At 66.3% G+C, this 50,231-nt stretch carries 45 protein-coding genes and 3 pseudogenes; 20 read left to right on the top strand and 28 right to left on the bottom strand.

Features of this window, described 5'->3' with window-relative positions:
* Nucleotides 1-65: 65 nt before the first annotated feature.
* The 3 genes from ACFVJ3_RS40410 to ACFVJ3_RS40400 all read right to left on the bottom strand — a co-directional run bounded on the left by ACFVJ3_RS40410 (nt 66) and on the right by ACFVJ3_RS40400 (nt 1,796).
* Nucleotides 66-575, bottom strand: coding sequence for a hypothetical protein (locus ACFVJ3_RS40410; RefSeq protein ID WP_378457406.1), 510 nt, complete (start codon nt 573-575; stop codon nt 66-68).
* Nucleotides 576-604: 29 nt separating this feature from the next.
* Nucleotides 605-1,018 (bottom strand): hypothetical protein, encoded by a 414-nt coding sequence (locus ACFVJ3_RS40405; RefSeq protein ID WP_378457405.1) that lies wholly within the window; start codon nt 1,016-1,018, stop codon nt 605-607.
* A gap of 223 nt (nt 1,019-1,241) precedes the next feature.
* Nucleotides 1,242-1,796 carry a hypothetical protein gene (locus ACFVJ3_RS40400; RefSeq protein WP_378457404.1) on the bottom strand — a complete coding sequence of 185 codons (555 nt, stop codon included), beginning with the start codon at nt 1,794-1,796 and terminating at the stop codon, nt 1,242-1,244.
* 404 nt (nt 1,797-2,200) lie between these two features.
* Here ACFVJ3_RS40400 and ACFVJ3_RS40395 point away from each other — a divergent pair, with 404 nt between their 5' ends.
* Both ACFVJ3_RS40395 and ACFVJ3_RS40390 read left to right on the top strand, forming a co-directional pair.
* Nucleotides 2,201-2,731 (top strand): hypothetical protein, encoded by a 531-nt coding sequence (locus ACFVJ3_RS40395; RefSeq protein ID WP_378457403.1) that lies wholly within the window; start codon nt 2,201-2,203, stop codon nt 2,729-2,731.
* A 545-nt stretch (nt 2,732-3,276) separates the two neighbouring features.
* The gene (locus ACFVJ3_RS40390; RefSeq protein ID WP_378457402.1) at nt 3,277-3,747 is read left to right on the top strand and encodes a hypothetical protein; all 471 of its coding nucleotides are present in this window, start codon (nt 3,277-3,279) and stop codon (nt 3,745-3,747) included.
* 147 nt (nt 3,748-3,894) lie between these two features.
* Here ACFVJ3_RS40390 and ACFVJ3_RS40385 read toward each other — a convergent pair whose 3' ends face one another.
* The gene (locus ACFVJ3_RS40385; protein WP_378457401.1) at nt 3,895-4,494 is read right to left on the bottom strand and encodes a hypothetical protein; all 600 of its coding nucleotides are present in this window, start codon (nt 4,492-4,494) and stop codon (nt 3,895-3,897) included.
* 574 nt (nt 4,495-5,068) lie between these two features.
* Between ACFVJ3_RS40385 and ACFVJ3_RS40380 the strand changes: the two genes are divergently transcribed.
* The 6 genes and pseudogenes from ACFVJ3_RS40380 to ACFVJ3_RS40355 all read left to right on the top strand — a co-directional run bounded on the left by ACFVJ3_RS40380 (nt 5,069) and on the right by ACFVJ3_RS40355 (nt 9,667).
* On the top strand, nt 5,069-5,290 hold the full coding sequence (locus ACFVJ3_RS40380) for a hypothetical protein (RefSeq protein WP_378457400.1): 222 nt from the start codon (nt 5,069-5,071) through the stop codon (nt 5,288-5,290).
* Between the two features lie 32 nt (nt 5,291-5,322).
* Nucleotides 5,323-5,760 (top strand): hypothetical protein, encoded by a 438-nt coding sequence (locus tag ACFVJ3_RS40375; RefSeq protein ID WP_378457399.1) that lies wholly within the window; start codon nt 5,323-5,325, stop codon nt 5,758-5,760.
* A pseudogene (locus ACFVJ3_RS40370) lies at nt 5,649-6,137 on the top strand (ParB/RepB/Spo0J family partition protein); the annotation flags it as partial. The gene ACFVJ3_RS40375 and the pseudogene ACFVJ3_RS40370, both read left to right, overlap by 112 nt.
* A gap of 328 nt (nt 6,138-6,465) precedes the next feature.
* Nucleotides 6,466-7,590, top strand: coding sequence for a tyrosine-type recombinase/integrase (locus ACFVJ3_RS40365; RefSeq protein WP_378457398.1), 1,125 nt, complete (start codon nt 6,466-6,468; stop codon nt 7,588-7,590).
* Nucleotides 7,587-8,030: a hypothetical protein gene (locus ACFVJ3_RS40360; RefSeq protein ID WP_378457397.1), complete on the top strand. Its 444-nt coding sequence runs from the start codon at nt 7,587-7,589 to the stop codon at nt 8,028-8,030. Before ACFVJ3_RS40365 ends, ACFVJ3_RS40360 begins: the two co-directional genes overlap by 4 nt.
* Nucleotides 7,976-9,667 (top strand): tyrosine-type recombinase/integrase, encoded by a 1,692-nt coding sequence (locus ACFVJ3_RS40355; RefSeq protein WP_378457396.1) that lies wholly within the window; start codon nt 7,976-7,978, stop codon nt 9,665-9,667. Before ACFVJ3_RS40360 ends, ACFVJ3_RS40355 begins: the two co-directional genes overlap by 55 nt.
* Nucleotides 9,668-9,670: 3 nt before the next feature.
* Here the strand turns inward: ACFVJ3_RS40355 and ACFVJ3_RS40350 are convergent.
* Nucleotides 9,671-10,635, bottom strand: a pseudogene (locus tag ACFVJ3_RS40350) (recombinase family protein).
* Nucleotides 10,636-10,844: 209 nt separating this feature from the next.
* Here ACFVJ3_RS40350 and ACFVJ3_RS40345 point away from each other — a divergent pair.
* Both ACFVJ3_RS40345 and ACFVJ3_RS40340 read left to right on the top strand, forming a co-directional pair.
* On the top strand, nt 10,845-11,105 hold the full coding sequence (locus ACFVJ3_RS40345) for a ribbon-helix-helix domain-containing protein (protein WP_378457395.1): 261 nt from the start codon (nt 10,845-10,847) through the stop codon (nt 11,103-11,105).
* Nucleotides 11,102-11,338 carry a toxin gene (locus ACFVJ3_RS40340; protein ID WP_378457394.1) on the top strand — a complete coding sequence of 79 codons (237 nt, stop codon included), beginning with the start codon at nt 11,102-11,104 and terminating at the stop codon, nt 11,336-11,338. Before ACFVJ3_RS40345 ends, ACFVJ3_RS40340 begins: the two co-directional genes overlap by 4 nt.
* Nucleotides 11,339-11,781: 443 nt before the next feature.
* On the opposite strand, the gene ACFVJ3_RS40335 is transcribed toward ACFVJ3_RS40340, so the two are convergent.
* From ACFVJ3_RS40335 to ACFVJ3_RS40285, 11 genes are all read right to left on the bottom strand, one after another.
* Complete coding sequence (locus ACFVJ3_RS40335) at nt 11,782-12,642, bottom strand: LLM class F420-dependent oxidoreductase (RefSeq protein WP_378457393.1); 861 nt, start codon at nt 12,640-12,642, stop codon at nt 11,782-11,784.
* A 42-nt stretch (nt 12,643-12,684) separates the two neighbouring features.
* Complete coding sequence (locus ACFVJ3_RS40330; RefSeq protein ID WP_378457392.1) at nt 12,685-13,188, bottom strand: flavin reductase family protein; 504 nt, start codon at nt 13,186-13,188, stop codon at nt 12,685-12,687.
* Between the two features lie 33 nt (nt 13,189-13,221).
* Nucleotides 13,222-14,472 (bottom strand): bifunctional 3,4-dihydroxy-2-butanone-4-phosphate synthase/GTP cyclohydrolase II, encoded by a 1,251-nt coding sequence (locus ACFVJ3_RS40325; RefSeq protein WP_378457391.1) that lies wholly within the window; start codon nt 14,470-14,472, stop codon nt 13,222-13,224.
* A 181-nt stretch (nt 14,473-14,653) separates the two neighbouring features.
* The gene (locus ACFVJ3_RS40320; protein ID WP_378457390.1) at nt 14,654-15,646 is read right to left on the bottom strand and encodes a pyruvate carboxyltransferase; all 993 of its coding nucleotides are present in this window, start codon (nt 15,644-15,646) and stop codon (nt 14,654-14,656) included.
* A complete protein-coding gene (locus ACFVJ3_RS40315; protein ID WP_378457389.1) occupies nt 15,643-16,581 on the bottom strand; it encodes a pyruvate carboxyltransferase in 939 nt (312 codons plus the stop codon). Before ACFVJ3_RS40315 ends, ACFVJ3_RS40320 begins: the two co-directional genes overlap by 4 nt.
* A 65-nt stretch (nt 16,582-16,646) precedes the next feature.
* Complete coding sequence (locus ACFVJ3_RS40310; protein ID WP_378457388.1) at nt 16,647-18,260, bottom strand: AMP-binding protein; 1,614 nt, start codon at nt 18,258-18,260, stop codon at nt 16,647-16,649.
* A gap of 123 nt (nt 18,261-18,383) precedes the next feature.
* Nucleotides 18,384-19,823, bottom strand: a complete 1,440-nt coding sequence (locus tag ACFVJ3_RS40305; RefSeq protein ID WP_378457387.1) for an MmgE/PrpD family protein — start codon at nt 19,821-19,823, stop codon at nt 18,384-18,386.
* A gap of 183 nt (nt 19,824-20,006) precedes the next feature.
* Entirely contained in the window at nt 20,007-21,032 is a 1,026-nt protein-coding gene (locus ACFVJ3_RS40300) for an LLM class flavin-dependent oxidoreductase (RefSeq protein ID WP_378457386.1), read from the bottom strand.
* 188 nt (nt 21,033-21,220) lie between these two features.
* Nucleotides 21,221-21,982: a crotonase/enoyl-CoA hydratase family protein gene (locus ACFVJ3_RS40295; RefSeq protein WP_378457408.1), complete on the bottom strand. Its 762-nt coding sequence runs from the start codon at nt 21,980-21,982 to the stop codon at nt 21,221-21,223.
* 36 nt (nt 21,983-22,018) lie between these two features.
* On the bottom strand, nt 22,019-23,383 hold the full coding sequence (locus ACFVJ3_RS40290; protein WP_378457385.1) for an MFS transporter: 1,365 nt from the start codon (nt 23,381-23,383) through the stop codon (nt 22,019-22,021).
* A gap of 182 nt (nt 23,384-23,565) precedes the next feature.
* Complete coding sequence (locus ACFVJ3_RS40285) at nt 23,566-24,072, bottom strand: MarR family winged helix-turn-helix transcriptional regulator (RefSeq protein WP_378457384.1); 507 nt, start codon at nt 24,070-24,072, stop codon at nt 23,566-23,568.
* Nucleotides 24,073-24,257: 185 nt separating this feature from the next.
* On the opposite strand from ACFVJ3_RS40285, the gene ACFVJ3_RS40280 reads away from it, so the two are divergent.
* The 3 genes from ACFVJ3_RS40280 to ACFVJ3_RS40270 are packed head-to-tail and all read left to right on the top strand — an operon-like array spanning nt 24,258 to nt 27,774.
* Nucleotides 24,258-25,256 carry an Ldh family oxidoreductase gene (locus ACFVJ3_RS40280; RefSeq protein ID WP_378457383.1) on the top strand — a complete coding sequence of 333 codons (999 nt, stop codon included), beginning with the start codon at nt 24,258-24,260 and terminating at the stop codon, nt 25,254-25,256.
* Nucleotides 25,257-25,315: 59 nt separating this feature from the next.
* Nucleotides 25,316-26,848, top strand: a complete 1,533-nt coding sequence (locus ACFVJ3_RS40275) for a 3-hydroxyacyl-CoA dehydrogenase (protein WP_378457382.1) — start codon at nt 25,316-25,318, stop codon at nt 26,846-26,848.
* Between the two features lie 17 nt (nt 26,849-26,865).
* Entirely contained in the window at nt 26,866-27,774 is a 909-nt protein-coding gene (locus ACFVJ3_RS40270; RefSeq protein WP_378457381.1) for a thioesterase family protein, read from the top strand.
* Here the strand turns inward: ACFVJ3_RS40270 and ACFVJ3_RS40265 are convergent.
* Entirely contained in the window at nt 27,763-28,185 is a 423-nt protein-coding gene (locus ACFVJ3_RS40265) for a hypothetical protein (RefSeq protein WP_378457380.1), read from the bottom strand. The genes ACFVJ3_RS40270 and ACFVJ3_RS40265 overlap by 12 nt on opposite strands.
* A gap of 308 nt (nt 28,186-28,493) precedes the next feature.
* On the opposite strand from ACFVJ3_RS40265, the gene ACFVJ3_RS40260 reads away from it, so the two are divergent.
* The 3 genes from ACFVJ3_RS40260 (at nt 28,494) to ACFVJ3_RS40250 (ending at nt 30,325) form a co-directional block, all read left to right on the top strand.
* The gene (locus tag ACFVJ3_RS40260; RefSeq protein WP_378457379.1) at nt 28,494-28,820 is read left to right on the top strand and encodes a hypothetical protein; all 327 of its coding nucleotides are present in this window, start codon (nt 28,494-28,496) and stop codon (nt 28,818-28,820) included.
* Nucleotides 28,821-29,442: 622 nt separating this feature from the next.
* Nucleotides 29,443-29,670 carry a glutaredoxin-like protein NrdH gene (gene nrdH / locus ACFVJ3_RS40255; RefSeq protein WP_378457378.1) on the top strand — a complete coding sequence of 76 codons (228 nt, stop codon included), beginning with the start codon at nt 29,443-29,445 and terminating at the stop codon, nt 29,668-29,670.
* Nucleotides 29,671-29,704: 34 nt separating this feature from the next.
* The gene (locus ACFVJ3_RS40250; protein WP_378457377.1) at nt 29,705-30,325 is read left to right on the top strand and encodes a DnaB-like helicase N-terminal domain-containing protein; all 621 of its coding nucleotides are present in this window, start codon (nt 29,705-29,707) and stop codon (nt 30,323-30,325) included.
* Nucleotides 30,326-30,877: 552 nt separating this feature from the next.
* Here the strand turns inward: ACFVJ3_RS40250 and ACFVJ3_RS40245 are convergent.
* The 5 genes from ACFVJ3_RS40245 to leuC all read right to left on the bottom strand — a co-directional run bounded on the left by ACFVJ3_RS40245 (nt 30,878) and on the right by leuC (nt 38,497).
* Entirely contained in the window at nt 30,878-32,023 is a 1,146-nt protein-coding gene (locus ACFVJ3_RS40245) for an acyl-CoA dehydrogenase family protein (protein WP_378457376.1), read from the bottom strand.
* Between the two features lie 101 nt (nt 32,024-32,124).
* On the bottom strand, nt 32,125-35,634 hold the full coding sequence (locus ACFVJ3_RS40240; RefSeq protein ID WP_378457375.1) for an indolepyruvate ferredoxin oxidoreductase family protein: 3,510 nt from the start codon (nt 35,632-35,634) through the stop codon (nt 32,125-32,127).
* A 36-nt stretch (nt 35,635-35,670) separates the two neighbouring features.
* A complete protein-coding gene (locus ACFVJ3_RS40235) occupies nt 35,671-36,447 on the bottom strand; it encodes an RraA family protein (RefSeq protein WP_378457374.1) in 777 nt (258 codons plus the stop codon).
* On the bottom strand, nt 36,440-37,057 hold the full coding sequence (gene leuD, locus ACFVJ3_RS40230) for a 3-isopropylmalate dehydratase small subunit (protein WP_378457373.1): 618 nt from the start codon (nt 37,055-37,057) through the stop codon (nt 36,440-36,442). Before leuD ends, ACFVJ3_RS40235 begins: the two co-directional genes overlap by 8 nt.
* Nucleotides 37,058-37,063: 6 nt before the next feature.
* Entirely contained in the window at nt 37,064-38,497 is a 1,434-nt protein-coding gene (gene leuC, locus ACFVJ3_RS40225) for a 3-isopropylmalate dehydratase large subunit (protein WP_378457372.1), read from the bottom strand.
* A 224-nt stretch (nt 38,498-38,721) separates the two neighbouring features.
* Here leuC and ACFVJ3_RS40220 point away from each other — a divergent pair, with 224 nt between their 5' ends.
* On the top strand, nt 38,722-39,195 hold the full coding sequence (locus ACFVJ3_RS40220) for an Lrp/AsnC family transcriptional regulator (protein WP_378457371.1): 474 nt from the start codon (nt 38,722-38,724) through the stop codon (nt 39,193-39,195).
* Between the two features lie 192 nt (nt 39,196-39,387).
* On the top strand, nt 39,388-40,926 hold the full coding sequence (locus ACFVJ3_RS40215; protein WP_378457370.1) for an SLC13 family permease: 1,539 nt from the start codon (nt 39,388-39,390) through the stop codon (nt 40,924-40,926).
* Between the two features lie 1,018 nt (nt 40,927-41,944).
* Here the strand turns inward: ACFVJ3_RS40215 and ACFVJ3_RS40210 are convergent.
* From ACFVJ3_RS40210 to ACFVJ3_RS40200, 3 genes are all read right to left on the bottom strand, one after another.
* Nucleotides 41,945-42,925, bottom strand: coding sequence for an aldo/keto reductase (locus ACFVJ3_RS40210; protein ID WP_378457369.1), 981 nt, complete (start codon nt 42,923-42,925; stop codon nt 41,945-41,947).
* A gap of 175 nt (nt 42,926-43,100) precedes the next feature.
* The gene (locus ACFVJ3_RS40205; protein WP_378457368.1) at nt 43,101-43,583 is read right to left on the bottom strand and encodes a nitroreductase family deazaflavin-dependent oxidoreductase; all 483 of its coding nucleotides are present in this window, start codon (nt 43,581-43,583) and stop codon (nt 43,101-43,103) included.
* A 76-nt stretch (nt 43,584-43,659) separates the two neighbouring features.
* Entirely contained in the window at nt 43,660-44,505 is an 846-nt protein-coding gene (locus ACFVJ3_RS40200) for an SDR family oxidoreductase (protein ID WP_378457367.1), read from the bottom strand.
* A gap of 243 nt (nt 44,506-44,748) precedes the next feature.
* Here ACFVJ3_RS40200 and ACFVJ3_RS40195 point away from each other — a divergent pair, with 243 nt between their 5' ends.
* A complete protein-coding gene (locus ACFVJ3_RS40195; protein ID WP_378457366.1) occupies nt 44,749-45,690 on the top strand; it encodes a helix-turn-helix domain-containing protein in 942 nt (313 codons plus the stop codon).
* Between the two features lie 472 nt (nt 45,691-46,162).
* Here ACFVJ3_RS40195 and ACFVJ3_RS40190 read toward each other — a convergent pair whose 3' ends face one another.
* Nucleotides 46,163-47,296, bottom strand: coding sequence for an aldo/keto reductase (locus ACFVJ3_RS40190; protein WP_378457365.1), 1,134 nt, complete (start codon nt 47,294-47,296; stop codon nt 46,163-46,165).
* Nucleotides 47,297-47,461: 165 nt separating this feature from the next.
* On the opposite strand from ACFVJ3_RS40190, the gene ACFVJ3_RS40185 reads away from it, so the two are divergent.
* Complete coding sequence (locus ACFVJ3_RS40185) at nt 47,462-48,358, top strand: helix-turn-helix transcriptional regulator (protein WP_378457364.1); 897 nt, start codon at nt 47,462-47,464, stop codon at nt 48,356-48,358.
* Between the two features lie 61 nt (nt 48,359-48,419).
* On the opposite strand, the pseudogene ACFVJ3_RS40180 reads toward ACFVJ3_RS40185, so the two are convergent.
* Nucleotides 48,420-48,878 (bottom strand): annotated as a pseudogene (locus tag ACFVJ3_RS40180) (IS6 family transposase); the annotation flags it as partial.
* Nucleotides 48,879-49,059: 181 nt separating this feature from the next.
* Nucleotides 49,060-49,911: a LuxR C-terminal-related transcriptional regulator gene (locus ACFVJ3_RS40175; protein WP_378457407.1), complete on the bottom strand. Its 852-nt coding sequence runs from the start codon at nt 49,909-49,911 to the stop codon at nt 49,060-49,062.
* Nucleotides 49,912-50,231 lie beyond the last annotated feature (320 nt).

The raw sequence follows: 50,231 nt of genomic DNA, 5'->3' as shown, positions 1-50,231 counted from the left end.
ACTCCTCGGGATATGGCTTCGGCATGTCGATCATCCTTTCACCGTGAGGGCAGATCCCTCACGGGTCAGGTGTCAACCAGAGCCGGGGCAGTCCCTTGTGGGCAGAGTTCACCTATCGAAGCGACTATGTCCCCGGTGTGGGGATCTACCCACACCGGCCGCTGTTCAAGTAGCCGAGGGAGCAAAGGGTGCTTGCCCTCAGAAGGCCACTGCACGAACTCATACCCGGCCAATTCGTTCTGCACTATGTCCGCGACCCACACCGTTGCCTCATTCACCGGCGCGTCCATCACCAGCCCGTGGCCGATACCGAACCCTCCAACATCACCTACATATTCGTCTGGACCGTGCCAACCAGCAATGACGTAGTACTCGTCGTTGACGACCAACTCCCAGAGCAGCCCGTCCAACGTCACTTCACGGCCGTAACGCAGGCACTGCACGTCACGGGCGACAGCCACGAATGCGGCTACCCAGGCCTCAGGCGCGTCAGTCTCGGGAGCCTGCTCAAACAACGGGAATCGCCATACCAACGAATCTTCGTTCAACCAATCCCGCAGAGGCACGGAGTCCATCCTTACTCCTATTGTCAGTGACTGATCGGCTACCGGTCGGAGGCGTCGTTTAGCTCGGTGTACTTCGCGAGGACTTGTGCCCGCTCGATACCGAAGGGGTAGCCGGCAACGAAAATGGGCCCTATCCGAAGACCAGCTTCGCGTAAAGCACGGTAGAGAGTGTCTTCGATGGTTCCTGCGTCGCCTTCGCCTCGGACTCCGATAGATATCACTACGTCGGGACGCTGACGGTCTGTTTCCGTCCCTCCCGCAGTGGCGTCGTCCAGGTCGAGCGGCCTGGGGCCAATAATCTGCCATTTGGCTCGGCCGGCGAGAAGTTCGGAAAGAGTGGCTCTGAGGACGCCGATGAATGCGGTGGCCTCTGTCGCGTTGGTCTCCAGCTGGAATTCGATGATCTCGGAATCTTGGATCGGCCAACGATCGAATGCTGGTTCGCGAGGCATGCCATGAAGCGTAGGTAGGCAGGGGCTTCTCAGGCGTGGGAATTCCGGAGTAGCTAGCGCAGCATCCGATTTTGGACAGTTGCTGGTCGACCGGAAGCGGAACCTGCACCGGGACAACATCGGCGCCCAGCGCATGCCCCGCAGCGGTCGGCGCTTGCCCCCTCAATGAGGATCGTCATCCACGATAGATGGCAAACGGTTGTGGCCGTAGAAGGGAGGCTGTTTACTTTGTGTTGGTGACCTCGCGCCCGACGGCTTCGCCCATCGGTCCCCCTAGTGCGTGAGTACGCATATGTTGCTTTTGGATGTGGAAGGTCGGGTGCTCGAGAAGTTCCTGTACGAGGGATTGACGGTCGTCGAAGCGGACGGTTTGCGTCGGTGTGCGCCAGTGCACCGTGACGTCTTCGATGATTTTCTGTACCTCGCGACCACACCCGCTGTCGGCGAGGGGTCTTGGGCCAGGTTTCCGACCGCCTGCACGATGTACTTGTCGGCAGTCGGTGGCGACCTGCAGCGCCCACCGCCGCTTATTCCACCCAAGGTAGCCGCCACCGTTGCAGAGGTTCTCTCTCAGTTCCGGCGGGCGCAGCCTGGAGACACGTTCGTTGAAGGACTCGGCCGTATCACCGAACACCAGTACCAGCTCGCAGAGCAGCTCTTCTACGGCCTCGGTGTCGATCTCGGAGACGGCCTCTCGGCAGCCGGATTGCGCGTCTACAGCAAACTGATGTCGGCACGCATCAGCGACGGCTTCGTCCACCCCGCCATCGGCGGACACCTTTGGCGCGATGTTCCCGCCGGTCCGCCCCACCTACCCGACAGCGGCCGCGACGTCACGATCCTGGACACCATCGAAGCGCTCAGCAGGACATGGAGAACGTCGCGAACCGAACGTCCGCACATTGAGCGCACAATTCTCGATCACGCGCACGCCCTTGGTTGGACCGAAGATCCGGGAAGGCCGCAGGCGAGGCCTGGCACGGCGCATGCGGAGAGCCACCAAACAGGCGACGGCCCAACCACGCCCTCCGACACCTAGATAGATATCAGACGCTACGTGCACGCCTGCCGATGACCGGTCATCGATCGATGACCGGCACCCGATCGCTGATGAAGATGCTTCGAGGGAGCTCGTGCGGCACGGGTTGTCACGCTGCGTGGACTCGGGGCGATACCTAGATCATGAGGGTGAGGAAAGCTGCGATAGGTGCCAGCGCTCTTGTCGCGATCGCAACCGCGGCCTGCGCGTCCTCGCCCGCCGATGACACCGAATCGCGCGATCCGACCGTCTTCGTCCAATCCACACAGTTCGCACCTCCGCCGGCGCCGATCACCGATCTCGTGCCCACCGCCGAGCAACTGACCGCCCTGTACAACGCCACAACCAACTACTCCGTACGCGAGGAGGACCGCGCGCGACTCCTAGAGGGCCCCAGCGACCAGACCCTGCCGATCGCGCGGGCCTGGGGTGCGCAACCCTCACCCCAATACATCCAGTTCACCACCGTAGAACCCGTCGGCCCAGACATGATCAACGCGACTGGGCAGGGCCGCCTTGATCGCGTGGCCCCTTACCCGGTGGGACCAATCCCCTTCGTGCGCTCCAACAACGAATGGAAGCTGTCCCGCGCCTATGTCTGCGGCATACTGACCGTTTTCGCCAACCTCCCAGATCCAAGTCCAAGTACTCAGACCGCATATCAGTGCGAGTGAGAGTCCGGAAACAGCGATAGCGCTCCCTCACCGGGACGAGATCGGCACCCAGCACGTGCCTGCAGCGGTTGGCGCTCGTCCCGGCTGGGGATCGACTACCGGTCACCGACCCTTCCCTGCTGGCGGATCATCAGGCCAGCATTCATGCGGACGGTGCCTTCAGGGGTACGAGTACTCGCGTACGAGTTCGGGGTGTTTGGCGCGCAGATAGAGGCTGGCGAACTCGTTCCGGTCCTCGGCAATCCACGCCCACCCCCGTCTGTCCCACTTGGCGAGGTCGGCAATGGCGTCCGCGACGGTGATCGTGCCGTTCTCACTGTTGTGCAGTACGGCTGTGGGATCGTCCCAGTCGATAGCCGCGCTTCGGTGTCGAGTGTCCCGTGGGCGGCGATGACGGCGAGGTCCGCATCCTCCGAGAAGGTCCCGAATTGGACCCGGCGTTGAAAATCGTTGTCCACGACCATGTCGAAGTCGAGGGCAGCGACCAACCAGCGGAGGGGATGAGCAGGTGCTGCCACCAAGACCGCGGTCACGGGGACTCTCGGATGATGGTCGGATTCCGTCGGTACGGATCCGACGACCATGGCGATCCGGTTGTCGGCAACTGCGATCGGTGCACCGTCGAGACCGCGGTGGTAGGGCCGATCAACGGTGACGAATTTGTGGTCGTAGCGGCCGGCGAGCAGTTCTTCGAGCAGAGGGCCCGTCGTGTTGCGGGCAATCTGCCACCGATCGCGTCGAGCGACGGCCTCCATCACACCGCCGACGCATGCAATCAGGCGTCCGAGCCCGCTGTTTTGAAAGCGGTTCTCCATCACAATGCCGCGGTCGACGACCCCGTAAGGCCGACGCTCGGCGTCGATCGGTTGGTCCCGTGCTGGGTGGAGATCGAGCGGAACGGTGTGCGCATTTCATGCCCCGGGTTCTCGGTGAACCGCGACACGAAGGTCGCGGACTCGGGGTCACCTATGGACCACGGTACCGCAGCGTGCTTGGTCTCGGTGGTGCTGTCGTGAGGGCTACGTGCTTGGGCAGCCGACGCGGCGTTCCGACAAGGGATCCCTTACGGAACGATGGCCGACTGCCGCCGGCATGCGCTGGGCCACCACTTCGTCCCTGTGCAGGTTCGTGGCCGACCAGGCGCGGCAGGGGAACTGCCTGTCTCATGACTGGGGGTTATCAGCCCGCGTGCTGCTCCGCCTGGTCAGCCAGGCACCCCGGACGAGCATCAGCAGGCCCAAACCGACGCCCCATCCGACTTCCGCGAGCACCACGCCCACGCCTGCCTGGCCGGTGACGTCGGTGCTGGCGTTCACACTGAACGCGGTCGTGAACCCTGCCGCCGTGCCCGCGGCGGCAGCCAAACCACCCGCTGCCGCCCAGCGGGACAGATGCGCCGCGGCGAGACACGCCAAGACCACTGTCACTCCACAGGCGATCACTTGCCAGGTGGGGAACTGTGTGGGTGCGGGCAGCCCAGGGCCGCGGAATTCTCCTTGGTAATCGGCGGACCAGCTCAGCCAGCCCGCACAAGACAGGAATCCCAAGGGAAACGCGACTAGTCCAGTGGCCCACAGCCCCAGTCGGCCAACTCCCGTCTGCGTTCTACCCACACCTGCTCTGTCCGGGGAGCGCTGCAGCCCGGCCCGCTCGGACCGCGCGACAGACCAGATGATTCCCGCACCGATCATGGTGGGCACACCAACGAAAATGAACACCATCCAGAGGAACTGTGACCACGAGAAGTCGAAATCGACTGTCATGGCTGGAGTATGCACCCACGCGCCGCCGCTGATGATCAGGTCGGTGGCCCAGCGACGTAATCCGGCACCGTAAGTGGATCGGCTTACGGCTACCGCCGGATCAGTGCACGCGTACTGACTGCTGGGATGCTGCGGTCCGCGTCGCTTTCGTAGAAGGAGCGGCCTGCGGCCGCACTATTGATCGACGACTTCACACCATGCGGCAACGCCGCGACAATCTCAACCAATCGGCCACTGGCCACCGAGTGGCCAACTTGCGTGAGATCTGGCCACAGTTCTTGAGACCCTACAGCTCCGCTGCGCTCCGCTCTGTTGAAGAGCAATCGTTCTTTTGACCTGCTGGCCTTGGCGATTCTGATCGACGGCGGCCGGGGAACAACCCCTGGCGGCGCGAGCGACGGCACAAGGCTCCGAGAAACTTTCCCACCCGCACTCGCTTCGCTCGCAGGAAACTTTCTCGGCCCAGGGGTTGCACCCCGTCCTGATACCGCCGATCCGAACCTCCCTTGCCAGCAGGGCAAAAAGAACGATCAGGGCGCCGCAGGTGGCCTGGTCCGAACACGGGAGGCTTTCGTTGAGCAACACCATCATTCTTGATTCCGTCTTCGACCCGTTCGACGTCGCGCGCGTGATCTTCGCCGAACTCGCCATCCCCGGCGATCCGGGGTTCGACGACCTCGACACCGACACCCGCACCGTCCTTCTCGGCATGGTCTTCGACCTCGAACCGGACGACCCGCGCATCCTCGCCGCGCACCGGCCGGTGAACCCGGCCGATTTCGGCCTCACCGCCTGACCCCCACCCCCCATCACCGAAGGAGAAATCCCATGACCCGCAGCACCGACACCATCACCGGCATCACCGTCGACACCGACGGAACTTTGCAGGTCACCGACATGCGCGTGGACGACTTCTGGACCAGCCGCCGGATCACCGATGGGCGCGGCGCGGTCCTGGACGCCGTTCGTGACTACCGCCTCGCCGCCTACCCGATCGGCGGCAACGGCCGACCCGGTGTGGCCTGCCTGCTCGCCGGAGCCAACCACCGCTTCGATCCCCGCCAGCCCGAGAACGACGCGGCCCGCGCGATCGTCACCCGCTACGGGGCTGGCACCGACATCCCGATCCGGGGTCGGGCCGTCATCCTCGCCGGATGGGAGACCGACCCGCGACCGATCCTCGAGCTGGTCGCCCGCGAGCTGGTCGCGCAGATCAACAACGACCTGTTCGCAGCCTCGCCGACGCGGATGCTCAGGACCGCCTGACACCGCCAAAGTCCCACGGAGAAAAAGGGAAACACCGGACAGCTGTTACCTGCCCGGTGTTCTCCTCTCACCCTAGGAGAGAGAACACCATGACCGCAAACACCACCGAAATCGCTACCGCCGCACACGCGGAACTGGTTTACCTGAACCCGGCCGAGGCCGAGATCGAACCCAACACCCGCGACACCGTCGACCCGGCCAAGCTCGCCGAGCTCACCGAATCGATCCGCGAACACGGTGTACTCCAAGCGATCAAGGCCGTCCGCTACGCAGACGGCACCATCCGGGTGCGAGATGGCCAATGCCGCACCCTCGCCTCCCGCGATGCCGGGCTGACCAGCCTCCCCGCCCTGGTCACACAGGACACCGCGACCAGTGACGCCGAACGCGGTATCCAGCGGATCACCCAGCAGATCGTCGCGAACGATCACCGCAACGACCTGACCGACGGGCAGCGCGCCGCCGGTATCGCTCAGATGCTCGATCTCGGCGCGTCGGTGACCAAGATTTCCAAAGCGGTGCACCTGCCTCGTACCCAGGTCAAGGCCGCCGCCGCCGTCGGCACGTCGGCCACCGCGCGCACCGCCCTCGACTCGGGTCAACTCGATCTCGAGCAAGCCGAAATCGTGGCCCGGTTCTTTCTTATGTGGACATCTCACGGCGAGTCGGCACGCGGATCGGATCACCCGGTGGTGGGCTGGGGTCATGCACGTGCAGGCCGTGAAGACGGGCGGGATCGTGTCCTCGGTGGTCCTGGTGGGACCCGATGGCGAGTCGGTGCCGCCGGTGACCCGGTTCCTGCGGTACGTGCTGGATTCCGGCCGGAGCCCGAACACGGCGCTGGCGTACGGCTACGATCTGCGCTTGGTGTTCGAGTTCTTCGCCGAACGCGGAATCGATTGGCGCGAGTTCCGGCCGTCACTGGCCCTGGAGCTGCTCGGATGGCTGCGGCGACGCCCGGTGCGTGGGCCGGCGCAGCGGCTGGGCCTGTCGTCCGTCGGGTCCGGCGGGCGGCTGTTGGCGCCGGCGAGTGTGGCGCGGGTGCTGGCGGCAGTATCGAGTTTCTACGACTGGGCGATCGTCGCCGAACTCGTCACCGGCGAGAATCCGATGCGGCGCCGTCGTGATGTCGCGCTGGCGATGGTCGCCGAACGGCACCGCCCCTTCATGGGGAATGCGAGTAGGCAGCAGCCGGTCAGCCGGGAGGTGCGGGTCCGGTTGCCGCACCGGTTGCCACGTCCGATGAGCGAGTCTGAGGTGACTGCGCTGCTGGAGAGCATGACCTGTTTGCGGGATCTGACGATGGTGCTGTTGATGCTCGACGGTGCCCTGCGACCGGGAGAGGTGCTCGGGCTCCAGCTCGGCGATATCGCCTACGGCCGACGGCGGGTCACGATTCGTAAACGAGACGACCATCCGCGGGGCGTGCGGGCGAAGTCCCGGCACGAACGGGTCGTCGACCTGCTCGAGCCTCGCACGTTGGATGCGGTCAATCGGTATGTGCTCCATGAACGTCCGGTCGACGCACCGAGTCCGTTCGTGTTTCTGGTCGGGGGCAGGGGCGCTCGCCGCTGCGAGCCGTTCTCGTACGCCGCGCTGGTGCGGATGTTCGCCCGGCGGCTGGACACGCTCGGGATACGCACGGTGGACAAAACCCCACACGCCCTGCGGCATACCCACGCGACAGCGATGTGGGAGGCGGGGATGCGGGAGTTGGCGTTGCAACGACGCCTCGGACACGCCTCACCGGAGTCGACCCGGATCTACACCCGGGTCTCCGACCACCAGGTTCGTGACGAGTACGCGGCCGCGCTGCGGGATCGCCGATGACCGGGCCGGCAGCCGCTGGGCCCGTACCTCTCCCGCGCCGGCACGTCGATGAAAGCGAATACCGGGTGTGGGTGGACGCGCACGTTCCCCACCTGCCGGCCCGGTGGGAGCGGATGGGTGCCTATCGGCGGTTCGTCGAGCGATGGCCGAACCTCGAGGCGTGGTTCGAGCAGCCACTGCCGGTGCGCTTGGGATTTGTCGGCGAGGGCATGCGATCGAACGGGCGCACCGACTCGCATCGCGCCAGCGGATATCTGGTGTATCTGTCCATGGTGCAAGGGGTTGGCCTGGACTTCGACTTCCTTCTCGGCAGAAAGTACGCACGTCTGCTGGACCGGCGCAGTGGCAGCACCGGCCTCGGCGTCGATCTCGCGCTGCTCGAGCAGTGGGTCGCGCGACCGAACTGGGCCACTCCCCGGCCAAGGCCCGGAACAGTCTGACGTGGTGCCTGGGCCGGCTCATGCTCCACCGCGGCGACCCCGACCTGACCGCGATCACCGCCGCAGATCTGTTCGCATTCGGGTCAGCCATCCGCGCCTTCGCCGCACGCGACGATTTCAATGCTCTGCGCCGGATACTGTTCGCGAACGGTCAGTTCCACGACGACCCCGACGCCAACCGCGGGTTCCTCCGCAACCACCTCGCGAACCTGCACGCCACCCACGTGCTGCTGTACAACGTCGGCCAGGTCACCACCGCGCCGCGCATCGGCACACGAACCATCGCAAACTGGACCGACCGGCTGCTCCCCGAGCCGTGCCCGCCCAAGATCCGGACGGTCATCGAGCGATACCTGCAACTGCGGCTCGACGCCAAACTGGATCGCCCGCAGACGGTGCACAACGCCCGGCAGGCTCTGCGCCGGTTCGTCAACTGGCTCGGCGTCCATCACACCGAGATCACCAGCCTCGCACAGATCGATCGCGCCACCATCGAGGAATACATGCGGTGGCTGCCGACCTGTCCGAGTCAGCACACCGGCCAGCCGCTGGCGACGACCACGGTCAAACACGAACTCAACTCGATCGCCGGGTTCTGCCGTGACACCGCGGTCTGGGAGTGGGCCGACGTTCCCGGCCGACCACTGCTGACCTCCCGGGACACACCCCGGCGCCCGGAGTCGATCCCCCGCTACCTTCCGCAACACGAACTCGACGCGATCATGACCGCGATCGACGACCTGGCCGACCCGCTACAACGGGCCGCGCTGTTGTTGCTGCGCTGGTCCGGGGCCCGCCGCGACGAGATCCGCCGACTGACCTGGGATTGCCTCGACACCTATCCGGGCGGGCATCCACGGCTGCGGATCCCGGTCGGCAAAGGCCGCACCGAACGGATCGTCCCGCTGCACCCGGACGCAGCCGCCGCCCTCGAACACGCCATCGGCCTGGCCCAGGCGCAGCGCTCGATCGCGCGAATCGACGAGGTCACCGGCCGCCGCGTCGACTACGTCTTCGTCCGCCGCGGCAAGCTGCTCTCGGTCACCACCCTCTTCGACGAGGCGTTCCGCACCGTCTGCGCGGCAACGGGACTGGTCGACGATCGAGGATCCCCGACCGTCAGCGCGCACCGGTTGCGGCACACCCTCGGCACCCAGCTCGCCGAGGGCGGCGCCCGCATTCAGACGATCATGGCAATACTCGGACACCGCAGCGCCACGATGTCGATGATTTACAGCCGCATCTCCGATCCCGAGATCCGGCGCCAATACGAGACGGCGCTCGCCGACGGACACCGGATCGCCGGCCCGGCCGCCGACGCCCTCCTGCACGACGCCCTCGACGACAAGACCGTGGACTGGCTGAAGACGAACTTCCTCAAGACCGAACTCGAACTGGGACACTGCCTGCGGCTGCCCGCCGAGGGGCCGTGCGAATGCGACCTGGTCCTGACCTGCCCGAAGTTCCTCACCACCAGCGAGTACGCGCCGCGGATCAGGGCGCGCCTGGCGACCGAGCAGGTCCTGATCGATGACGCCCGCGCCCGCGGCTGGGACCGGGAAGTCGAACGGCACGAAGCGACCTGCCGGCGGCTGCAGCACCTGCTCGACGACCTCGACGACGGCGAAACCCGCTGAGGTTCAGGAATGGTTGGGGCACAACAGGTCCGACTCCACTACCCAGTCCCTGTTGCGCGAGCCAGTCCCGCACCGCCGCCGGGACGTCGTCGCTGCCGGAATCGGTGCCGGTGACCAGCGGACCGTCCCCAACACCGGGAGCAGCTGACCACCAGGACGTGGCCGTGGGGCTGACAGTGGGCGCAGTGCCGGGCCTCGCGCAGCTCGCCGCGATCGCCGAGGTGCAACCAGACGGTCGCGAGATCCGCGCGGTGCGGAATGAGGTCCCGGCGGGTGGCGGGCTCGTATCCGCAGGTCGGACAGGACGACGATCCGGCCGCCGAGGACGAAGGCGCAGCAACGGGTGTCGGGGTCTTCCTGGCCTCGGGTTGCGGGATGTCCGCGGTGAGCGTCTCCGGCGGACGAGACGGGAGATGGCGGTAGAGGGTCGAGCGGGTCAGCCCGGTCTTGTCGGTGATCTCGGCGATGGTGGCGCCGCCCTCCCGGAGTTGAGTGGCGTAGGCGAGTTGGGCGTCGGTGACCACGCTGGGTCGACCGGTGCGTCGTCCCTTCTCGGTGGCCACGGTGCGGGCGTGGGCGGCCCGCTCGACCGCGTAGGTGCGTTCCATCTGCCCGAACAGCGCCAGCAGCACCACCGCCAACTGGCCCATCGGGTCCTCCGGGTTCGTCGAGTCGATTTTGATCGGATCGGCCAGGTTCCGGAATCCGATGCCGCGCTGGTGCAAGTCGTGGATCAGGTTGAGGGTGTCGCGGACGGTGCGGCCGAGCCGGTCGAGGGTGTGCACCACGATCACATCGCCCTCGCGTGCATAACCCAGCAGCGCCTGCAATCCGGGACGTTCGGTGGTGGCCCCGGACTTCTTGTCCACGTAGATGTTCGCCTGGTCGACCCCGGCCTTGCGGAGCGCGTCGATCTGCCGCGTCAGGTCCTGCTTGCTCGTCGACACCCGGGCGTACCCCAACTCCATGTCACGAGAGTACCGAAAGTTAGGTCTGTACGATGTTGTGACACGAATGTAGAACCAATTTCGAGCTGCGTGCTGGGCTTTTGTTTGTATTCGGACGGGCCCGATGGACCGCAAGAACGGGAGCGGCCAGGTATCACTTGGATCGACCGCCCGTGGGGCCTGGTTGGCGATCGTGGCCTAGAATCTATTTTCGTATTACGATAATGGTTATGGCTGAGGAGACGATCAACGGAGCGCCCGTCACGGACGGGATGATCCAGAAGTGGGCAGACGAGGCCGAGGACGGTTACGACGTCGAAAAGTTGCGCAAACGCGGCCGACCGACCGTGGGGGACGGCCCCGGCGCGGTGGTGCCGGTACGGATGGACGAGGCATTGCTGAAGGCATTGAACGCCCGTGCCGAGCAGGAGCATGTTTCCCGCTCCGAGGCGATTCGAGAAGCGGTGCGTGCCTGGACCCAGGTCGCGTGAAGGCGCATAAATCCGCGCTCAAACACGGGATCAGCGAGAACGATGGCATCTACGCGGCAGGGCATCACGTATATACCGCTGGTCTGGACGACGACAACCCCGCGCGCGAGTTCCGGCTGGGTTTCGACCCGAACGGTCGGCTCCTGGAACTGGTTGTCCTGCGCTTCGACAGTGGGAACGAGCTGCTCATTCATGCCATGAAGGCTCGCTCGCAGTACTTCGACCTCTTGTAGCAATCACCGCGCGGCCCGGTGCGAGAGCCTCCCCTAGAGGCGGACGGCGCGGCCGCCGGTCGAGGGTGTGCACCACGATCACATCGCCCGTTCGAACGTAGCTGCCAGTTCGGGACGTTCGGTGGTGGCCCCCGGACTTCTTGTCCGCGTAGACGTTCGCCAGGGGTTGATCCCAGCTTTGGTGAGCGCGTCGATCCGCCGCGCGAGTTCCTGCTTTGGGCGCCGATATCCGTGCGTACCCCAAATCCATCTCCAGGCGCGTACTGAAAGTCAGGGCTGCACGACGGTTGTGGCACGCAATTATGGAATTAACTTATGAGACGCCTCGACCTGGGTTTTTATCGGATCCGGATATTGTCCGGGTGGTGTCTCATTTCCAAGGTAATGAGCCGCCGTTCAGGTTCTCCCCTATCGCTGTGAGTGCCGTGGTCTCAATCGAACTGTCAACGTGGGAAGTCGAGCGCTGGGGCGAGTTGAGTAAGTGTGGGCAACAGGTCTGCGGGGTGGGCGAGGGGTTGGATTGCTACATGGTCGGCCCCGACGTCGAGATGTCCACGAAGTTGGGTGGCGATGGTCTGCGGTTCCCCCTGGGCGACGAGGGCGTCGATCAGTGCTTCACTGCCTCCGTCGCTGAAGTCGGAGTCGGTGAAGCCGAGCCTCCGGAAGTTGTTGAGATAGTTCTTCATTCGCATGTTCAGATAGGTACTCAGGCCCTTTCGGCCGAGGGTGAGCGTGTGGTCGCGGTCCGTGCCGATCGCAATTTTGTGCTCGGGGGCGAGCAGCGGGCCGTCGCCGAGTACGTTCCGGGCCGACCGGGTGTGGTCCGGGTTGACGAGGTAGGGGTGGGCGCCGGCGGTGCGGTCGGCAGCGAGCTCGAGCACGCGGGGCCCGAGTGCGGCGAGAACCCGGCGTTCGGCGGGGACGGCATTCTCGTCGAGAGTGTCGAGGTAGTTAACCAACCCTTGGTACGGCTTGACCGCACCGTTCCCGTTGACCTCACGGTGGCCGGCGCCGAGCCCGAGCAGGAATCGGCCGGGGTAGGCGGTGTCGAGACGGTGATACGACTGCGCCAGCCGGTCGGCGTCGGTGCTCCAGATGTTGACGATGCCGGTCGCGACGGCGAGGTGAGAGGTGGCCGCGAGTGCGGTCTCGGCCGTTGCCAGATCGTCCGCGGGTGATCCGCCGATCCACAGGGTGCCGTAGCCGAGTCGTTCGATCTCGGCGGCGAAGGCCCCGGTGATGTCGGTGTGGCGCACCCAGACGCCGAAGGTTCCTAGCTTGACCGGTGTCGCGGTCAGACTCATGCGTGGGGCTCCTTGATGGTGGGGAGGGGCGGTGCTCGGGCCTTATGCGCCGATCGGCGCGAGTGTGCGGAACGTGCTGCCGTGGAAGACGAGTGGGTTTCGGGTGGGGTCGGCGGCGAGGGTTTCGATGCGCAGCAGCACGATCTGGTGATCGCCTGCCGGGATGTCGCCGATGATGGTGCATTCCATCGTGGCGACGGCGTCGTCGAGCAGCACTGCACCATCGGTTCCAGCGCGCCACTGGACGTCGGCGAAGCGGTCGGTGCCCCGGGCGGACAACGCACGGCACACCAGGTCCTGGCCTTCGGCGAGGACGCTGACCCCGAGCCGTGGGATCTCGCGCAGGGTGGGCCAGGTGGTGGAGGTGTGGGCCATGGCGACCGAGACGATCGGGGGGTCGAGCGAGACGGTGGTGAACGAACTGGCGGCGAGACCGCGGGGGCGCCCGTCGTCGCCGAGACCACACAGGGCGATGACGGTCTGGGGGATGTTCGCGAAGACGGTGCGCAGGGCGGCCGGGTCGGTGGGGGCGGCGACTGTAGTCATGGCGGTGTTCTTCCTTTGGAGGCCGAGGGGGCGTCAGTTCGAGGCGGCGAGGGATTCGGGGAGCGGTGCGGCTGTGACCAGGTGGTGGTGCAGGCGGGTGCGCTTGGTGTGCAGGTAAACGGTGTTGTCCACGGTCGGTGTGGTGAGCAGGGCTTCGCGGCGGGTGATCACGGCACCGGCATCGGTGAGTTGCCGGCATTTGTCGGGATTGTTGGTGAGCAACCGGATGCCCCGGACGTCGAGGTCGCGCAGGATATGCGCTGCAGCGGTGTAGGACCGGGCATCGACGGGAAGCCCTTGGGCGAGGTTCGCGTCGACGGTGTCCATGCCCTGGTCCTGTAAGGAGTAGGCGCGGAGCTTGGCGGTCAGCCCGATCCCGCGACCCTCGTGGCCGCGCAGGTACACCAGGATTCCGCGGCCTTCGGCGCCGATTCGGGCCAGTGCCTGATCGAGTTGCTCACCGCAGTCGCAGCGCATCGATCCGAGGATGTCGCCGGTCAGGCATTCCGAGTGGACCCGAACCAGCACCGGGGTGGTGCGGTCGGTGACGTCACCCATCACCAGGGCCAGGTGCTCGCTGTCCTCGGTGGTGGACCGGTAGGTGATCGCGGTGAACTCGCCGTGGCGGGTTGGGATGCGGGCCTCGGCGGTCCGGTCCAGGGGGTGGTCGTTCCGGCGCCGCCAGGCGATCAGGTCGGCGATCGCGATCATCGCCAGCCGGTGTTCGTCGGCGAACGCGCGCAGCTCGTCGGCGCGGGCCATCGCACCGGGCTCGGTGCGGCTGACGATTTCGCAGATCACCCCGGACGGACGCAGGCCCGCGAGGCGGGCGAGGTCGACGGCGGCCTCGGTGTGGCCGGCACGGGCGAGGACTCCGCCGTCGTGGGCACGGAGCGGGACCACGTGACCGGGCCGCGTGAGGTCGTGCGCGCCGCTGTCGCGGTCGGCCAGGACCCGGATGGTGGTGGCGCGGTCGGCGGCGGAGATGCCGGTTCCGATGCCCGCTGTCGCATCGACCGTCACGGTGTACGCGGTGCCGTGCTTGTCCTGATTGATGGTGCACATCGGCGGCAGGGCCAGGCGGTCGCAATCCTCGCCGGTCAGTGGGACACACACGAATCCGGAGGTGTGGCGCACCATGAAGGCCAGCAGCTCCGTGGTGGCCTTCTCGGCGGCGAAGACCAGATCGCCTTCGTTCTCACGATTTTCGTCGTCGACCACGACGACGGCCTTGCCTGCCGCGATGTCCGCGATCGCGCGATCGATGCTGTCGAATCTCGTCACGGTGGCCTCTCATCCTCTGGATCGACTTTGTAAGCATGCTTATATTAGCCAGCAGGCTTACATCGTGTCAACGGCTACTCGTTGTATGGGGACCCGCGAACAGCACCGGCCACTCGCCGGGTGGTTCTCACCCGAGGAGCGGCCGGTGCCGGAACGGTCTGTGTGCAGTTGTGGCGTGCGGTCAGGGTGCCGACGAGGTGCTCGTCGGCCACGCGAACGCGGGACGGTCACGGCGGCGATCCTCCGCAGTCCGCGGCACGGGCCCGGTGTGGCGGAGAAATCCCGGGCTGCGCACCCCGACGACCTCGGCGAGCCAGGTGGCGGCCTCGACCAGCGCGGGAAGATCGAGGCCGGTGGGGATGCCCATGAGCTCGAGCATCGCCGCCGCGTCCTCGGTGCAGACCCCGCCGCCGCGGGCGGCCGGGCGGGCCGGGTGCCCTCCTGCGCCGCCGAGGGCGGTGTCGATGTTCGTGATTCCGAGGCGGGCGAGTTCGGCGATACCGGCAAGCCCCATGCCTCGGTGGTCGTGAATGTGGACGGTGAGCCGTCCCAGCTCCGTGATCTCGGTGGCGGCTTTCACCATTGCCTGGATCTGTGGCGGTGCCGCGTACCCGAAGGAGTCGGCGAGGATCCAGTCGTGGACGCCGAGCGCCGACAGTCGCGCCCCCAGCGGCGCGAGGTCGGTCCAGGTGCGGGGCAGTCCGGCCGGGCCGCCGAAGGCCCCGATCAGATAGGTGCCGAGGGTGATGTCGGCGGTGCCGGCCACCTCCGACATCTGTTCGAGGGTGGACAGTGCGTCGTCGATGGTGCGGCCGGTGTTGTTCACCGAGAAGGCCTCGTCGGCCGAGAGCAGGAACCACGCTTTGTGGGCGCCGGCGTCGATCGCGCGGCGCAGCCCGGTGAGGTTGCCGACGCAGCACTCGAGGGACACCCCCGGGCGGCGGTGGATGCGTGCGAACACCTCGTCGGCATCGGCGAGGCGGGGCACGAGGTCGGGCCGGACGAACGAGGACACCTCGATCGCCGGAACACCGGCGGCGATCAGCCGGTCGACGAGTTCGACCTTCTGCTCGGTGGTCGCGTCCGCGGACTGGAACGCGAATCGGGGCGCCACGTCGCGCAGCCGCACCGCCGGAGTCGCCCCGATGCCGGGCGCGGGCGCCGGCCCGGTCACCGGGACCACGCGAATGCGCCGCGCCGGGGGTCGACGTCGGCGGCGGTGCGGGGCACCGCACCGGTGCGGCGGACGAACCCGCCTTCGCCGCCGCCGAGGATTTCGTCGAACCAGTTCGCCGCGTCGATGAGAGCGTTCAGGTCCACGCCGGTGTCGACGTCGGAGCGTTCGAGCAGTTGCACGGCGTCCTCGGTGCAGACCCCGCCGGCCCGCGCACCGGGGACGGCGGGGTGCCCGCCGGCGCCGGCGAGGGAGGTGTCGATGTTGCGCAGTCCCATCCGCGCCAGCTCCGCCACGTTCGCCACCCCCATGCCGCGGCTGTCGTGGACCTGCACGGTCAGCTTGTCCATCACATTGATCTCGGCGGCGAACGCCACGGTCTCCCGTATCTGCACCGGGCTCGCGTACCCGCAGGAGTCCGCGAGAATCCAGTCGTCCACCCCTATTTCGCGCAGCCTCCGCAGCAGGGGTTCGAGATCTTCGGGGCGCCTGGGGGTGCCCAGTGGGCCGCCCCAGGCGAAGATCAGGTACGTGCCCACGGTGGTGCCGGTGCCGTCGGCCTCGGCCCGCAGCCGCTCGAGGACGGCCAGTGATTCGTCGATCGAGCGGCCGGTGTTGTTGCGGGAGAATTCCTCGTCCGCCGACAGCAGGAACGAGGCCTTGTGGGCGCCGGCGTCGACCGCTCGGACCAGACCGCTCTGGTTGCCGATGCAGCATTCGAGAGAGACCCCCGCGGGGCGCTGCACCCGGGCGAAGACTTCGGCGGCGTCGGCCAGCCCGGGAACCAGATCGGGGCGCACGAACGAAGACACCTCCACCGCGGTGATCCCGGCGGCGGTGAGCCGATCGACCAATTCCACCTTCTGTTCGGTGGTGGCCGGTTGGGCCTGAAAGGTCAACCGGGGGGCGACGTCCCGGATGCGGACAGTGTTCATCTCAGGGTGCTCCTGCACTGGCGGAAGCGGTGTGGGCCGCCGCCGGGTAGGTGGGTCGGGGAAGCTCAGAGGTTGCGGGTCGGGCGCATGCCGGCGGCGTCGGCGTCCCAGGTTCCGGCGGTGAGGCCGTCCTCACGCAGCGCCACCTTCCGCAGTTTCCCGGTGGGGGTGCGGGGGAGGGTGGTGGTGAGCTCGAAGTACCGCGGAACCATGAAGTGCGGCAACTGCGCATCGCAGTGCCGGTAGAGCACCTCGAAGTCGATGGTGGCCGGGTCGTCCACCTCGAGCACAACCTTGACCTCGTCCTCGCCGAGTTCCGAGCGCACCGCGACCGCGGCCACTTCCTTGATGCCGGGGAATTGACCGACGGCGGATTCGACTTCGTGGGAGGAGATGTTTTCCCCGCGCCGGCGCAACGCGTCCTTCTTGCGGTCGACGAAGTAGAAGAACCCGTCCTCGTCGACGTAGCCGAGATCGCCGGTGTGCCACCACAGATCGGTCATCCCGGCCAGCGTCGCCTCCGGGTCCTTGAAATAGCCGGCGAACATGATGTTCGCCATCGTCGGCCGGTAGACGATCTCCCCCACCTCACCGGCCGAGACCGAGCGGCCCAGCTCGTCGTGGATCTCGACGATCGAGGTGGCGGTGGGCTTGCCGAGCGAGCCGACCCGGCGACCGTGTAGCGGGTTGTACAGGAAGTTCTTGGCCTCGGTGGAGCCGTAACCCTCGACGATGTGCACCCCGAACCGTTCCTCGAAACGGTAGAGCACGTCCGCCGGGGCCGGGGCGGCGAAGACCCGCTCGACCGCATGGTCGCGATCGCGCGGAGACGGTGGCTGCGCGAGCAGCATCGGCAGGATCGAGCCGAGGGCGAAGAACTCGGTAGCCCCGGTCTCCCGGATCTCATCCCAGAACCGGCTGGCGGAAAATCGCGGCGACAGACAGATCGTTGCCCCCGCATAGATCGCGTGCATGCTGCAGGTGATGGTGGCCGCACCGTGGAACATCGGCAGGCAGGTGTAGAGACGGTCCCGGGTGGTCGTGCCCATCGCGACGGCGGCCTCGCGGGCCATGACCACACCCTTCAGCGCCGGACTGAGCACCCCCTTGCTGCGGCCGGTGGTGCCGGAGGTGAAACTGAGGCTGGTGAGATCTCCGGGTGCGACCATCGGGAGGTCCACCGTGACTTGCCCCTTGGTGTGGATGTCGGCCCAAGCGTAAGTTGCGACATCGCCGGCGGGAAGCCGGTCCGGCTGTCCGTCGAGGTAGATGAGGTTGGTCACGGACGCAGGCAGATTTTCCAGATCGGCGAGGGGGCCGGTCATTTGCCGCTCGGTGATGATCGCCCGGGATTCGGAGTGCTCGAGTGCGAACTCGAGGAACGAGCCCTTGTAGGCGGTATTGATCGGCACATACTGCAGGCCGGCCCGTCCGAGACCGAAGAGCGCGATGAGGAATTCGGGCCGGTTGGACAGGAAGACGCTGACTGCGTCCCCGGGCTGCAATCCGATCGCGAGTAGTCCACGGGCCAAGCTGGTAGCAGCGTCATCGAGCTCGCGGTAGCTCAGTTCCGTTCCCTCGAAGACCAGTGCGGTCTTGTCGGGATTTTGACTGGCTCGGGCGGCCAGCAGACCGGACGCGGTTCCGCCGCCGAGATCCCGAAGGTCGTGTGTGCTCATTCTTTTCTTTCCTCCATGTGCGGGCCGGACCGGCCACGACATTGCGGTCGTCGACCGTTGTCACCCTGCGGCGACAGAAATCATCAGGTCAGCATGCCTATCGGTGGGCAGTGCTTAGGTCGGTCAGTTTTGTGCGGCGGATAAGCCCATCATCGCGTCTGCGTGGGTGGCGGTGAAGGCCTCGAACAGCGGTGCACAATCGTCGAGTTCCCAGAGATGGTGGGCGGCATCGATGATCGTGTCGACGGCGGCGGGAGCGAGAAGGTGGGCGGCGGTGGCGCGGAACCGCGCCACGACGGCGTCGTCGCCGAGCCAGGGCACGTCGTCGACCGCCGCGCTGTGCACGGCGCCGTCCGTCAACCGAATCTCCACCTGTGCGGGCTGCTTCCCCTGGGCCAGGAGAGGATCGAGGCCGGGGTCGATCTCGATCCGGCACCGGCCGATCAGCGCGGCCAGGTCCGGGTCCGAGAACCGGATGTAGGTGTCCTCATCGACCCGCCCGTATAGCACCGCCGAGGCCACGGCGTACTGCAGACTCATCTTGGACTGCTGGACCTGGAAGAACGGGCCGGGGTTGTCGCAACCGGGGTAGGCCTGCGCCTGCGCGAAGGTCTTGATGGTGACCGATTCGATGTCACCGGGTCGGCCAGTGATCTTGTTTCGGGCGGCCAGGGCGGCGGCGATCGGGGTCTGGATCAGATTGCAGCCGGCGAACGGTTTGTGCCGCACGTCCAGGATCCCGAACGGCTCGTGCAGGCTGCGCGCGAAGTGCTCGGCGCCGGCGCGGCCTGCGCCGTAGGCGTTGAACAGCCCGTCTCGTCCTTCGAGGACGGACTCCGAGGCGCGCATCCCGGCGCGGGCGAGATCGAAGGCGACCAGTCCGCCGCGCGCGGCCGTGCCGGTGTGCGTGTAGATCTCCTGACCGCCGGCCCAGGGCCACTCGTTCACCCCCGCCGCCGCGTTGGCGGCGAATCCGAGCGCGTGCACGGCCACGTCCTCGTCGACATCGGTTGCCGCGATGGCGGCGGACGCCGCCCCGAACGCTCCGTGGATCCCGGACGGACGGAAATGCCGGGTGGACGGACCCTGACGGACCGCGACGCCGAGCCGCACCGACATCTCGTACCCGCCGACGAGGGCCCGCACCAGTGCGCGACCGGACAGACCGTCACGCTGCGCCAGCGCCAGCGCCGCGGGAATGACCAGCACCCCGATATGGCTGCCGCTGCGCACGTGCATGTCGTCGCGGATCAGGCTGTGCCCGAGGACGCTGTTACCGAACGCCGCATCGTCTGCCCTGATTCGGTGTGCAAGTCCCCACTGATGCGACTGCGGCGTCCCGCCGCCGCTGCCGATGTAGTTCAGCACCGCGGGCGCCCAGGGTGAGGACAGCCCGCCGATGCAGGCACCGAGGTAGTCGAGCAGGCAGATCGCCGCCTTCGTGTGCACCTCCGCGGGGATGTCGAGAGCGGCGAGCTCGCGTAAGCGGCGGGCAGCACTCCGGGTCAGTGACACGGCGTCGGCCGATTCCGGGGTCGTCGCCCAGGGTGCGGCATCGGTCATGGCATTCTCCGTTCTCGGCGACAGCGCGGGGGTGTAGTGCGGTGGCCGGTGATGGTGCGGTCGGGTGAGCGCGTGGGCGAGGTCGGCGGGAGCGTTGAACCCGTGCCCGAAAAATCGGCAATCGGCGCGCGGAAACGGGGCGGCGTGCGGCGCCGTCCGATCACCGGGTTCGCCGGTGTGGCGTCAGAGTTCGCGTTTGACCCGTGCGAGGAAGTCGTCGAGTTCGGGTGTCCACTTCGGTTCGGTGCCGGTGGTCAGCAGGAAGGCGTCCACCCCGAGGTCGCGGTACTGCCGCAAGGATTTCATGATCCGGTCGGGGGTGCCGACCAGGGCCGCGGAGTTCGCGAATCCGCCGAGGAGCGAGACCAGGCGGGCCCAGAAGCAGTCGTCGTGCAGTTCCTCCTGGGCGTAGGCGAGCTGACGTTCGCGGCCGACGGAGGCGTCGGTGCTCGACGAGCGCAGGAAGGTGTGGGTGCCCTGGGCCTCGAGGATGTCGTTTTCCGCGCGGCGGGCCGCTTCCCAGGCCAGATCGTCCGTCTCGCCGAGGAACAGCCGCAGGCTCAGCGAGAACTGCGGGGCGCGGCCGTAGGTTGTCGCCGCCGCCTGCACCCGTTGAATCCGTTCCCGGGTGCCGGCGAGGGGTTCACCCCAGAGCATGTAGAGGTCGGCGTGGCGGGCACCGAAGTCGATGGCCTCGTCGCTTTCGCCGCCCATGTAGATCGGGACCTGCCCGTTTACCGGGCGGACGAGCTGCTTGACTCGTTCTTCCTTGTAGTACTTGCCGTTGTGGTCGAATGCTTCGGGGTTCGCCCAGGCCTGCCGCATCACGTCGAGATATTCGATGGCGCGTTCGTAGCGGGCGGTCTTCTCGGTGTAGTCCCCCTCGCGGTGCAGGTCCTTCTCGGAGCCGCCGCTGACCATGTTGATCGCGATCCGGCCGCGGGAGACGACGTCGAGGGTGGAGAAGTACCGGGCCGCGGCGGCCGGGTCCATCACTCCCGGGCGGTGCGCGACGATCAGTCCGAGCCGCTCGGAATTGGCCAGCATGTACGGGGCGTAGGCGTGGTTGTGCGGCCAGATCGAGGAGTAGCCGACCAGCACCCGGTCCAGTGCCTGCGAGCTGTCCAGTTCGCGGGTGCTCTTCTCGAGTTTGTCGACGGCGGCCTCGTTGAACGGCATTGCGTTGGCCACACTGAATATCTGAACCATCAGGTCTCTCCTCGAGGTATTTCGTCGAACCGATCACCGGCGGCCGGTGCCGCGGGAAGGCCGGAATGTCGCCCGCGAGCCTGCCCCGCGAGTCAACTCCCACTTCGTATGCGTCAAGACCACCGAAGGCATGTAAGCATGCTGTCAATTATGACAGCATGCTTACATACTGTCAATCAATCGTCGTCTCATTGCCCGCGCCACACCGGGGCGCGCCTCTCGGCGAAGGCGCGGGCGCCTTCCTGTGCGTCCTTCGACGCGAAAACCGGTTCGGTGTACCGTTTTTGCGCAGAGAAGGCATCCGGATCGGTGTAGCGCGCGGACATCGCGACGACCTGTTTGGTAGCGCGGATCGCGAGCGGGGCGTTGCGGCCGATCCGGCCCGCCAGCTCGCGCGCGGCGGCCAGGGCGCCGCCCGGGTCGGTGAGGCGGTTGACGAGGCCGTGGCGGTGGGCGGCCTCGGCGGGCAGCGGGTCGCCGGTCAGGGCCATTTCCATGGCGAGCTGGTAGGGCAGGATCTTCGGCAGCCGCAGCAGACCGCCGCCGCGGGCCACCAGCCCGCGGGTGACCTCGGGGATACCGAACTTCGCATCCCTGGCTGCGACGATCAGATCGGCAGACAGCGCCAGCTCGCACCCACCGGCCAGCGCCCACCCCTCCACCGCGGCGATCAGCGGCTTGGACGGCGGCGCCTCGGTGAGCCCGGCAAAGCCGCGGCCGGCAATTGTGGGCCGTTCTCCTCTCGCGAAGCCTTTGAGATCCATTCCTGCGCAGAATGTTCCACCGGCACCGGTGAGAATTGCGACGGTCAGGTCCGGTCGGGATTCGAATTCGTCGATCGCGACCGCCAGCGCCTTCGCCAGTGCGAGATTGACCGCATTCTTGGCGTCGGGGCGATTGAGAGTGATGACGAAGATTCCGTTTTCGGCCTCGGTCAGGATCTCACGCACGCCGGTCTCGTCGGGGTTGCGCATGGACGGCCCGGCTCACTGTGATGCCGCCGCGTTCGGTGTGTCCTGCGGGCCGAGGACTCGGAGCGCATCGCGTTCCGGGTTGATCGCGAGCAGCGCCAGGGCGGCGCCGACGATCGAGACGAAGCCGAACACCTGGAACGCCTGGGCGTAACCGGCGGCGGGTGAGGCGGCGGCGTCGACGATCTTGCCGGTGATGAACGGCGCGAACACCCCGCCCAGGGACATCAGTGCGAAGAACACCCCCAAGGCGCCGGCGAGCTGACGCTGCGGGCAGATCTGCGAGATCGCGCCACTGAGCTGCGGATAGATGACGGTGCCGAAGCCGTAGCCGATGGACACCACCGCGACGACGAGACCGGGAGCGCCGAGATACGGCACCGAGATCAGGGAGAGTCCGCACAGCAACAGCGCGATGCCCGGTAGCACGCCGCGCAGTGCTCGCGCGCTGTACCCACGGCTCATCAGGAAGTCGCTGACCGGTGTCACCAGGAACAGCGCGAGGATGGCTCCGACGGCGGGCAGGACAAACAAGGTGCCCGCCTGAACCCGGGAATAGCCCAGACCCGCTTCGAAATACGAGGGAAGAAAGGTCAGGGTGACGGAGAGTACGGCGTTCATCGCGATGACCGCGCCGGTGGCGGCGATAAACGTCGGGGTCCGGAGGATGCGCAGCCACGGCACCGTGGGAGTCGCGCCGGCCTCGACGTCGTCGGCGGTGATTCCCTTGGATGCGGCGGCCGCCTTGGACTCACTGTACGGGCCCTCGGTCCAGGTCAGGAGCCACAGCACGCACCACGCGACACCGATACCGGCGAGGATGAGGAATCCGGTGTGCCAACCCCAGTGCACGATCGCCAGGGTGAGGCCCGGGACGATGAGGAGCTTCGCGAACGAGCCGGCCGAGGTGATGAACGCTCCAGGGAGCGAACGCTTTTCCATCGGATGCCAGGTATACACCGCGGTGTAGATGAGCGAGGCACCCGGCCCCTCGGACAGGCCGAGGAGGAACCTACTGGCCAGCAGCACGGCAAAACTGGCGGCGAAGACCATCGGCAACATGCACAGCGCCCACGCCAACGACATCAGGATCAGCGACCAGCGCAACGCCAGCCACTTGTTGAGCAGCCCGGTCGCCATGCCGCCGATGATGTACGCCAGAAAGAACGCGCTGCCGGCCAATCCGATCTGGGACGAGGTCAGGCCCAGATCTTCCTGCAGGGGCCGCGCGACCAGGCCGAGCAGCAGCTTGTCCGCGTAGGTGATGACGTACAGGACGGAGAGCACCAGGGTCAGCCCCCACGCCCGAAACCGGGAATGGGACGATCCGGACGAGTTCAATGGCGCTTGCGCCGAGGTCTGCAGAGCGGCTTCGGACATGGTGGTCCCTTCGAGGAGGGGAGGAATGGATCCACCCAGGATTCGGCGCCGCGATCGTTTTCGGGGGCCCCGATCATCAGGGTAGCTGCTATGTACGCATGCTTACACTAATCAGCATGCGTACGTGATGTCAACCACATGTCCGCTCCATTGGCGGGTCGCACTGAGCGCCCACGCCCGCGTTACAGCACGTCGTCGCCGGAGAATTCCTTGATCTCCGCCTCGATCGCATGTGCGCACTGGCGCAGCATGGTGTTCAACTGCTCGATCTGCTCGTCGTCGAACAGGTCGGTGAACGTCGAGTTGATCTTGTTGACCCGTGCCCCCATCTCGGCCAACGCTTCCCGGCCCTCCTCGGTGACATGCAGCGACAATGCGCGCTCATTCTCCGGGCGTTGGCGGCGCTCGATGTAGCCGCGTTTCTCGAGCTGGGTGACCATCCGCGTCATCGTCTGCGGCCGGACGAACGCCCGTCGGGACAACTGGATCAGAGACAGGCTCGGCTGATCCGCCATGATCCGGAGTGCGGCGTAGCTCGACAGCGTCAGGTTCCACGGCGCCAACCGCATCGTTCCGATCTGATGAACCGCGCGCTGCAGCCGGGACACGGCGTCGACCACCAACGTGGCGGGCTCCATGGGCGCAAGTTCGGTGGCATCGCGGTTTCCGGCCGAGTCGGTGGTAGTCACGGCTACAGAGTAGGCGCTCGGTCGCACACCAGGTCTGCTCCTCGCGCTCGGTCGGTTTAGGCGACACGCCATTGACGAGTATGTAAGCATGCTGATGTAATGCAGCAGGCTTACATCCATCGGTGGTCCCCACACGCCCGCCATCCCACGTGCACGTGATGTGACCTGGACAAGGAGATACCGCAATGATTCTTTCCGTCGACAACGCCCGATCACTCGCCGAGGCCGCGATGACCGCGGTCGGGCATACCGACGCCGAAGCGGCGATCATCGCCGATCACCTGATCGACTGCGAATTGCGCGGGCTGTCTTTCGGCGGACTGCCGCGGGCGCTGTCGGTGATCGAACACCTCCAGTCCGTCCGCCCGACCCGCCGGCCCATCGAGATCGTGCGGGAGACTCCGGTGTCGGCGACCCTCGACGGCGGTCAGCAGGTCGGCTACCTGGTGGCGCGGCGCGCCACGGATATCGCAATCGACAAAGCCGCCGCCTCCGGTGTGGCCGTGGTCGGCGCGTCGAAAACCTGGTACACCGGCATGTTCTCGTACTACCTGGAAAAAATCACCCGGGCCGGACTCGTCGGCATGATCGCCGGAAGCGGTGGCCCGAAGGTCGCCCCGCACGGCGGAACCGAGGCCCGGTTCAGCACCAACCCCATCGCGTTCGGATTCCCCACCCAGGCCCACCCGGTGATCTGGGACATCGGCACGTCGAGCATCATGCTCGGCGAGGTCATGCTGGCAGGCCGGCTCGGCACCGAACTGCCCGAGGGCCGCGCGTTCGACACGGCCGGCCAGCCGACCCGCGATCCCAATGCCGCTCTCGACGGCGCCTTCACCGTCTGGGGTGGCCATAAGGGCTCGGGGCTGGCGATGATGGTCCAACTGCTCGGCATCCTCGGCGGTCAGGCGGCCGCACCCCAGGGCCTGACCGACTGCGGATTCTTCGCCGTCGTGGTCGACCCCGCCGTCCTCGGTTCGGCCGAAGACTTCCGGCAGAAGGCCACCGACTTCACCGACAGTGTTCGCGCGACCCGCCCACTGGAGCCCCAGGCCCCGGTCCGGGTGCCGTTCGACCGCTCGGTTGCCGAACGGATCCGGCGTCTCGCCGCGGACGCCATCGAGGTACCCGATCAGGTCGTCGATGCCCTCACCCGGATCTCCGGCGTGAGCGTCTCGGCCTGAGCGGCGATTCTGCCGCCGTCGTCATCATCACAAGTCACCGCCACGAAAGGACAACACACTTGTCTATCAACCGGATTCGGGTCGTCGGTGCGGGCGCCATGGGCCGGGGTATCGCCCAGGTTGCCGCTGTCGCCGGGATCAGCGTCGAGATCACCGACGTCTCCGACGAGGCGGTCACCACGGCGCTGGATTTCGTGGCCAGGATGATTCGCCGATCGGCGGAGAAGGGTCAACGCTCGGTCGCCGACGCGGAGGCTGCGGTAGCGCGGCTGCGTCCGGGAGCCGGTCCCACCGCCCCCGATCACGGTCTCGACCTGGTCATCGAGGCCGTCGTGGAGAACCTCGAGGTCAAGCAACGGCTGCTTGCCGAAATGGAAACCGCCGCACCTCACGCGATTCTGGCATCGAACACCAGCTCGATTCCGATCACCACCATCGCCGCCGCGCTCGAGAATCCCGGCCGGCTGGTGGGGCTTCACTTCTTCAATCCCGTGCCGCTGATGACCCTGGTCGAAGTGATCCCGGGCTTGCGGACCGATCCGGCAGTGGTCGGAGAGGCCGTCGAATTCGTCGACACGCTCGGCCACACTCCGATCGTGGCCCGGGACACCCCGGGATTCCTGGTCAACCACCTCGGCCGGGGACTGCCCACCGAGGCACTCGCCCTGCTCTTCGAGCAGGTCGCCTCCGAGGTCGACATAGACCGCATCGCCCGCGACACCCTCGCGCTGAAGATGGGGCCGTTCGAGCTGATGGACCTGACCGGCCTCGACGTCTCCCACCCAGTGATGGAGATCGTCTCCGCCGGATTCTACGGAGATCCACGCCTGCGGCCCTCGCCCCTGACCGCCTCGCGGGTGACCGCCGGGTTGCTCGGCCGCAAGACCGGCGCCGGGTTCTACCACTACCCCGGCGGTACCCAAGCTGTCCCCGACGAGGAGTTACCCGCCGCGAACCCCGGGGCGGTGCCGGTACACGTGCACGGCAACATCTCGTTCACCGACACCCTGCGCTCGGTCGGGATCACCGTCACCGATACCGCCGAACCGGACGCCGTCTCGATCGTCTTCCCTCTCGGTGAGCCCGCACACCGCACCATCCTCCGCACGGGACTTGACCCGGCCCGAGCCGTGGGCATCGACCCGCTGACCGTGTCCGGACCGCGGCTCACCGTCGTCGTCCCCGCCACTCTCGATCCGGCGGCCGGTCAGGCGGCGCTGAAAACCCTGGCCGCGCTGGGCCGCCCGATCACCGTGACCGCCGACGGGCCCGCACCGGTGGCACAGCGCCTGCTCGCCGCCATCATCAACATCTCCTGCGCCCTCGCCGAACACGGCATCGGCTCGCCCGTCGACATCGATGGGGGTGCCCGTCTCGGTCTCGGCTATCCCCGCGGCCCCCTCGAATGGGGTGACCGACTCGGCCCCGATCTGATCGTGCGGATCCTCGACAGGTTGCTCTCCTACACCGGCGACCCGCGGTACCGCGCCAGCGGATGGCTCCGCGCACGAACTGAACTCGGTATGCCCCTGCGCGAACAGGGCACCAGGCCTGCGGACATCACCCACGCACACGCCGGCATGACCGGATGACACGTCCAGCGGAGTCGATGAGCGACGAACACGCGTTCTTCACCGCCACCGGCCGGGAGTTTCTGCCCCTACCGACCGCGAGGGGCGGTTGGTCCGCCGACATGATCACCGGGCCCGCGGTGACCGGCCTTACAGCGCGGGCGCTCGAGACGGCGCACAGCGCGCCAGGATTTCACCCGGCCCGCCTGACCGTGGATCTCTGTCGGCCCGTGCGAAACAGACCGCTGACCGTGGTGACCACCAGCGTCCGGGAGGGCAACCGAATTCGGGTGGCCGATGCCGAACTTCTCCAGGACGGCGAAACGGTGGCCCGCGGATCGGTCGTGCTGCTGAAGCGCTCCTGCCCGCCACCCGGGACAGTGTGGCAACGTCCCCGACTTCCCGGATCACCCCCGCCGCACCTTGTCGATGACCTTTCCGTTCCTCCGGGATCGACATGGTTCGGCAGCGATGACCACCCAGCCGGATGGTCCACGAACCGGACCGAACACCAGGGCCCCAGCAGAAAGCGGATGTGGCAACGCCCAAGCAACATCGTCGCGGGCGAGGAGCTCACACCTTTCATCCGCGCCGCCATCGTCGGCGACGCCACCAACCTGATGACGAATTGGGGCACCGCCGGCGTCGGATACATCAACGCCGACCTCACCCTTGCCCTGGCCCGACTACCCGACGGGGCGGAGATCGGGCTCGAATCGGACAATCACCTCAGCGCCGACGGTATCTCTGTCGGAACAGCGACCATGTTCGACCGCCACGGACCTGTCGGGACATGCACAGTCAGCGCACTAGCCAACGAGGGGCGCCAAATCGACTTCGCGTCACAACGCCCAAAGTGCACTCGCGCCTCCCGCAAAGAACACCCGAAACCTGGCACTTCGGTGTACGCGGATCCTGACGGGCCGCGTTTATTGTCAGCCAATTGACTTGTGAGGATTGTCCACATAATCGAGACGGAGGGGGATACCGAGGCCGTCGACAAGCTGATGACCGCTGGCCGGTACCAGTTCCGCTACATCGCGCAACGGCTGCTCGACGACCGCGCGGAGAAGGCCGAACGCGCCGCCGCCGCCCAGCCCTACCTCGACAGGGGATACGCGATCCTCGCCGAAGAACCCCAGTACGGCACAGATGTCCTGCTCGCCGACCTGGTCGCCGCCGACGGCAGCGAGGTCGCCGCCGCCTACACCGAGACCGACCCGGCCCGGTGGGCGGTGTGGCTGAGTAAGGACGAACGCTACTTCGACACCGAGAGCGGCGAGGAAGTCGACGGCGAGGACGTGGACTGGTCCACCGAGAACCACCCCAACGCCACCCCGTACGAGGGGCACCGGCACGCGAACACGGTGCAAACCCGCCAGGTCTGGACGCCGGAGTACGTGTGCCTCGACCTCGACGGTGCCGCAGTGGCGCTCTCACCGGTACTCGCAGCGGCCCGAACCGCAACCGAGGGTGAAGGCACCGAGGACGACGCTGCTGCAGCCCTGCGGATGGAAGCCGAGTCCAAGGAACGCCAGCGTAAGGAACGCCGCCAGGTGCGGGAGCTGAACAAGCAGGCGCCGCCGCGACCACCGTCCGCCGCGACTTCCTGCGCACCACACTGCTGGCACGCAAGACCGCCCCGAAGGGCACCGCAACATTCATCGTGGCAACCCTCGCCGCCGACTCCGGACTGCTCTCGGAGTACAACGCCAGCACCCTGGTTCCCGAGCTGCTCGGTTTCACCGACTTCAACATCGGCAGCGGCGTGCTCAAACTGCTCGACACCGCCACCGACAACCGCGCCCAGGTGATCACCCTCGCGCTGGTCGCCGCCGCGCTGGAAGCCCGGATGGTCAACGACGCGTGGCGCTCGCGTCCCCGAAGCGTCGACCGCTACCTGACCTTCCTGACCGAGCACGGCCACACCCTTGCCCCGGTCGAGGAAGTCATCGCAGGACAGCGCACCCCCGACGACGTCGAGATCGACTGACCACAACCCCCTGGCCGAGGGGCGAGGACCCACCTCGCCCCGGCCAGTGGGGCCAGCCGGGTTACCGCGAACACGCGGTCGGCCGCACCCCGCGCCGAAGACCCAGCCCCAACCCACCAGCGCACACGCGGCGCGGGCTGCGGCCGAAGGCGGACCACTCGCCACCGCGGCCGGCCCGCGGACCCGGCGCACCAACGGCAGGTGCCCCGAGAAAAAGAAAAAGCGCCGAGAAGCGAAAAGAAAAACAATCCGGGCACCTTTCCCTTTTCTCTTTCAGTTTTCTATCGCCACGCCTCCGCATCAAGTCCGCTCCTCGGAAACTTTTCCACGCGGTCGTCCACTCCCTTATTTCGCGGAAAGCTTTCCCCGCTCACCCTGACGCTCCGGCGACGCGCCAGAACCTTCGCCAGTGCAAGGGAAGGCGGAGATATGGGCAGGTGAGAGGGCTTGAGCGGTCTGCTCACCGGGGTTGACGCGGGCCGACATATCGCAGAAGAAAATGGCGTATCAATCATTTATTAATGGCCTGTAAATTTCTCTTCGAATAACTGGGAAAGGCTTGGAAATGACGCAATTATTCGATAAAATAAACACAATCAGAAATGTGACGGAGGGGGAAATTATGACGGTCACCGTATACACCAAACCGGACTGCGTTCAGTGCAACGCCACCTACCGCGCCCTCGACAAAGAGGGGATCGACTATTCGATCGTCGACCTCACCGAGAACCCCTCCTCCCGCGACCGTGTGATGGGACTCGGCTACCTCCAAGCGCCCGTCGTCGTGGCCGGCGACCAACACTGGTCCGGCTTTCGCCCCGACCGCATCGCGGCACTCGCCGCAACCTGACACCCCGATGTCCGCGAGAAAGGATCGAACCGGCATGAGCACCGCACTCTCCGTCGTCCCCGGCACCCCCGAGCTTGCCGGTGTCGACCCGATTCAGCCCGAAGACTACGCAGATGACCTGCACAACGACGTCGAAGCGCTGTTCCTGTGCGCCCTGCTCTGGGCACCGGCCGAAGCCGCCACCCGAGCCGTCGACCTCCTCGAGACCACCGACTTCGAACGCACCACCCACCGGGAGTTCTTCCGCCTCATCACCCGCCTGCTCCGCGGCGGCGCACCCCACAACCCGGCCATGGTCGGAGCCGCCCTCGAACAATCCGGTCACCTCGCCGGCCACCACGGATCCGAACGCTCCCGCCACCTCGCCAACATCACCACCCTCGGCGCCGAACACACCGCCCTCGACCACTACACCCGCGCCGTCATCTCGCAGGCCTACCGGCGGAGCTTCCGCGCCGCCGCCGAATCCCTCGCCCAAGCCGCCGAGCAACTTCCCGAAGACCAGTTATCTACAGTGCGAGGACGAGAGATGTACAACGCGCCAAGTCAGGCTCTGACAGTGATCTCTGTGACGAAGATGGTCGCGACTGTTGGGAACGCCTGTCGATTCCGGCGCAACGAATCACATCCCCCCATTGCGGAGTCGGCCCGATGACCGCGGCTGCGTTCGTTCCCGAAACGAGCAACGGAACGGTTCGAGCGTGCCCCTCCTGTGGTCACGAACCGGCGACCAGGGCTGAGGCGGCGCATCAGTCGGCTGATCTCGAGGTCACCTGGCTCAGTGCCGCCCCGGACCGTATCGGCTCGCTCGTCGTCCAACGCTGCTGTCGCCATTGCGCACCGACCACGCCGGTATTCGACATCGCCTGTACCTTGTGCGGTGACGGTCCGATCCTGACCGGTCAACTCGCCGTCGCGGCATACAGTTCCCTGCCTGTGGTGGTGCAGCGATGGCTTGCCGGGGCCGGTTGGCGCACCTCGCCGATGCTGCTGTGCCCGGACCATTGCCTTCGCGCCCGGCCTCCGCGTGGTTGTCGACTCAGTCGCAATCGAGCCGTTTAAGGCCCCGGCAATGGGAACGTCACCGGACGGGCTATCGGGTTTGTGCTGGTCAGCGAGTTTCGGTCAGGGCTGGCTTTCGGGACGTGGCGGTCGGCGTTCCGCAATCGTCGTGCGTCTGCCGAGATTCCTCCCAGCGGCGACTCTCCTACAGCGATTTGGCGATGATGCTCTTCATCACCTCGTTGGCGCCGGCGTAGATTTTCTGGACGCGGGCGTCTTCGTACATTCGGGCGATGAGATATTCGCGCATGTACCCGTAGCCGCCGTGCAGTTGGACGCACCGGTCGATGACGGTGCACTGCTGTTCGGTGAGCCAGTATTTGACCATCGCGGCCTCCGCGGGGTCGAGCTGACCGGCGAGGTGTTCGCTGATGCAGTGATCGAGGAACACCTCGCAGGTGCGGGTGATGGTCTGGCATTCGGCGAGTTCGAAGGCGGTGTTCTGGAATTCGAACAGGCTGTGTCCGAATGCCTGCCGTGATTTGGTGTAGTCGACGGTGTCCTCGACCGCTCGCCGCATGGCACCCCCAGCCTGCGCGCCGATGATCAACCGTTCCTGCACCAGCTGCGCGATCATCTGCCCGAAGCCCTGTCCCTCTCGTCCGAGCAGGTTCGTCACTGGGACGCGGACGTTGGTGAAGGACAGCTCGGAGGTGTCGGCGCCGTGCTGGCCGACCTTGTCGAGGACTCGCCCGACTTCGAAGCCGGGGCAGGCGCGTAGGTCGACGATCAGCAGCGACACCCCTTTGGCTCCGGCCTTCGGGTCGGTTTTGACTGCGAGCACGATCATGTCGGCCGAGGAACCGTTGGTGATGAAGGTTTTGGAGCCGTTGACCACGTATTCGTCGCCGTCGCGGACGGCGGTGGTCTTGATGGCCTTGAGGTCCGATCCGGCGCCGGGCTCGGTCATGCCGATGGCGCCGAGGATATCCCCGGTCGCCATGCCGGGCAGCCACGTCGTCTTTTGTTCGTCGGTGCCGTATTCGAGGATGTAGTGCGCCACGATGCCCGAGTGCACGGAGATGCCGAAGGACAGGTCACCGGCGTAGCCCTGGGCGTCGAAGACGGCGAGGTCGTGCGCGAACGTGCCGCCTCCGCCGCCGTACTCCTCGGGGATCGAGCAGCACAGCAGTCCGAGTTTGCCGGCTTCGAGCCACACCGAGCGGTCGATGCGGTGCTGGGCGTCCCAGGTTTCGTTGTGGGCGACGACTTCTCGTTCGAAGAATTCGGCGGCGAGGTCGGACAGTGCTTTGACCTCCTCGTCGTGCCACGACGGGACGTACTTCTTCATGGATGTTCCTTTTCGATCGTTTATGGTGCGGTGCTGCGAGGCGGCACCATCGCCTGCGTGGGTGTGCGCCTCGCCGTGGCGGTTCCGCCGGTTTGTGGGCGCTATACGGCTTGCTTCTCGGCTCGGGCGGTCGACGGGTACGCCTGGAGGAGCTTGTCCAGTTCCTGGTGGTACGACTCCACGTTGGCGACCTTGATCTGTTCGTATCCGCGGACGAGGTCGGGCAGTTCGGCGATCTGCACCGCCGCGGTGAGGCTGTGCGGGTTGAGTAGGTGAAGGAGTTGCTCGATGGTTTCGCGGTATTCGGTGATCAGCTCGCGTTCCATCTTCCGGATGTGGTGGTAGCCGAAGAGGTCGAGCTTGGTGCCGCGGATCTTGCGCATGCGGTGCAGGGTCCGGAATCCGGGGTTGATCCAGGATCCGAGTGAAAGCTTGTTCTTCATCCCCATGGCGCGCAGCACCGGGGGGTGTAGCCGGACGGACCGTTTCGCACTCTCACCGAAGGCGTCCTTGACGGCGGCGTCGAAGGCAGGATCCAAGGCCAGGCGTGCGACTTCGTACTCGTCCTTGTAGGCCATGAGCTTGAACAGGTTCTTCGCGACTGCCTCGGTCAGCGCGGTGGAGTGTCCGGCCAGCGCAGCCTCCTGCCTGCGTACCGATTCCACGAACTGGGCGTAGTCACAGGCGTAGTCGGTGTCCTGGTAGTCGATGAGTTCGGCGGTGCGCAGCCCGACGATGCGGGCGAGTTCGGAATCGGCTGCGGTCCGGACCGTGCCGGCGAGGGCGAGGGCCTGGGGGGACGGGGCGATCGGTTCGAAGTCGGCCCGCCGGTTGCCGTCGATGGCGGCGGTGAGGGCGTCGGGGTCCGCGATGGCCTGGCGGCCGCGGCGGAATGCCTGCAGGTTCGTCTCGATCGAGACACCGTTGAGGGTGATCGCCTGTTCGATTGCGGTCGCAGCGATGGGGAGGACACCGGTCTGGAAGGCGGCTCCGATCAGGAGCATGTTGGTGTACTGCTCGTCGTCGAACAGTTCACGCGAGAGCAGGGCCGGGTCGAGGTAGATCGCGCGGGAGGTGGCACCGTCGATGGCGCTGCGGATGGTGCTCAGTTCCGGGAAATGCACTGCGGTGTCGACGATCATCTGACCGGTGGGGATTTCGGTGGTGGAGACGACGGCGACGGTGTCGGAGCTGTTGGCCACCTTCAAGTTGTTGGGGTCGGTGGCGACGAGGGAGTCGCAGCCGAGGTAGAGACCGCAGCGGCCCTCGCCGATCTTCGAGGCGCCCTCGCGGGGTTCGGCGCTGAACTTCAGGTCCGACACCACGGCGCCGCCCTTTTGTGCCAGGCCGGTCTGGTCGAGGCTGCGGACGAACTTGCCGTCGATCACGGCGGCGGTGGCCAGGATCTGCGCGACGGTGATGACGCCGGTGCCGCCGACGCCCATGATCCGCATCCCGAACTGGTCGTCGATCGCCGGCACGTCGGGGTCGGTGATCAGGTCGGCGGCGATGGGCGGGACGGGTGTGCGTTGTTCCTTCGGGCCGGGGGTGATGGTCACGAAGGACGGGCAGTCCCCTTTCAGGCAGGAGTAGTCGAGGTTGCAGGAGGATTGGTGGATGGTGGTCTTGCGGCCGAATTCGGTGTCGGTGGGGTGCACCGACAGGCAGTTGGACTTCTCCCCGCAGTCGCCGCAGCCTTCGCAGATGCGTTCGTTGATCATCACCCGGGTGGTCGGGGTGGGCAGGGTGCCGCGCTTGCGTTTGCGGCGCTTCTCGGCGGCACATTCCTGGTCGTGTACCAGGACGGTGACCCCTGGGATCGTCGCCAGTTCCGTCTGAACGTCGACGAGGTCGTCCCGGTCCCGGATCTCGACGCCCTTGGGGAGTTTCAGTGAGCTGATGCGCTTACGGTCTTCGGTGGTGACCACTACCTTCTCGACGCCTTCGGCGAGGAGCAGCCGGGTGATCTGGTCCAGTGGCATGGCGCCGACCGGGTCCTGTCCGCCGGTCATGGCGACGGTGGCGTTGTAGAGCAGCTTGTAGGTCACGTTCTCTCCGGAGGCGACGGCGGCGCGCAGCGCCAGGCTGCCCGAGTGCATGAACGTTCCGTCGCCGATGTTCTGGATGAGGTGGTTTTCCTCGAGGAACGGGGCCATGCCGATCCATTGGGCGCCTTCGCCGCCCATCTGGGTCAGCCCGATCACGTCGCCGACCTGTTTGTCGTCCATCATCATCACCATGGCGTGGCAGCCGATTCCGCCGCCGATCAGCGCGTCGGGTGCCACTTTGGTCGAGGAGTTGTGCGGGCAGCCGGAGCAGAAGTAGGGGGTGCGGCTGAGCAGCGGCAGTGCGATTTTCGAGGTCCTGGGGCGCTGTTTCCACTGCTGGACCGGTTCGATGCAGTATTCGTCGCCCAGTCGGCGGCTGAGGGCGTTGGCGATCAGGTCGGCGTCGAGCTCTCCGAAGATGTTGATAAGGGATTTGCCGTTCGGGTCGGTCTTTCCGATGACAACCGGGGCGTTGGCACGCCGGTAGAGGATGTCGCGGACCGCGGTCTCGATAAAGGCACGTTTTTCCTCGAGGACGATGATCTCGCCGAGCCCCGTGGCGAACCGGTGCACGATCTCGGGGTCGACGGGGTAGATCATGCCGAGCTTGAGGATGCGGATCCCGTACCGGCGCAGGTCTGCCGGTCCGAGGCCGAACAGTGAGAGTGCCTCGCGCAGATCGAGATACGTCTTGCCGGAGGTGACGATGCCGATCCGGTCGTCGGGCCCGGACTGCACGATCTCGTTCAGTTTGTTGATGCGCGCGTAGTCGAGGGCGCGGGGCAGCCGGTCCATCATCTGGCTGCGTTCGAGGGTGAGCAGATTGGGGCCGACGAGGTTGGCGTTCGGGGTGTACGTGCTCGGTCCGATATCGCCGAAGCTGGGGTCGATCCGGTCCGGGTGCACGACGGCGGAGCTCGCGCCGTCGGCGACGGCGGTGACAATCTTCAGTCCCGACCACAGGCCGGTGAACCGGGACAGGAACGGTGCATGCAGCCCGTAGTCGAGCACCTCCTGGGAATCAGCCGGGTACAGGGTGGGGATGAGCAGATCCGCCATGGCAACCTCGGATGCGCACGCCAGGCTCGAGGACTTCCCGCCCGGGTCGTCGCCGACGAGGGCGACGGCGCCGCCGTGCGGATCGGTGCCGACGAGGTTGGCGTGGCGGATGGCGTCGGAGGCGCGGTCGAGACCGGGGGACTTGCCGTACCAGTACCCGGTGACCCCGTCCGAACGCAGGTGTCCGATCTGCGGTGCCATTTGGGTGCCGAGCACGGCGGTGGCGGCCAGTTCTTCGTTGACACCGGGACGGTGCACGAGGTCGTACTCGTCGAGAAGCTTGCGTTTGCGGGCGATCTCGAGGTCGTACCCGGCCAGCGGTGATCCTTCGTAGCCGGAGACGAAGGACGAGGTGCGGTGACCGCGCCGCCGGTCGAGGATGGCCCTGTCCCGCAGCACGCGTACCAACCCCTGGATGCCGGTCAGGTAGACCGATCCGTCTTCGAGGACGTAGCGGTCGTCGAGCGAGAACGTGGACGGGCGGGTCTGCATGGTGGAGGACAAGGCGGTGTTCCTTCGAGTGATTGTGGTCGGCGCGAGTCAGGCGGGGGCAGTGCCCGGGGCCAGCCCGGCGACGAGTTCTTCCAGCGTCGCGGCGGCGTCGATGCGGTCGATGAACGCGACCTCGGCCCGGTGAGCGTTCTCACAGAAGTCGACAACCCGTGGGACGTCGAAGAACGGGATCACGCACACCCCGTCGATGTCGGCGACGAGATAGTCGCCGGGGTTCACCAGGTGACCGCACAACGAGACCGGCCCGTTCATCTGCACCGTCTCGTAGCGGTAGCGGGCCGCGGCGGGCCGGCGTGCGGTACTCCACACCGGCAGCCCGCTCCCGATGATGGAGGCGGTGTCGCGGATCGCGCCGTCGACGACGCATCCGCCCATCTCCGCCTTCACGGCCCAGCGGGCGGACAGGGCGCCCATCACCGCGCCGGACGACGACCCCGAACAGTCCATGACTGCCACGTCGCCGGGACGGCCCAGGCCGTAGAGGTCGCGGTCGCCGAAGGTCGTGCCACGCCCGGCAACGCGGTTTCCGGTCACATCCCCACCGAGTGGGACATATCGGAGGGTTACCGCAGGGCCACACATGCGAGCATCGTTCGTCACCGGGTTCAGGTCGGTCGAATCGATCACCGCACCGACGCCGAGTTCGTCCAGGGCGTCGGCGACGGCGGATGCCGTGTCCGGGATCGACAGCAACCGGGTCGCATAGTCTTCGACATAGCGCGGGATCTCGGTGGTGAGGATCTTCGACGGCGGAACGGTGCCGGTCATGCGCGCTCGGCTGTTGGTGAGGTCGGTGTCAGCCACGGCCTGCTCCTTCCATCGCGACCCGGCGCGATGTCGGCAGGGTGCGCCGGCGGGCCGCCTCGTAGGTGTCGATGTCTTCGACGTCGCGCAGGGTCAGGCTGATGTCGTCGTAGCCGCCCAGCAGTCGCCAGCGGGCGTTGTCATCGAGGTCGAACGGGTAGGTGGCACCGGCCGCGCGGACCTCGCGCCGGACCAGGTCGACGGTGATCGGGAACTCGGGCCGTGCTTCGATCGTGTCCCAGAGTTCGTTGATCACCGACTGTGCGAGCGTCACCGTCAGCAGCCCGTTCTTCAGGGAGTTGCCGCGGAAGATGTCTCCGAACCGCGGGGCGAGAACGGCTTTGAAGCCGAAGTTCTGCAGCGCCCAGACCGCCATTTCCCGGGACGATCCGACGCCGAAGTTCTCCCCGGCCACCAGGATCGTCGCGTTCCGGTAGGTGGGTCGATTGAGCACGAACTCCGGGTCGAGGCGCCAATCGTGGAGCAGGGCGTCCTCATAGCCCTGCTTGGTCACCCCAGTGCAGAACCGCGCGGGGATGATCTGGTCGGTGTCGACATCGGAAACGCGCAGCGGTGCAGCGATTCCGGTGTGTTCGGTAAAACTGTTCATGGGTGGTCAGTCCTCCAGGTCTGCGGGCGCCGTGAGGCGTCCGGTGATCGCGGTCGCGGCGGCCACTGCGGGTGAGACCAGGTGCGTCATCACACCCCGCCCCTGCCGGCCCTCGAAGTTGCGGTTGTTGGTCGACGCCGCCCGCTGGCCCGGCCGCAGTCGGTCGTCGTTGAGCGCAACGCACATCGAGCACCCGGAGTACCGCAGCGGGGCACCGGCGGCGGCGAAGATCTCGTCGAGGCCTTCCTCGACGGCCTGGGCGCGGACGGCCTCCGACCCGGGAACGACGAGAACGTCGACACCGGGTGCGATGCGCCGGCCCTCCCACACGGCGGCCACCTCCCGCAGGTCCTCGATCCGGCCGTTGGTGCACGACCCGATGAACACCGCATCGACCGCGATGTCGCGCAGCGGCGTTCCCGGAGTCAGCTGCATGTAAGCCAGAGCGCGTTCGGCGGCGGCGCGATCCACCGCGTCGACGAAGGTGGTCGAGTCGGGGACGTTGGCGTGGAGTGGCAGGGACTGGGCAGGGTTGGTTCCCCAGGACACCCGCGGGGTGATGGTGGCGGCGTCGAGGTGCACTTCCTTGTCGAAGACGGCGTCGTCGTCGGAATGGAAGGTGCGCCAGTACGCGGCCTCCTCCTCGAACGCGGCCCCGGACGGCACGTGCGGGCGGCCGCGCAGATACTCGATGGTGACGTCGTCGGGGGCGATGAGACCGGCCCGGGCGCCGGCTTCGATGGACATGTTGCACACCGTCATCCGGCCTTCCATGGACAGCGCACGAATGGCCTCGCCCTGGTACTCGATGACGTGGCCCTGCCCGCCGCTGGTGCCGATCTGTTCGATCACCGCGAGGATGAGGTCCTTCGGCGTCGCGCCGGGCGGCAGCTGACCGTCGACGACCACGCGCATGTTCCTCATCGGCGCCATCGGCAGTGTCTGGGTGGCCAGAACGTGCTCGACCTGGCTGGTACCGATGCCGAAGGCGAGAACACCGAAAGCGCCGTGGGTGCTGGTGTGCGAGTCACAGCAGACCAGCGTCATCCCGGGCTGGGTCAGTCCGAGCTCGGGACCGATGACGTGCACGATGCCCCGCGCGGAATCACCGAGCGAGTACAACTCGATGCCGAAATCCCGGCAGTTGCGCCGAATGTGGTCGAGCTGCTCGACCGCGCCCGGGTCGGTGATCGTGCGCAGCACATCGTCGGTCGGTGTGTTGTGATCCTCGGTGCCCAGCGTCAGGTCGGGCCGGCGGACGGTGCGGCCGGCGGCACGCAGACCCGCAAACGCGGCAGGGGTGTTCACCTCGTGCAGCAGGTGCATGTCGATGTAGACCAAGTCCGGTTCACCCTCGGCGGAGCGCACGACGTGGCTCCTCCAGATCTTGTCCGCCAGCGTGTAGCCCATGGTCAGCGCCTGTCCCTTCCCGTAACCCACGTCCGCCTCCGGTGATGGAGGCGATGACGATGGCAAGCGGTGCATGCGGATCGAACGCTCGCCGATCGCACCGCCGTGCTCTATGTGACCCACAACATAGACAGGCCTGTGCCGTGAGATAAACCAAGAACCGAAAATTGCTACCAAGTGCTCAACGACTACGGTCGAATGCGCAGCCGAATGCGCATGTGGACCAATTTCTCACCCTCACGACAGGACTACCGATGGACGGCTTCGACAAACTCGACCTCGACCTGCTCCGACTCATCGTCGAAGAGCCCCGCGCGGGGGTGCGCGAGTACTCCCGCAGACTCAACATCGCCCGCAACACCGCCCAAGCCCGGATCAACAAACTGGAGAAGGCCGGTGTGATCGTGACCTGGCGCCCGCAGATCAACCTCGCCCCCCTCGGGTACGCCGTCATGGCCTTCGTGCACGTCCACATCGCCCAAAGCCAGGTCAACGAAACCCTGGAACGGCTCACCGCGATCCCGGAACTGATCGAGGCCAACACCGTCTCCGGCGAAGGGGACCTGTTGTGCCGCTTCGTCGCCCGGGACAACTCCCACTTCGAGGACGTCCTGCAGGCTGTCATGAAAACCGAGGGTGTGCTGCGGACCCGTTCCGAGATTGTCCTGAGTCGGCGAATCTGGCCGCGAACCATCCCGATCGTGGAGAAACTGCGGGCCGACAGCTGACCCTGCCCCCGATGCCCCTCCGTCGAGCCTATGGCTCGCTATACGCAAACCGGCTGAACGATCAGCACGACGAGCTCGACGATTGTGAGCCATTGGCTCAAACCTCGCGATGACGAGCCAGCCCTGTTGAGCATCTGGACGCATTCTCGCCGAGCGAGTTGATTCTGTGACAGCGATCACCCTTCAATAGCGATGTGCAGCGGCGCGCTACCTGCAGTCACCATGCGGGCACCGCCGCTATCGGCTCACTGCCACCGGCTTCACGCCGGGCGGCGGCCCGAATCCCCGGGCATCACCGAAAGGGTTATCTCGATGGTTTACTTCGTCTCGATCGCGGCGCTGATAGCGCTGTTCGCGATCGGCACCATGACCCCCATCAACATGGGCGTCCTGGCGTTCGCCGCCGCCTTCGTGATCGGGGGCTGGCTGTCCGGAATGTCCATGGACGACATCTTCGGGTTCTTTCCCGGCAGCATCTTCACCATCATCGTAGGAATCACCTTGCTGTTCGGGATCGCCCGGGTCAACGGCACCGTCGACCTGATCGTTTCCGGCGCCCTGAAACTTGTCCGCGGCAAACGCTGGGCCATCGTCTGGCTGATGTTCTTCCTCGGCGCCGGACTGATGACCATGGGCTCGGTACTCGCCGTCGGGATGCTCGCCCCCATTGCCATGCCGATCGCCAAGCGCTACAAGATCGACCCCCTGCTGATGGGCATGATGATCAGCCACGGCGTACTCGGTGCCGCCTTCTCCCCGATCACCGTCTACGGGGCATTCACCAACGGCTGGTTGCAGTCCGCGGGCCTGCCCACCAACCCGCTCGCCCTGTACCTGATTCCCCTCGGCTTGAGCTTCGTTCTCGCACTCGGCCTCTTCCTCGTCCGTGGCCGTGACCTGCTCCGCCCGGACGATCAGATCGTCGACGTCGACGACCTCATCGGCAGCGGCGAACCCTCGATCGCCGACGGCCCCGCGCCGGGGCCGCGAGGCGGTGACCTCGTTCCCTCCGGCGCGAGCGCCGGCCAGCACGCCACCTCCGCCCGACCCGGTGCCGGTCCGATGGTGGTAACGACCGGAGCACCGCAGCCGACCCGCGAGCCTGATCGGCTCGAGGAGATCGAGTCCACCGGGTTCACCCCGCTGCGCGTCCTGACCCTGATCGGAATGGTCGCCCTGCTTATCGGTTCGGCCGTGTTCCAGATCGACGTCGGCGTGTGCTCGATGGTCATCGCGGCCATCCTTCTTGTCATCGCCCCCAACAAGCACAAGCCAGCCGTCAACAACGTCACCTGGTCCGCCGTCCTCCTCGTCTGCGGAATGCTCACCTACATGAGCGTGCTCAAGGCCAACGGCACCCTCGAATTCCTCGGCGACGCGGCAGCGTCACTCGGATCGCCGCTGCTGACCGCCCTGATTCTCTGCTACGCCGTGGCCGCTGTGTCTGCGGTCGGCTCGTCCATCGGCACGCTCGGCATCGTCCTTCCCCTCGCCGCCCCGCTGCTGATGATGGGCGAGGTCGGCCTCATCGGTTTCGTCGCCGCCGTCTCGTTCTCCGCTGTCATCGTCGACGTCAGCCCCCTGTCGAGCAACGGCGTCATGGTCCTTGCCAACGCCCAGGTCCCCGACCGCGACAAGTTCCAACGCTCCCTCTTCAAATACACCGGCTACATCGTCCTCGTCGCCCCGATCCTCGCCTGGCTCTTCGTCGTACTCCCCACCTCGATGTAGTCCCGTCAATGACGACGTCTCCAGCGGCTGAAGCGCCGCGGCGCCCCATGTGGGGCGACCGGCGCTTCCCCTGTCCTCAGAGGCGCTAAGCCGGAATACCGATCGGCAGTCCATCGACGAGATATGCCGATCCTGCAGAACAGCAACCAAGCCGATCTGGAACATGAGTGAAGCCAGAGCCTGCGATTGGCCGGCGGTTCGGCCCGTCCGGTCAACGATTCTTACGGGATAGCGACCTAGATGAGGATTCCGACAAGAGAATCATGCACTTACACGACGTTGAGAACCCACAGGTCGGAAGCAGCGAGAAGTGACGCCGAGCCGTGGAACCTACACACGTTTCGGTTTCCAGATTCGTGTCGGTGGCGTGTCGGTTTCCACATTTCATGTCGGTCGGGACCAGACTTTGAGCCATGCCGTGGACCGATGCGGTCGAGGTCAGGTACGTGCCCGACAATGGAAGTGCTGTTGCGACGACGGCCGCTTCGGTTGACCCACGTCAGGTTGTTCGCGGACGGCCCATTCGGCAGGTTCGAAGTCACCACCGGCGGCGCTACGCGGGCTTGTTCTGGTCGGCCACCAACTGCGGCCATGCCGCGTATGAAGCTGACTGGAACTGGACCGTCTGTGGATGGCGGACTCTGCGCCGAAAGTGACGCGGATCGCCGCGCAACCGTCGTGACTGAGCGGACCCGACGGAGCAACTACGCGCAAACATGTGCCGGATCTGTTGCTTGAGAGCACCGATGGCGGCTTCACGGTTGTCGATGTCAAACCGGCGGAGTTCGCCAAGCGCGACGAGGCCGTGCGGGTGTTCGCGTGGAACGAACGGTGTGTGCGGCGCGAAGGCGGGCGTACGAGGTGTGGTCCGGTGAGGACGCGATTGTGCTGTAAGACGTTCACCGAACACGCATAACTTTGGGTAAAAGGCTCAACACTCTCGCTGGCCGTACGACTCGCCGCCGGCGGCGATGAAATGACCTGGGCGATTCGACCTGGCCGGCGGCGAACCAGTCGGTCAGCGGTCGATGGTGGCCATGTTCGTCTCGTCGTGGCGCTCGCCTGCCGCTGGGGTGAGGTTGTTCAGGCGGTCGAGCTGAGCGGCGCTGAGTTCGATGCCGTCGGCAGCGGTGTTCTCTTCGACCCGCGAGACCCGCCGGGTCCCGGGGATGGGGGCGATGTCGTCGCCGCGGGTCAGCAGCCACGCCAGCGCGGTCTGTGCCGGGGTGGCGCCGACCTCGGCGCCGATGGCTTGCACTTCGTCGACGATGCGCAGGTTGCGCTGGAAGTTCTCGCCGGTGAACCGCGGGTTGGTCTTGCGCCAATCGTCATCGGCGAAGTCGTCGACGGTGCGGATCTGCCCGGTCAGCAGGCCGTGCCCGAGCGGCGAGTAGGGAACGAACCCGATACCGAGCTCGCGCAGCAGCGGGAGCAGCTCGGCCTCGACGTCTCGGGTCCACAGAGAGTATTCGGTCTGCAGCGCGGCCACCGGATGCACGGCGTGCGCCCGGCGGATCGTCTCGGGGCCGGCCTCCGAGAGTCCGATGTGACGCACCTTGCCGTCGGCGACCAGATCGGCCAGCGCGCCGACGGTCTCCTCGATGGGCGTTTTCGGGTCGACGCGGTGCTGGTAATACAGGTCGATGTGATCGGTGCCCAGCCGCCTGAGCGATCCTTCGACCGCGGCCTTCACGTTTCCGGCGCTGCTGTCGATAACGCCCGGGCCGCCGCCGGCGTGGGAGACGAGACCGAATTTCGTCGCGATCACGACGTCGTCGCGCCGGCCCTTGATGGCCTTGCCGACGATGTCCTCGCTGTGGAAGGGACCGTAGATCTCGGCGGTGTCGATGTGGGTGACCCCGAGGTCCAGCGCCCGGTGGATGGTGCGGATCGACTCGGCGTCATCGAGCCCCCCGCCCGTGGTGTACGTGCCGGCCATGGTCATGGCTCCCAGGCCGATGCGGGAGACATCGAGCCCACCGAGGGATACGTGCTTCATCAGTTACTCCTTGTCGGGACGGCACGGAGTGGCCGTCCATAATTTCGAGGTCGTCACGGCACGCGGTGGCCGTCTGTTGGGGGATTTCGAGCTGGCCGTTGTCAGCTCGGGGTTCGTCGTTGGTGTTGCCGGGGTCAGGCGGCGGGGATCCGCAGGCTGAACCGGCCGCGCCTCGTCAGTGCTCCTGGGCCGCCGGCTCCAGGACGAGGACCGGGATCTCACGGCCCGTCTTCTTCTGGTATTCCGCGTAGTCCGGGAATGCTTCGACGGCTCGAGCCCACCACCCGGCCTTCTCGTCCCCCGCCACCTCGCGTGCCAGCATGTCCTGGCGCACCGGGCCGTCCTGAAGCTCGACCCGCGAATCGGCCAGCACGTTGTGGTACCAGACGGGGTGGTTGGGGGCTCCTGCCATGGAGGCGACCACGGCGTAGGAGCCGTCGTGCCCCACCCGCATGACCGGGGTCTTGCGGATCTTGCCGCTCTTCGCACCCAGGGTGGTCAGGATGACGACGGGCAGGTCCCGTAGCCTCTCGTCTTCTTCACATGCGACCAGGACACGCAGCGTCGTCCCTCGCGTACCACCGGAGCTCTCGTAGAGCTCCACCTGATCTCGCACGAATTGCGCCTTGCTCGGCTCATACTCGCCGTTGAGCGGCATGTTGCCTCCTCTGTGCTGTCGAAAAATTTCACCCGGCAACGGTCGTCCGCCTCGGCCGGGATTAGGGGCGTGATACTCAGGCGCGGGCGTCGTCGTAGGCCAGGCTGCCGCCCAGTTCGCGGGATGCCTCGGCCTGGGCGAGGAGTTCTTGTGCTTTGGTCTCGGCGGCCTCGATGGCATCCGCGCCGGCGACGAAGCGCTGCAGCGGCTTGTCCTGGCCGGCGAGAGTGAGCAGGGCGCGGGCGAGCTTGGCGGGGTCGCCGGGCTGCCGGCCGTTCATGCTCTTCATGCCCTCGATCCTCGGGGCGGTCCGCGGGGCGTAGTCGTCGATGGACAGCGCGGGCCAGATCGTGGAGCCGTCCACGAGGAGTTCGGTGCGGAAGTAGCCGGGTTCGACGACCGTGGTGTGGATGTTGTACGGCTCGACGTCGTAGCGCAGCGACTCCATCCAGCCCTCTTCTGCGAACTTGGAGGCAGCGTAGGCGGAGGTGAATTCACCGCCGACCAGGCCGGCGGTCGAGGTGATGGTGATGACGTGGCCGGCGCGCTGCCGGCGCATGATCGGCAGGACGGCGCGGGTGACGTTCATCGGACCGAACAGGTTCGTCTCGAACTGCCGGCGCATCTGCGCGGGCGAGATTTCCTCGAAGTAGCCGGTGAAGAGGTTCCCGGCATTGTTGATCAGCACGTCGATGCGACCGAAGTGATCGACCGCGGACTGCGCAGCGGCCTCGGCGTCCTCCAGGCTGGTGACATCCAACTTGGTGACCAGCAGATTGTCCTGCGGCCCGCCCAGGATCTTGTCGACCTCTGCTGGGCGGCGACCGGTAGCGACCACCTGATGACCGGCAGCGAGGGCCTCGCGGGCGATGTCCGTGCCCAGACCGCGTCCGGCACCAGTGACGAGAATGACCTTGCTCATGGGGGTCCTTTCAGGCGCCATGATCGGGCACCCGGTGTGTGCGGTGATGATGCGTGCGCCGCGGACGGCGCCGCGGACGGGCTGGAGACCGGCGGTACAAGCCCGCCGTATCCGAGCCGTTCGCACTGCCGTGGGCGGTGCACCACCAACAGAACCCGATGTCACGGGCGCGTGGGAGTCCCTGATGAGGGGGTCACTGACAGGGACCCCCAACCCGGCGGACGCGCTCGTAGAGTAAAGCCCATGGCAGGCACCGACCGTGACATCCGTGATGACTTCCGCGCGGAGATCCGGGAATTTCTGGGCACGCGACGGGCCAGGGTCACCCCCGAGCAGGCCGGACTGCCCCTCTACGGCGGAGACCGCCGACGGGTCACCGGGCTGCGCCGCGAGGAGGTCGCCCTGCTCGCGGGCATCTCCAGCGAGTACTACACCCGGCTCGAACGCGGCAACGCCACCGGCGTTTCCGAAAGCGTCATCGAGGGCATCGCGCGAGCGCTCCAGCTCGACGAGGCCGAACGAATCCACCTGCTCGACCTCCTGCGCGGCGCCGGCACAACCCGTCCACCACGCCGCCGGCCCGCCCAGCAGCGCGTCCGGCCCACAGTGCAGCGCGTCCTCGACTCAATGAGCGGCACACCCGCATTCGTCCTCAGCGGCCGCGGGGACATCCTGGCCGCCAACCATCTCGGGCGCGCGCTGTTCTCGCCGGTCTACGCCGACCCGGTGCGGCCGCCCAACAACGCCAGGTTCGTCTTTCTCAGCCCGCACGCGACCGAGTTCTTCCGCCACTGGGACGAGGTCGCAGGGGACACGGTCGCCATGCTGCGCGCCGAGGCCGGCCGTGATCTCTACGACCGGCGACTGACGGACCTGATCGGGGAGCTGTCCACCCGCAGCGAGGACTTCCGTCGCCGCTGGGCGGCCCACAACGTCCGGATGCACACCACCGGCGTCAAGCTCCTGCACCACCCGGTCGTCGGCGACCTCGACCTGCCCTTCGAGACCTTCCCACTCGGCGACGGCCCCAGCCAGTTCCTCCTCACCTACACCGCCGAGCCGGCGTCACCCTCGCAGGACGCGCTGAACCTGCTGGCCAGCTGGGCCGCGACCAACGACGACATCGAGCGGTCCGTGCCGGCCACCGATTCCGAGCCGGCCGACTCGGCCGAGACACCCGACTGAACAACGAGCCATGCGAGATGATGCGCGGCAACGTACGACGAAGTACCCGGAGAATTTGAACAGTCGGGCGACGCGCCTCGCGGTGGGGGGCGCGCCGCCCGATTCGTGGGGCACGGGTCGGCTCCGGATGCCGTACCACGAAACAGCTCGGCACCCGTAGCACTACGCAACTGGGCGTGCCAGGCCGAGATCGGCGACACAGAGCGGTCGCCGAACCTGACCAGGGAGAGCATCCGCCTCCTGGATACCGTTCACTCGCCGGGACGCGCCATGATGGTCCTGGTGTGCAATTCCTCCGCGCCGCCGGTTCAGCTCGGCGTCGCCTTCGGGTGCCGCAGCAGTAGTTCGCGTTATGGGCAGAGCGGATCGAGACGATCAGTGCCAAGTGAAACGCCCTCGCGGACGATGCTCCGATCGGCGCCGTGTGGGCGCCGCGCTCTGGATCTCGTTGGACCGCTGCAGCTTCCCGGTTTCACACTGTTCGGTCGACGATCTGCATGTTCGCGTCATCCATGCGTTCTCCGTACACGGTGATCGCCGAGAGCTGATTGTCGATCTCACGAAGATCCTCCGGTGTCAGCTGAACATCGAGGGCTCCCATGTTCTCGTTCAGGTGATCAACGTTGCGTGTACCCGGGATGGGGACGATGAACGACTTCTGCGCCATCAGCCATGCAAGCGCAATCTGAGCCGGTGTCGCGTTCTTCTTCTCGGCAAACCGTTTCAGCATGTCGACGAACGGCATATTCGCTGCCAGATTCTGAGGAGTGAAGCGCGGGAACCGGGATCGAAGGTCCGTTGCCGGGTCGAACTGAGCACGAGCATCGATCTTCCCGGTCAGATAGCCCTCTCCCAGCGGAGCCCACGGGACGAAGCCGATTCCCAACTCCTCGCACGCGCCGAGTACGCCATTCTGTTCAACATCTCGCGTCCAGACCGAGTACTCACTCTGAACTGCCGTCACCGGCTGCACGGCATGCGCGCGGCGGATCGTTACCGCGCTCGCCTCGGAGAGACCGAAGTGCAGAACCTTGCCCTCATCGATCAGATCCTTGACGGCACCGGCCACCTCTTCGACCGGCACATTCGGATCCACCCGGTGTTGGTAGTAGAGATCGATCCGGTCGGTTCTGAGGCGCCGAAGTGACCCCTCGACCACTCGTTTGATGTGATCCGGTCGACTGAGCGGTCCACCCGAACCCTCGACGTCGAAACCGAACTTGCTCGCGATGGCCACCTCGTCGCGGAATGGTACGAGTGCTTCCCCGACAAGCTCTTCGCTCGTATACGGCCCGTACACCTCGGCTGTATCGAAGAACGTCACGCCGTGCTCATGTGCCGCGCGAATGGCGTTGATGCCCTGGGTCTTGTTCGCGGGGGGTCCGTAGTTTGCGCTGATGCTCATGCAGCCCGCCCCGATTTCCGAGACCGTCAATGCTCCGAGACTTCGTGTTCTCATCGAGTTGCTGCTCCTGGTGGTTTCCACGGGCTGATCCGAGCATGCGGCCAACAACGACGGCCCGGCGACGAGACCTGCGCCGAGCAGGGCAGCTTTAGTGACAAAGTCCCGGCGATTGATACCGCGGATCCTTCTCTTCTCAGCCATTGCGGGCGTCTCCTTCATGTTCGCCGGTGCCGATCAAGTGGTGGCAGCCACGTCCTTCGCGGTCTGTGACCAGGGAACCTGAGATACCGGGACGGTGGCAGTGCCTGGTTATCCATGCACTGACAGACCACCCCTACGCATGGTCGGGGACCGTAGGCTGGCTTCGTGGACAGCAGGAACGACATTCGCGAATTCCTGGCCTCCAGGCGGGCCAGGATCACCCCTCAGCAAGCGGGCCTAGCCACCTACGGTCGGCGGCGTGTGCCGGGACTGCGCCGTGAAGAAGTCGCCATGCTCGCCGGCGTCAGCACCGACTACTACGCCCGCCTGGAACGCGGAAGCCTCACCGGGGTGTCCGATAGTGTGCTCGACGCCCTCGCCCGTGCCCTGCAACTCGACGAAGCCGAACACGCACATTTGTACGACCTGGCCCACGCCGCCAACGCCACAGCCCGCACCCGCCGCCGCCCTGCCCCGCCGCAGCAGGTTCGTTCCAGCGTGCAACGGATTCTCGACGGCATGACCGCTCTACCCGCGATCGTGATGAACGCGCGCCTGGATATTCTGTCGGCCAACCGGCTCGGATATGCCCTGTACTCCGCGGTGTATGCCGACCCGGTCCGACCCGTGAATCTCGCCAGGTTCTGTTTTCTCGACCCGCAGGCAAGAGCGATCTATCCGAAGTGGGACGATGCGGCGGACATCACCGTGGCCATGCTGCGCACCGAAGCCGGGCGCAACCCCTACGACCGTGGCCTGACCGACCTCGTCGGAGAACTGTCCACCCGCAGCGACACGTTCCGGAACCGCTGGGCCACCCACAACGTGCGACTACACCGATTCGGCGTTAAACGATTCCATCATCCCGCAGTCGGCGGCCTGAGCCTCACCTTCGACGTCATGGAACTTCCTGCCGACACCGGCCTAACCCTCACCGCATACAGCGCCGAACCCAACAGCCCCTCCCATGACGGACTGACGCTTCTCGCCAACTGGGCCTCGACGATGGACCAAACCGGTCAGACAGAAACGAATTTCACCACAGATCAACGAAATCTCTGATGGGGCGGACTGAGTAGTTGGATTCGTAAGTTTGTCGGGGCCATACCGCCTGCAGGGCTTCGGTGCCGAGCAGGTCGCGATGCGCGACGGTGTAGCTGGCCATCTTGTCGGTGACCAGCACCAGCGGCACGTATCGCAGGCCCTTGGGCAGCCTACGGAAGAATCGTTTGGCAGCCTTGGCATTGCGGCGGGACTGCACCAGTACGTCGAGCACGTTGCCGTGCTGGTCGACCGCCCGCCACAAGTAGCGTTGTTCGCCATCGATCCTCATAAAGACCTCGGCGAGGTGCCACTTATCGCCCGGTCGGGCCGAGCGGTGCCGCAGCTGGCTCGCCCAGTCCTGCCCGAACTTCGCGCACCAGCGCCGGATCGTCTCGTAGGACATCACGACACCGCGTTCGAGCATCATCTCCTCCACATCGCGGAAGCTGAGGCTGAAGCGGAAGTACAACCACACGCAGCGCTGGATGATGTCGACCGGGAAGCGGTGACGCTTGTACGACGGCGCTGCGGTGTTCACCAAGCCGATCCTGCCAGCCGGACCCCACTACCGTTAACGTGACAATGCCGTTGAACTCGAGGAGAACTGGCATGCGCAGGCACACGCACGGCCGCAACATTGCTCGATGCGATCACCGCCAAATCCTGGCGGATTAAAACCTTCACCTCGCCGAGGCCAGTACCGTCATGCAGACCGGCGACTACGGAATCAGCCCCAGCCGGCGGGCACGGGAAACTGCCTCATGCCGGGTGTGGGTGCCGAGCTTTACTGCGGCACCACGCAAGTAACCCTTCACGGTCTCAGGCCGCAGGGACAGCCGTTCGGCGACCTGCTTATTGGTGCACCCCAGCGCGACCTGAGCCAGCACATCGATCTCCCGGCCGGTCAACGGCCCCGTGCTGGCGGGAGCCTCTCTCGCCAACGCCCGCAACAACTCATCGGCCAGCAACCGCAGCTGCCCACCCGTGGCAGGTTCGGGATCGGCCGCCAACCGGCGCAGCTCGGCATGCACCTCCCGGACCCCCTCGACATCAACCCCCGCCTCACCCGAATCAACTAGCTGCGACTGCTGCATCAACAGGCGGCGGTCCACCTCGTCGCGGATCTGCAACTCCTGGCCCAGCCGACGCGCCGAATCGACCATCAGATCGGCGATGGAGCCGCCGAACGGCGCGGCCGTACGGTAGGCGCCATAGAGAATCGCTCGCGGCATCCCGTCGACCAGCACCGGCACGGCCAGCACTGATCTGATTCCCTCCGACAGCACCGGGGTGTCGTAATCATGGGTGATGCTCGCTGCGGAGTGGTAGTCGGCGACGGACAGCGGACGACCGGCAACCATGCTGGCTCCACCGAGCCCCGATCGCGACCGCACCACCAACCCGCGCAGCACGCCGGTCCTGGTGCCGACAAGCTCGCTGACCAGCAGCGAGTCGCCTTGCACCTCACCGCCGAACAACACCGGCACGGAGCCCTGCAAGGCGACCTGCCGCAACGCCGCTCGCAGCGCATCCGTGTCGCGCGGCCTCAGTAAAGACGAATGGGCAGTCACGGTTACCTCTTCCGAACCGGCGGAATTGTGACCCAGATCATATCGGGATGAATAGTTACCAACGACGTAGTTTCGCTTGCGCCTGACAGGCATCGGACTACCGTCCTATCGCCGTCCACCGCGATCAGGAAGAGAGGTCCTGCGTATTCCTGCGCTGGGTCGCGCGCACCGTTGCCGACGCGATCCATAGCTGGCCGGTGGCAAGGAATTCGGTCATGACGCGTATTCTTTCGTGTCGGTGGTGTCGGTGTGCGGGGTGACTCGTGCGAGCAGCTGGTCGACCATCACCTGGTCACCGGGTGCGACGAGGATGTCGACGA

The organism is Rhodococcus sp. NPDC127593, from assembly GCF_042671975.1.
Lineage (GTDB): Bacteria > Actinomycetota > Actinomycetes > Mycobacteriales > Mycobacteriaceae > Rhodococcus_F.
Note: the sequence above shows the minus strand (reverse complement) of the source record. Positions and strands in the feature narration are given on the sequence as shown.

Coding starts and splice junctions, on each gene's coding strand:
- ACFVJ3_RS40410 (WP_378457406.1), bottom strand. CDS start 575: ATGGACTCCGTGCCTCTGCGGGATTGGTTGAACGAAGATTCGTTGGTA.
- ACFVJ3_RS40405 (WP_378457405.1), bottom strand. CDS start 1,018: ATGCCTCGCGAACCAGCATTCGATCGTTGGCCGATCCAAGATTCCGAG.
- ACFVJ3_RS40395 (WP_378457403.1), top strand. CDS start 2,201: ATGAGGGTGAGGAAAGCTGCGATAGGTGCCAGCGCTCTTGTCGCGATC.
- ACFVJ3_RS40390 (WP_378457402.1), top strand. CDS start 3,277: ATGATGGTCGGATTCCGTCGGTACGGATCCGACGACCATGGCGATCCG.
- ACFVJ3_RS40385 (WP_378457401.1), bottom strand. CDS start 4,494: ATGACAGTCGATTTCGACTTCTCGTGGTCACAGTTCCTCTGGATGGTG.
- ACFVJ3_RS40375 (WP_378457399.1), top strand. CDS start 5,323: ATGACCCGCAGCACCGACACCATCACCGGCATCACCGTCGACACCGAC.
- ACFVJ3_RS40365 (WP_378457398.1), top strand. CDS start 6,466: ATGCACGTGCAGGCCGTGAAGACGGGCGGGATCGTGTCCTCGGTGGTC.
- ACFVJ3_RS40360 (WP_378457397.1), top strand. CDS start 7,587: ATGACCGGGCCGGCAGCCGCTGGGCCCGTACCTCTCCCGCGCCGGCAC.
- ACFVJ3_RS40345 (WP_378457395.1), top strand. CDS start 10,845: ATGGCTGAGGAGACGATCAACGGAGCGCCCGTCACGGACGGGATGATC.
- ACFVJ3_RS40335 (WP_378457393.1), bottom strand. CDS start 12,642: ATGAGTCTGACCGCGACACCGGTCAAGCTAGGAACCTTCGGCGTCTGG.
- ACFVJ3_RS40330 (WP_378457392.1), bottom strand. CDS start 13,188: ATGACTACAGTCGCCGCCCCCACCGACCCGGCCGCCCTGCGCACCGTC.
- ACFVJ3_RS40315 (WP_378457389.1), bottom strand. CDS start 16,581: ATGAACACTGTCCGCATCCGGGACGTCGCCCCCCGGTTGACCTTTCAG.
- ACFVJ3_RS40310 (WP_378457388.1), bottom strand. CDS start 18,260: ATGAGCACACACGACCTTCGGGATCTCGGCGGCGGAACCGCGTCCGGT.
- ACFVJ3_RS40305 (WP_378457387.1), bottom strand. CDS start 19,823: ATGACCGATGCCGCACCCTGGGCGACGACCCCGGAATCGGCCGACGCC.
- ACFVJ3_RS40300 (WP_378457386.1), bottom strand. CDS start 21,032: ATGGTTCAGATATTCAGTGTGGCCAACGCAATGCCGTTCAACGAGGCC.
- ACFVJ3_RS40290 (WP_378457385.1), bottom strand. CDS start 23,383: ATGTCCGAAGCCGCTCTGCAGACCTCGGCGCAAGCGCCATTGAACTCG.
- ACFVJ3_RS40280 (WP_378457383.1), top strand. CDS start 24,258: ATGATTCTTTCCGTCGACAACGCCCGATCACTCGCCGAGGCCGCGATG.
- ACFVJ3_RS40270 (WP_378457381.1), top strand. CDS start 26,866: ATGAGCGACGAACACGCGTTCTTCACCGCCACCGGCCGGGAGTTTCTG.
- nrdH (WP_378457378.1), top strand. CDS start 29,443: ATGACGGTCACCGTATACACCAAACCGGACTGCGTTCAGTGCAACGCC.
- ACFVJ3_RS40250 (WP_378457377.1), top strand. CDS start 29,705: ATGAGCACCGCACTCTCCGTCGTCCCCGGCACCCCCGAGCTTGCCGGT.
- ACFVJ3_RS40245 (WP_378457376.1), bottom strand. CDS start 32,023: ATGAAGAAGTACGTCCCGTCGTGGCACGACGAGGAGGTCAAAGCACTG.
- leuD (WP_378457373.1), bottom strand. CDS start 37,057: ATGAACAGTTTTACCGAACACACCGGAATCGCTGCACCGCTGCGCGTT.
- ACFVJ3_RS40220 (WP_378457371.1), top strand. CDS start 38,722: ATGGACGGCTTCGACAAACTCGACCTCGACCTGCTCCGACTCATCGTC.
- ACFVJ3_RS40215 (WP_378457370.1), top strand. CDS start 39,388: ATGTGCAGCGGCGCGCTACCTGCAGTCACCATGCGGGCACCGCCGCTA.
- ACFVJ3_RS40210 (WP_378457369.1), bottom strand. CDS start 42,925: ATGAAGCACGTATCCCTCGGTGGGCTCGATGTCTCCCGCATCGGCCTG.
- ACFVJ3_RS40205 (WP_378457368.1), bottom strand. CDS start 43,583: ATGCCGCTCAACGGCGAGTATGAGCCGAGCAAGGCGCAATTCGTGCGA.
- ACFVJ3_RS40200 (WP_378457367.1), bottom strand. CDS start 44,505: ATGAGCAAGGTCATTCTCGTCACTGGTGCCGGACGCGGTCTGGGCACG.
- ACFVJ3_RS40195 (WP_378457366.1), top strand. CDS start 44,749: ATGGCAGGCACCGACCGTGACATCCGTGATGACTTCCGCGCGGAGATC.
- ACFVJ3_RS40190 (WP_378457365.1), bottom strand. CDS start 47,296: ATGGCTGAGAAGAGAAGGATCCGCGGTATCAATCGCCGGGACTTTGTC.